39 protein-coding genes, 1 tRNA gene and 1 pseudogene (1 of these 41 running past the window's edge) are annotated in these 57,671 nt (G+C 52.9%); 15 read left to right on the forward strand and 26 right to left on the reverse strand.

What is annotated here, in order from left to right:
* The 5 genes and pseudogenes from ACKI61_RS06120 to ACKI61_RS06140 all read left to right on the forward strand — a co-directional run.
* Window positions 1-195, forward strand: a pseudogene (locus ACKI61_RS06120) (dehypoxanthine futalosine cyclase); the annotation flags it as partial.
* Between the two features lie 433 nt (window positions 196-628).
* Entirely contained in the window at window positions 629-2,437 is a 1,809-nt protein-coding gene (locus ACKI61_RS06125; protein ID WP_407456877.1) for a BatD family protein, read from the forward strand.
* Between the two features lie 42 nt (window positions 2,438-2,479).
* Window positions 2,480-3,247, forward strand: a complete 768-nt coding sequence (locus tag ACKI61_RS06130; RefSeq protein ID WP_407456878.1) for a tetratricopeptide repeat protein — start codon at window positions 2,480-2,482, stop codon at window positions 3,245-3,247.
* Window position 3,248: 1 nt separating this feature from the next.
* Window positions 3,249-4,115, forward strand: a complete 867-nt coding sequence (locus ACKI61_RS06135) for a nuclease-related domain-containing protein (RefSeq protein ID WP_407456879.1) — start codon at window positions 3,249-3,251, stop codon at window positions 4,113-4,115.
* 142 nt (window positions 4,116-4,257) lie between these two features.
* Complete coding sequence (locus ACKI61_RS06140; RefSeq protein WP_407456880.1) at window positions 4,258-5,529, forward strand: M16 family metallopeptidase; 1,272 nt, start codon at window positions 4,258-4,260, stop codon at window positions 5,527-5,529.
* 455 nt (window positions 5,530-5,984) lie between these two features.
* On the opposite strand, the gene rplT is transcribed toward ACKI61_RS06140, so the two are convergent.
* From rplT to infC, 3 genes are read right to left on the reverse strand one after another with little or no spacing between them, the layout of a single operon-like run.
* On the reverse strand, window positions 5,985-6,335 hold the full coding sequence (gene rplT, locus ACKI61_RS06145) for a 50S ribosomal protein L20 (protein ID WP_073318484.1): 351 nt from the start codon (window positions 6,333-6,335) through the stop codon (window positions 5,985-5,987).
* 11 nt (window positions 6,336-6,346) lie between these two features.
* Window positions 6,347-6,544, reverse strand: a complete 198-nt coding sequence (gene rpmI, locus ACKI61_RS06150) for a 50S ribosomal protein L35 (protein WP_072800243.1) — start codon at window positions 6,542-6,544, stop codon at window positions 6,347-6,349.
* An 18-nt stretch (window positions 6,545-6,562) separates the two neighbouring features.
* A complete protein-coding gene (gene infC, locus ACKI61_RS06155) occupies window positions 6,563-7,189 on the reverse strand; it encodes a translation initiation factor IF-3 (protein ID WP_407456881.1) in 627 nt (208 codons plus the stop codon).
* Between the two features lie 124 nt (window positions 7,190-7,313).
* On the opposite strand from infC, the gene ACKI61_RS06160 reads away from it, so the two are divergent.
* A tRNA-Gly gene (locus ACKI61_RS06160) sits at window positions 7,314-7,385 on the forward strand.
* Window positions 7,386-7,432: 47 nt separating this feature from the next.
* On the opposite strand, the gene ACKI61_RS06165 is transcribed toward ACKI61_RS06160, so the two are convergent.
* The 8 genes from ACKI61_RS06165 to ACKI61_RS06200 all read right to left on the reverse strand — a co-directional run bounded on the left by ACKI61_RS06165 (window position 7,433) and on the right by ACKI61_RS06200 (window position 18,305).
* Window positions 7,433-9,292 carry a glycosyl hydrolase gene (locus tag ACKI61_RS06165; protein WP_407456882.1) on the reverse strand — a complete coding sequence of 620 codons (1,860 nt, stop codon included), beginning with the start codon at window positions 9,290-9,292 and terminating at the stop codon, window positions 7,433-7,435.
* A 161-nt stretch (window positions 9,293-9,453) separates the two neighbouring features.
* Window positions 9,454-11,310 (reverse strand): glycosyl hydrolase, encoded by a 1,857-nt coding sequence (locus tag ACKI61_RS06170; RefSeq protein WP_407456883.1) that lies wholly within the window; start codon window positions 11,308-11,310, stop codon window positions 9,454-9,456.
* A gap of 161 nt (window positions 11,311-11,471) precedes the next feature.
* On the reverse strand, window positions 11,472-12,110 hold the full coding sequence (locus tag ACKI61_RS06175) for a hypothetical protein (protein WP_407456884.1): 639 nt from the start codon (window positions 12,108-12,110) through the stop codon (window positions 11,472-11,474).
* Window positions 12,111-12,249: 139 nt separating this feature from the next.
* Window positions 12,250-13,059, reverse strand: coding sequence for a glutamate racemase (gene murI / locus ACKI61_RS06180; protein WP_407456885.1), 810 nt, complete (start codon window positions 13,057-13,059; stop codon window positions 12,250-12,252).
* Window positions 13,056-15,269: a UvrD-helicase domain-containing protein gene (locus tag ACKI61_RS06185; protein ID WP_407456886.1), complete on the reverse strand. Its 2,214-nt coding sequence runs from the start codon at window positions 15,267-15,269 to the stop codon at window positions 13,056-13,058. The genes murI and ACKI61_RS06185 overlap by 4 nt, the downstream gene beginning before the upstream one ends.
* 101 nt (window positions 15,270-15,370) lie before the next feature.
* Window positions 15,371-16,393 carry a lysylphosphatidylglycerol synthase transmembrane domain-containing protein gene (locus ACKI61_RS06190; RefSeq protein WP_407456887.1) on the reverse strand — a complete coding sequence of 341 codons (1,023 nt, stop codon included), beginning with the start codon at window positions 16,391-16,393 and terminating at the stop codon, window positions 15,371-15,373.
* Window positions 16,386-17,522: a glycosyltransferase family 4 protein gene (locus ACKI61_RS06195; RefSeq protein WP_407456888.1), complete on the reverse strand. Its 1,137-nt coding sequence runs from the start codon at window positions 17,520-17,522 to the stop codon at window positions 16,386-16,388. The genes ACKI61_RS06190 and ACKI61_RS06195 overlap by 8 nt, the downstream gene beginning before the upstream one ends.
* 3 nt (window positions 17,523-17,525) lie before the next feature.
* On the reverse strand, window positions 17,526-18,305 hold the full coding sequence (locus tag ACKI61_RS06200; RefSeq protein ID WP_407456889.1) for a class I SAM-dependent methyltransferase: 780 nt from the start codon (window positions 18,303-18,305) through the stop codon (window positions 17,526-17,528).
* Between the two features lie 522 nt (window positions 18,306-18,827).
* On the opposite strand from ACKI61_RS06200, the gene ACKI61_RS06205 reads away from it, so the two are divergent.
* Window positions 18,828-19,640: an RNA polymerase sigma factor RpoD/SigA gene (locus ACKI61_RS06205; protein WP_173567280.1), complete on the forward strand. Its 813-nt coding sequence runs from the start codon at window positions 18,828-18,830 to the stop codon at window positions 19,638-19,640.
* Between the two features lie 82 nt (window positions 19,641-19,722).
* Here ACKI61_RS06205 and ACKI61_RS06210 read toward each other — a convergent pair whose 3' ends face one another.
* Window positions 19,723-22,116 carry a DUF4859 domain-containing protein gene (locus ACKI61_RS06210; RefSeq protein ID WP_407456890.1) on the reverse strand — a complete coding sequence of 798 codons (2,394 nt, stop codon included), beginning with the start codon at window positions 22,114-22,116 and terminating at the stop codon, window positions 19,723-19,725.
* A 118-nt stretch (window positions 22,117-22,234) separates the two neighbouring features.
* A complete protein-coding gene (locus ACKI61_RS06215; RefSeq protein ID WP_407456891.1) occupies window positions 22,235-23,923 on the reverse strand; it encodes a LamG-like jellyroll fold domain-containing protein in 1,689 nt (562 codons plus the stop codon).
* 146 nt (window positions 23,924-24,069) lie between these two features.
* Between ACKI61_RS06215 and ACKI61_RS06220 the strand changes: the two genes are divergently transcribed.
* The 3 genes from ACKI61_RS06220 to ACKI61_RS06230 are packed head-to-tail and all read left to right on the forward strand — an operon-like array spanning window position 24,070 to window position 27,304.
* Window positions 24,070-25,860, forward strand: coding sequence for an ATP-dependent nuclease (locus ACKI61_RS06220; RefSeq protein WP_407456892.1), 1,791 nt, complete (start codon window positions 24,070-24,072; stop codon window positions 25,858-25,860).
* Window positions 25,861-25,902: 42 nt separating this feature from the next.
* Window positions 25,903-26,094 carry a 4Fe-4S binding protein gene (locus ACKI61_RS06225; protein ID WP_407456893.1) on the forward strand — a complete coding sequence of 64 codons (192 nt, stop codon included), beginning with the start codon at window positions 25,903-25,905 and terminating at the stop codon, window positions 26,092-26,094.
* Window positions 26,087-27,304: a geranylgeranyl reductase family protein gene (locus ACKI61_RS06230; protein WP_407456894.1), complete on the forward strand. Its 1,218-nt coding sequence runs from the start codon at window positions 26,087-26,089 to the stop codon at window positions 27,302-27,304. Before ACKI61_RS06225 ends, ACKI61_RS06230 begins: the two co-directional genes overlap by 8 nt.
* 10 nt (window positions 27,305-27,314) lie before the next feature.
* Here the strand turns inward: ACKI61_RS06230 and ACKI61_RS06235 are convergent, their stop codons facing one another.
* Window positions 27,315-28,040 carry an NAD(P)H-binding protein gene (locus ACKI61_RS06235; protein WP_407456895.1) on the reverse strand — a complete coding sequence of 242 codons (726 nt, stop codon included), beginning with the start codon at window positions 28,038-28,040 and terminating at the stop codon, window positions 27,315-27,317.
* A gap of 12 nt (window positions 28,041-28,052) precedes the next feature.
* Entirely contained in the window at window positions 28,053-29,153 is a 1,101-nt protein-coding gene (locus ACKI61_RS06240) for a histidine phosphatase family protein (protein WP_407456896.1), read from the reverse strand.
* A 118-nt stretch (window positions 29,154-29,271) separates the two neighbouring features.
* On the opposite strand from ACKI61_RS06240, the gene ACKI61_RS06245 reads away from it, so the two are divergent.
* The 3 genes from ACKI61_RS06245 to ybaK all read left to right on the forward strand — a co-directional run bounded on the left by ACKI61_RS06245 (window position 29,272) and on the right by ybaK (window position 33,399).
* Window positions 29,272-31,746, forward strand: a complete 2,475-nt coding sequence (locus ACKI61_RS06245) for a glycogen/starch/alpha-glucan phosphorylase (protein ID WP_407456897.1) — start codon at window positions 29,272-29,274, stop codon at window positions 31,744-31,746.
* A gap of 63 nt (window positions 31,747-31,809) precedes the next feature.
* Complete coding sequence (locus ACKI61_RS06250; RefSeq protein WP_407456898.1) at window positions 31,810-32,874, forward strand: acyltransferase family protein; 1,065 nt, start codon at window positions 31,810-31,812, stop codon at window positions 32,872-32,874.
* A gap of 21 nt (window positions 32,875-32,895) precedes the next feature.
* Window positions 32,896-33,399, forward strand: a complete 504-nt coding sequence (gene ybaK, locus ACKI61_RS06255) for a Cys-tRNA(Pro) deacylase (protein ID WP_407456899.1) — start codon at window positions 32,896-32,898, stop codon at window positions 33,397-33,399.
* Here the strand turns inward: ybaK and ACKI61_RS06260 are convergent.
* The 11 genes from ACKI61_RS06260 to ACKI61_RS06310 all read right to left on the reverse strand — a co-directional run bounded on the left by ACKI61_RS06260 (window position 33,359) and on the right by ACKI61_RS06310 (window position 56,198).
* A complete protein-coding gene (locus ACKI61_RS06260) occupies window positions 33,359-35,884 on the reverse strand; it encodes an ATP-binding protein (RefSeq protein ID WP_407456900.1) in 2,526 nt (841 codons plus the stop codon). The two genes, ybaK and ACKI61_RS06260, sit on opposite strands and share 41 nt — an antisense overlap.
* Window positions 35,881-36,987, reverse strand: coding sequence for a BMP family ABC transporter substrate-binding protein (locus ACKI61_RS06265; RefSeq protein WP_407456901.1), 1,107 nt, complete (start codon window positions 36,985-36,987; stop codon window positions 35,881-35,883). The genes ACKI61_RS06260 and ACKI61_RS06265 overlap by 4 nt, the downstream gene beginning before the upstream one ends.
* Window positions 36,977-38,074: a BMP family ABC transporter substrate-binding protein gene (locus ACKI61_RS06270; protein ID WP_407456902.1), complete on the reverse strand. Its 1,098-nt coding sequence runs from the start codon at window positions 38,072-38,074 to the stop codon at window positions 36,977-36,979. The genes ACKI61_RS06265 and ACKI61_RS06270 overlap by 11 nt, the downstream gene beginning before the upstream one ends.
* A 1-nt stretch (window position 38,075) precedes the next feature.
* Window positions 38,076-40,295, reverse strand: coding sequence for a response regulator (locus ACKI61_RS06275; protein WP_407456903.1), 2,220 nt, complete (start codon window positions 40,293-40,295; stop codon window positions 38,076-38,078).
* Window positions 40,296-40,314: 19 nt separating this feature from the next.
* The gene (locus ACKI61_RS06280; protein ID WP_407456904.1) at window positions 40,315-41,742 is read right to left on the reverse strand and encodes a response regulator; all 1,428 of its coding nucleotides are present in this window, start codon (window positions 41,740-41,742) and stop codon (window positions 40,315-40,317) included.
* Between the two features lie 187 nt (window positions 41,743-41,929).
* Window positions 41,930-43,804, reverse strand: a complete 1,875-nt coding sequence (locus ACKI61_RS06285; RefSeq protein WP_407456905.1) for a T9SS type A sorting domain-containing protein — start codon at window positions 43,802-43,804, stop codon at window positions 41,930-41,932.
* A 134-nt stretch (window positions 43,805-43,938) separates the two neighbouring features.
* Window positions 43,939-45,036: a tRNA 2-thiouridine(34) synthase MnmA gene (gene mnmA, locus ACKI61_RS06290; RefSeq protein ID WP_407456906.1), complete on the reverse strand. Its 1,098-nt coding sequence runs from the start codon at window positions 45,034-45,036 to the stop codon at window positions 43,939-43,941.
* Between the two features lie 59 nt (window positions 45,037-45,095).
* Complete coding sequence (sprA, locus tag ACKI61_RS06295) at window positions 45,096-51,926, reverse strand: cell surface protein SprA (protein ID WP_407456907.1); 6,831 nt, start codon at window positions 51,924-51,926, stop codon at window positions 45,096-45,098.
* A 150-nt stretch (window positions 51,927-52,076) separates the two neighbouring features.
* Window positions 52,077-52,223 (reverse strand): hypothetical protein, encoded by a 147-nt coding sequence (locus ACKI61_RS06300; RefSeq protein WP_407456908.1) that lies wholly within the window; start codon window positions 52,221-52,223, stop codon window positions 52,077-52,079.
* A 334-nt stretch (window positions 52,224-52,557) separates the two neighbouring features.
* Complete coding sequence (locus ACKI61_RS06305) at window positions 52,558-54,177, reverse strand: acyl-CoA carboxylase subunit beta (RefSeq protein ID WP_407456909.1); 1,620 nt, start codon at window positions 54,175-54,177, stop codon at window positions 52,558-52,560.
* Between the two features lie 125 nt (window positions 54,178-54,302).
* Complete coding sequence (locus ACKI61_RS06310; RefSeq protein ID WP_407456910.1) at window positions 54,303-56,198, reverse strand: AIPR family protein; 1,896 nt, start codon at window positions 56,196-56,198, stop codon at window positions 54,303-54,305.
* Between the two features lie 265 nt (window positions 56,199-56,463).
* On the opposite strand from ACKI61_RS06310, the gene ACKI61_RS06315 reads away from it, so the two are divergent.
* Together ACKI61_RS06315 and ACKI61_RS06320 are read left to right on the forward strand one after the other, a co-directional pair.
* The gene (locus tag ACKI61_RS06315; RefSeq protein WP_407456911.1) at window positions 56,464-57,216 is read left to right on the forward strand and encodes a leucine-rich repeat domain-containing protein; all 753 of its coding nucleotides are present in this window, start codon (window positions 56,464-56,466) and stop codon (window positions 57,214-57,216) included.
* Between the two features lie 136 nt (window positions 57,217-57,352).
* Window positions 57,353-57,671: the 5' end (the start) of a S41 family peptidase gene (locus tag ACKI61_RS06320; protein ID WP_407456912.1), read on the forward strand. 914 nt of this gene lie beyond the right edge of the window; only the first 319 of its 1,233 coding nucleotides appear in the window; the start codon lies at window positions 57,353-57,355; the stop codon falls past the right edge of the window.

Genomic DNA, 57,671 nt, shown 5'->3' on the forward strand with positions numbered 1-57,671 from the left:
ATCGAAGTCTCGCTCCTCGGCATGGGGCTTTCTTTAGGTGAACTCGGGCTGCATAGCGGCGCCGACGACATCAACAGCATCGTCATCGAAGAGAACGTTCTCCAGAACCACGGGCTTACCACCATCGAGCAAGCCGAAGAATTCATCAAGAACGCCGGTTTCACCCCGTATAGACGAACTCTAAACTTTGACTAAGGCGAGAGTCGCGACCACGACAAGGCAAAAAAAATACCGGTCAGCCTATTCAGCATAACCGGAATCATCAGAGAGAGAATTAAAAAGCGGGGGCGGCGATTAGGCGCGCTTGCCATACTTCTTGAAGCTCTTGATCAGAAGGGCAGCGAGAATGCAGTACATAAGTCCTTTTATCCTTTGTTTTTGTCGTTTTATCGCCGTTTTTCAACAGCGCGCCAAATTTAACAAAAATTTACTAACGCTTCAAGGGTAAAAGAATATATATTAAATTATTTGTTTATTACATTTTTTCCTAAAAACAGGGCAGTACGCGCGGACAGCACTTAGAGCACAGCTCTTTAGTGTGCATGGCCACCAAGGAGCAATGTGCTCGCAGAGGGGGAGACGTTCCCCTATATTTGTCTTTTCTAGCGAAATTTGGTATTTTTGGGGCATGAAACGAATTATTCTCCTTTGCCTTGCGTTGGCCCTGTACGCCACGGCGCGCCCTTCCCTGCAAGTGGACCGGGAACGCATCGAATCGGGCAAAACCTTTGGACTGCAACTTATATTCCCCCTGAACGAACTCCCCGAAAACCGCAGCGACCTGTCCATCGAAACAGCGAACGGCTTTACCCTCGCCGGAATCGACAGTACCGACCAGGTAATCCGCCCCAGCATGGATGACATGTTCAATTCATTTTTCGGTGGAGGAAGCCGCGGCGGCTACAAGGCCCGCGTCTATACGTTTAAGCTGAAAGCTCCGAAAAAGACCGGCCGAATTAGTGTCGGACAGATTTTCATGAACATCGACGGTCAAAAGCGCAACCTTACCGGCGACATTCCCCTTAGTGTGCAGCGCGCCTACTCCGATGACGCCCTCGCCGTATCGCTCACCCCAAGCAAGAAAACGGTCTACGAAGGCGAGCAGTTCAATGTGACTCTCGGATTCCACACCTACGAGCATTTCGAAGGCGGCCTACAGGCCACCGACATGAACACCGGTGACGACTTTATTGTACACCGCAGCGACCTTGCCAACATGAAGTTTGAACCCGTCGAAGGAAACCGCCGCGAAATGCAGGCGAGCGCCAAGTTCGCCTGGCTCGCATCGAACAAGAGCGGCAATCTGCAGATTCCACCGTTCAAGTTCAAGTACGTGAAGCGCGGTGAACCGAAAGTCGTCGAAGAGAACAAGCAGATGGGCGGCATGACATTCTCCAGCAGGAGCGTCAAGCAGGAATCGGTAGAGACCGAGACCCAGACGCCCGCTATTAATATTACGGTTAAGCCGCTGCCCGACGAGGGCAAGCCCGCAAACTTCAGTGGCATGGTGGGTAGTTACAGCTTCAGCGCAGACTTCGACCGCACAAACCTCAAAGTCGGCGAAGCCATGACGCTCACCATCAACATCAAGGGCGACGGCCTGCCGGGATCCATCACCGATCCCAAGCTTCCCGACTTCGGCGAGTTCCGCTCGGTGCCCCCCGAAAACGAAATCAACAAGAAGATTGTCGGCAACAAGGTGATTACGACCAAGAACATTCGCGTGTTCCTGTACCCCAAGAAGAAGGGGGATTTCACCATTCCCGAAATCACCTACTCCTGGTTCAACCCTGCCAAGAAGAAATACGAGACCGCCAAGGCGGGCCCCTGGAACGTCGTGGTTGAAAAGGGCGAAGCCGCAGCCGAGGCCATATTCCAGGCACCGATTGCGCAAGGCCCCGCCGCCGTGCAGAAACAGGAAATTGAATCTCTCGGTTCCGACATACGATTTATCCACAAGGTGAACAATTCCGCGAACAACGCAGCACCCTACAAGAGCGTCGCCTACTGGATTCTTTTTGCCGCAGCGATTCCGTTCTACCTGATTGTAACGTTTGCCGTGCGCAGATGCCGCAAGCACAACAGCGACGCCGCCCTGATGCGTAAGGGCAAAGCCAACAAGATGCTCAAGGCCCGCTTTGCAAGTGCCCGCGAAGCACTGCAGAAGGGAGACGCCAAGGCGCTCTATGCCGCGCTCGAAAACGGACTTATCGACTACCTGAGCGACAAGACCAACCTTGAATTCAAGGGAATGACTAGAGCGCAAATGAACGAAGAACTCGCAAAGCTCGGCGTAGGTGACGAAACCATTACGGCTATCGACAGCTGGCTCGAAAAGTGCGCCTTCGCACGGTTTGCTCCGGTGAACCCCACCAAAGACGAACAGCAGAAAATGCTTAATGATGTGGAAAAACTCTGCGATGGGCTGAAGGTATAACGAGTGTGAAGTGTGGAGTGTGAAATGTGGAATGAGTACTTTATGAAAAAATTTCTGTTTGTCTTATTCGCAATCGCGGTGGCGTTCGGTTCGGCCAGCGCCGCCGAGAACTGCGCTGGCATCGAGACCGGCACGAAAGCTTATAACGAAGGCGACTTTGAACGGGCCATCGACGAATGGCGCACCTGCGTAGACAACGGCGCCGAGAGCGCCGACCTCTACTACAACCTAGGTAACGCCTACTTCAGGAACGGGAACCTGGGCTTTGCCATCTACTATTACAAATCGGCACTGCGGCTTGACCCGAGCAACGACGACATTTTGCACAACCTCAAGTACGCGCAGGCAATGACCCGCGACAAGGTCGACGAAGACGGCGAAGAAAATCCGCTCCTTGCAGGGCTCTTCAAGGCGCACCACGCGCTTTCGCTCAAGGCGCAGATGTTTGTGCTGCTTGGGCTCTTCTGGGCAATGGCACTCGTCGCCATCGCAAGGCGCATCAGCCGAAGCGACCGTCAGAAGAACATCCTGATCGGTACGCTGTTTGTGCTGTCGGGAATCTTCTGCATTGTCGCGATGAGCGCCGGCTACAAGGTCTTTGTCGCCGAAACAGAAATCGAAGGAGTCGTCACAGCCAAGGACGCCGACGTGACCAGTGCCCCAAGCGACAAGTCTCAGACGCTCAACACGCTTTCCGAAGGCACCACCTTCGAAGTACTCAGCGAACAGGGGAACTTCGTCGAAATCCGCCTCGGCGAGAAAGTCCGCGGATTCGTAAAGCAGGGCGACGTAGGCATCGTCAAGAACTAGCATGACCCTTTCGACCCTCATCGGCATCGTCCTGGTACTCGCCCTTGTCTTTTTCAAGATCAATGGCAAGGCCCCGAAAAAGAACGGCAAGATGTTCCACAGCGACGGCCGGCGAAAGACTTTCCACGATTTTGAACAGGAACGTAAGCAGGGACTAGGCCACGAGATTCGTGGACTGGACAGGCCCTTTGAACTCGGCGGCTACGGAATCACGCACGCCCCCACCAGGGGCGAAAGCTTCTTCAAGCCCGACCCGAAATTCAACGACGAACGTATTACCAACGATCCCCGCGGGATCTTTGGAGAAGCGGCAATGATGGCGCTCACCGCGCGCGTCTGCGACACCGACAAGCGCAAGTATGTGCTGATGCGAAATCTCTATGTTCCCGCCCGCACGGGCTACACCGAAATCGACGCCTTGCTCTTGCATCAGTCAGGCATCTATGTTCTCGAGAGCAAGAACATTTCCGGAGAAATCGAAGGCGACCTGGAAACCGAACGCTGGACACAGCACCTGAACGAACGCACCGAACACACGTTCCACAATCCCATCCGCCAGAACATCGGGCACATCCTTGCGCTGGAACACTTCCTGAAAATTCGCCACGAACAGGCGCACTTTATTTCTTTTGTGGTCTTCAGCGACCGCTGCGTCCTGCGCAGAGTGCCCAGGGACAACGAATTTTGGAGCATCGTCCATTGCAGCGAACTGCAGGGCGCCCTGCTCAAGTGCATCACGAGCCGCAAGACCATTTACACCCCGCAGCAACTTGAAGATTTTTACTATAAATTGCAAAGTTGCATGAACGTGAGCGAAGAAGTGAAGGCAAAGCACAGGGAATATGCTAGTAAACGGAGTGAGCAATGAGGTCGCTCGTAAACTCGCTTCGAGCGCGCTACGCTTTGAGCAAAACATTAGGCGCCCTAGGCGCGATTATTTTTAACTCAAAGGGGCAAAGCCCCGTCCTCACCCCTCAAAGGGAGCCCTAGGCGACCGAGCTGAGACCTATATGAAACAGATTGTAAAAAAGACTATTCTCGATAACGGCATCACAATCTTGACGGACTACATGCCGCATGCCTACTCGGTCGCCGTCGGCGTCTGGTTGCCGCGCGGAAGCCGCCACGAAAAAAAGGACGAATACGGGCTCAGCCACTTTTACGAGCACCTGGTATTCAAGGGAACCGAGAACCGGAGCGCGCTTGAAATTGCGCGCGCCATCGAAGACAAGGGCGGAAACCTGGAAGCATATACCACGCGCCAGGAGACCGGCTTCTATGCGCAAATCGAACGAAGTCACCTGCCGCTTGCCATCGACGTGATTGCAGACATGCTCATGCACCCGCGCATGGACAAGAAGGAAATGGAAAAGGAACGCCGTGTGATTATTGAAGAAATCCACAGCTACGACGACATTCCCGAAGAAATCGTGGGTGACGTATTTAACGCCATCCACTTCAAGGGCTCAGGCATCGCCCATTCCATCACAGGAAACATTAGGCAGGTCAAGGCGCTGACGCACAAGCAGATGCTCAAGTATAGGGAGCAGGTCGTAAACGAGATTCCGTTGCTAGTATGTGCATCTGGTAAAGTCGACCACAACGAGCTTGTTAAACTTTGTACAGAAAAATTCGCACAAAAGAAATCTAGTGGAACTATTCCCACCGACATTTACAAGGCCACAAACAGCGTGAAGATCGTGCAGAAGCAGGACATCGCCCAGTCGAACCTCTTCTGGGGCCTAAGCTTTGACCGCAGCCTGATGGATGAACGCGGCCGTTGCGCCCTTTCGCTTTTCAACGTGGCGATGGGCGCCGGCATGGCATCGCGCCTGTTCCAGAAGATCCGCGAAGACAAGGGGCTTGCCTACTCCGTCTACTCCACCGCCGATGTCTACTGCGACTGTGTTGACTGGGGCGTATCGCTTGCCACGGAGCCGCACCAGCTGCGCACCGCACTCGACCTTTCTCTTGGAGAGACAAAGAAGTTCCTGAAACACGGATTCAACAAGGGTGAATTCGAACGCACCAAGGCCAACATCCTGGGTGGCATGTACCTCGGCGCAGACAGCCCCGAAAAGCGCGTCGTGCGCATGGCAGAACAGATGCTTCACCTGGGCGAATTCCGCACCATGGACGAATCCGAGAAGACAATCCGATCTATCACCGAAGACGAAGTCGTCGCCACAATGAACCAGCTTTTCAACTCGGCAAAGTTCTCTGCAGCTGTCATCGAACCTGCCGGGCGCAAGAAGACCGAACTGCCGGTGAATTTCTTCTAGCAGGGTTCATGAATTGCGCGGCGGAAATCCACCGCTTTTTACGCTAGCAAATCTGCGCATACAGACTAAATGGCCATTCGCTCGCATTTAGTCCGTAAAGGATTACTATGCGCACAACATAAACACGCATTTTCGCTTGCTTTATACAGACTAAACGGCCATTCAACCGCGTTTAGTCCGTAAAGGATTACTTTGTAAGAAACGCCAACATGTGTTTTTGCTCGATTTATACAGACTAAATGGCCATTCGACCGCATTTAGTCCGTAAAGGATTACTTTGTAAGAAACGCCCACATGTGTTTTTGCTCGATTTATACAGACTAAACGGCCATTCAACCGCGTTTAGTCCGTTTTTTTACGAAAAAGTGACGGATTCGCCGACCGTCGCGCATTCAAGCAAAAAGCGTCCCGCCTTTACAGACAGGACGCAATTTCTCGCGTTGAAGATGCAGCTATTAGGCAGCCTTCACAGTTTCCACGACCTTGGCAAAGGATGCCGGATCGGCGACGGCCATGTCAGCGAGAACCTTGCGGTTCAGCTTGATGCCCGACTTGGAAAGCTTGTAAATGAACTGGCTGTAGCTGATGCCGAGTTCACGGACAGCGGCATTGAGGCGGACAATCCACAGAGAGCGGAAGTCACCCTTCTTGTCGCGACGGTGAGCGTAGGCATACTGACCGGCATGGGACACGGCATCGATAGCAAGGCGAAGGTTCGACTTGCGACGGCCATAGAAACCCTTGGCGGCCTTAAGGATTTTTTTGCGGCGTTCGCGGGAAGGAACTCTGGTTTTAGCGCGTGGCATTCTTACACTCCTTATGCAACGACAAGCAGACGCTTGACATGGTAAACATCGACTTTCTTAACGAGAGCGCCCTTACGCAGGTTACGCTTACGCTTCGTGGACATCTTGGCAAGAATGTGGCGCATGCCAGCACGCTTGAACTTGACGTGGCCGGAGCCAGTCAGGCGGAAGCGCTTCTTAGCACCGCTGTGTGTTTTCATCTTAGGCATTTTTACCTCTTTAGGTTATTAAGTTGAAGCCTCACCTGCTGCCATGGGCTCGGTTACGGGCTTTGGTGCCGGGGCCTGCTTTTTGGCAGTACCTGCACCGCGTTTCGGACCGTAAATCGAGAGCATTGTGTTGCCTTCGACTCGCGAATCCATTTCCAGATCGCCATACTGGAGCAAGTCTTCTTTAGCGCGCTCCATCAGGCGTTTGCCGTAGTCCATGTGCGCCATTTCGCGCCCACGGAACTGCATAATAAGCTTGACCTTCATGCCATCCTGCAAGAACTCGGTGGCCTGCTTGATCCTGTACAGGTAGTCGTTCTCTGCAGTCTTCGGGTGCATCTTGATTTCTTTAAGCTTCACCACGTGTTGCTTGGCCTTAGCGGCCTTGGCCTTCTTGATCTGTTCAAACTTGAACTTGCCGTAGTTGATGATACGGCATACAGGCGGCTTAGCATTGGGAGACACTTCCACCAGGTCCAGTCCGGCGTCCTTGGCCATCTGGAGAGCCTGTTTGGTTTCCATGATGACGGCCTCGCCATCGTCTTTGACAAGACGGATCGGGGAAATGCGAATGTCTTCGTTAATGCGGGTTCCGTCGCTCTGTCTGTTCGGCATGCGGCGGTCGCGGGGGTTTTGTAACGCCAAGTTAAGCTACCTCTAGGTAAATGGTTATTGTGGCGGTAAATATAGTTTTTTTACAGAAAAAAGCAACATCTTTTTGGAATACCCCTTTGAAAACGCCCATAATTTTGTATAATTGGACTTGCTCGCGGCGGTAGCTCAATGGTAGAGCCTTAGCCTTCCAAGCTAATGGTTGCCGGTTCGATCCCGGTCCGCCGCTCTTAGACCCTTCCTCGGAAGGGTCTTTTTTTGAAGCCAGGGCCTTTCCTACTTGATCAAGACGGGGTGCGAAGCCGACTGCCCAGCCCCCTTGACGCGGACGATGTACTTGCCGCCTGCAAAGCCATCCAGGCTAAACTGCAAGGTTCCTGCCGACAGGCTCCCCCGGGCAAAGGTCGCCACGCGGTGTCCCAACAAGTCGAACAAGGAGATGTCGGCATAGCCCGGCTGCGGAAGCGTCACCACAAGGTTCATCCCCTGTCGGGCAACACTTAATTTATTTGCAATTCCCCCACGTTTAGCGACAAAGTCCGTCTTCACCTTGTCCCAGCCGGGCATGTCATCGAGCGCGATAATACGTTCGTCGTCAAGGTTCCTTTTCCACATATCGGTGGTCGTCTTTTCGAGGAAGTTTCCGCTCCAGGTCTGGCTCCAGGTCATCCAGTAACTCCAATAGGCCTTGTCTTCGGCAATGCTGTCGATATCGGGAATGGCGCCGTTTTCGCTCAAGGCAATCATCTTGTTCGTGCCCACGTCACTTACTATCTTGTTGAAGTAGTTGGCGGCAGAATTGTGATCGATTAGCGGGTCATAGATATCGACTGCGACAATGTCTACGTATGCATCGCCCGGGTACCAGGCCGCATTCAGAGCGCTGTAGTCGTAGCCAAATTTCGGATCGGTATTGATGTTCCAAACCCAGATGAGGTTCGTGAGTTTATTCGTATTCACCATGCGATCGAATACCAGGCGGTACAGCTGCACATAGCATTCGGCGCTACCCACGCCCCACCAGAACCAGCCACCGCTGGCCTCGTGCAGGGGGCGCCACACGACGGCGATTCCCTTTTCTTCGAGCTGTTTGAAGTAGCCCGAAACAATGTCTACGTCGGCGACAATGTCCTTATATTCCTGCGATGTCTCGTCAAGTTCCTGGCATTGTTCGCCCTTGAAAGCCTTGGTGTAGTTAAAGCAGGTATTTGTGTTCGAAGTGCCCATGACGCCTTCGGTGCAGCCGGGGTTGTTAAAGCCTGCGGGAGTGCCCTGCGTGTAGAATACGGTGTCTTCGCCGACCTTCCAGTGCCAAGTATAAGTCGGAATGCCGCCCATTTCCCACAGCTGCTCGGTCATCACCAGGTTGTTTTCGGTGTAGCCCCTGAACCAGCCTTCTTCATGGTGGCCGCCTGCCGCAAAGAGCATGTCGAAGCCGCCAATAGCGGGATAGTGTCCGCTACGCTTGTAGAATTCGGCGATGTCGGTCTGGCCCTTCCACGAAACTTCTTCGTCGCTGAATTTGCAGGAATCGGCGGGCGTGCAGCCGCCAGGCGGAATGAGCCGCATGTTGCCGTAGTCGTAGTTGAAGTTTTGGTCGCTGATCATCATGCCGCTAATAGTCTTCTTGCCGAAGTTTTCGCGGAGGACATTATAAATCTTCTGCGCACTTGCGCTGGCATTCGGCGTGACAGGGACAGGCCCAATGTTGAACACCGGATCGGGGTGGCGTTCGACGGTAATGTAATCCACGCCGAGAGCCTGGTTACCTACAGTAATCTTGTTCTCGCCGGCACGCATCTTGGCGGATGCCGAAACCACATAGCTCGAATCGCAATTACGCGGGGTGGTAAGCATGGAGCCTACATCAATACCGTTGACCGCAATTTTAGAAGTGGTCCAGTCATACTGCTTGATTAAAACCTTGGTGGTAATATCGTAGACGGCGGTTTCTTCGACCTTGACGGTGAACGTGATGCCGCTCGGGTCTTCCGTTTCTGCGTACTTTCCACCCGAAAACTCGGCTCCTTCGGCAACGCTTACGCCCGGCAAATCTTCGGCCTCGTACATGGTGGGGGCAGCAAAAGCAGATACCACGGAGAATGCGGACAGAGCCGCGAGTAATTTACATCCCATACAACACTCCATCATATTTGCCTTAAATATACCTTCGAAACCACCGAAAAATCACTTTGAAAGCAAAAAAGCGGAAAAGGCGTTGTCTTTACCGCAATAAAAAAGTCCCCACGGGCGTAAACCCGCAGGGACCTTGGAGTCATGAAGAGAAATGCGCTTGATTAGTTTCCGTTTCCGACAACTTCTGCCGTAATAAAGCTACCTTCTTCCACCTTGATCTTCTGAGCGGTATTGAAATCGTTAATAACGATCGTTCCATCAACGGTCACGTCGTCGTAGTAGACGGTTCCGTTAAAGCCTGCCGCAAAGATTTCGAGATAGACCTTCGAAATGTTCGACATGAAGGCCGTGTAATCGTCGCCTTCCAACACAACCTGGTCCTTGGCAGTCGTGGTAAGGTCGATTTCGCAGAGAGTCTCTTCGCCGGCGTTCACCCAGCAACCTTCAGGCTGAGCCCAGGCCCAGTCCGGAGCGCCCGTAAGGAAGGCTACCGTGAACCAGATACCAGACATCTGGTTGGTGTTGTACACCTTCATGGTAAGCTTCGTTGCGGCAGAAAGATCGGGAATATTCGCGTCGAGAATCACGACATTGCCTTTGGCGGTATCTTCTTCACCTGCGGCGGTGAGCTTCGCCTTGAGCCAGCCGTTCGTGGCAAGGTCTTCGGGGAAGATTTCTTCGATGACGCGAGCGGAATCGATAGAACCCAGGGCGTAGCCGACTTCACAAGCGGCAACCGGTGTCGTCGAAACGGAGTAGTTAGCCCAGCCCGGCATGCTTTCGAGACTAATGGTGCAGGGGCTTTCCATGTTCGCCTTCCAAACGCCAGCGACCGTGTGGTCCAGGAACTTGCCGTCCCAAGTCTGGTACCACGGCATCCACCAAGCCCACTTCGTATTGTTTGCAGCCATCGTAGACATATCGGGGATCGGGCCGTTTTCAGAAACGGCGAACATCTTGCCGGTTCCATAGTTGGTCTTGAGTTCAGAATAGGCCCTAGTGTACTTGGTGGTATAATCCCAAGCTTCGTAGATATCAAGGCTAATCACGTCATATTTGTTTGCACCTGGATTCCAGTCCGTATCCTTGGTGTATTCGGGGTTCCACACCCAAACAAGGTTCTTGACACCCTTGACGCCAACCATTTCGTCGTAGACCAAGTTGTAAAGGGCCTGGAACGCAGCGCCACCCTTGGTGCCCCACCAGAACCACTTGCCGCTTGCTTCGTGCAACGGACGGAAGATAGCGGCAACGCCTGCATCCTGCAGGGTAAGGAACATATCCGCAATTTCGTCAATGTCGCTCACGAGTTGCTTATAAGTTTCGGATTCGACATTCCAAGCGCAATTGGCTGTACAGGCAGGGTCAACGAATCCCTGGGTGAAATCGAATTCGGTATATTCGCTGGCATTGCCGGACTTGGTGTAGAAGGCATCTATCTGGTCGCTCGGATCTTTCCAGTGCCAGGTAAATGCGGGAATGCCGCCCTGGTTCCACAGATCCGTTGCGGCATCGAGCGCCATCTGGGTGTAGCTTTGGTACCAGGCATCGCCCGCATTTTTGCCCGTTGCAAAAAGGAAGTCGAAACCTACTAGAGCAGGGTACTTGCCGGTATGTTCGTAGAAGGCGGCCACATCAGGAAGTTCCTTAAGGGAGGCAGAGCTCACATCGCCTGTCATAACGCCCGAAACGGTCTTTACACCGTAGTTCACGGCAAGGAAGTTGTAAAGTTTCTGGGCACCTTCAGTTGCCCCTTCAGTCACGGGCAGGTAGCTGAACGAACCCGGAACAGCAGGCGGGTTGTCGATCGGAGTGTTGACATTAGTCGAATCGGTCGTTTTCGTAGAGTCATTCACCGTGGCCGGATCCCCGTTTACAGAAGTCGAATCACCAGGCACTACCTGAGGATCGTCAGTCGGAGCGGTCGGATCGCCGCTGCTCGAATCGTCAGAGCAGGCGATGAAAGTGGTCGCAAGGGCAGCAAGGCCCAAGGTAAAGACAGATTTTCTAATGCACATCTTAAGACTCCTTTTATATCGACTAGGAAAATATATTCTTGAAAGGCGTTTTCAAAGCACAATTTCAACACCGTTGAACAAATCGTTGGACTTTTCTCAACGAGTCCTAAAACGAAAAAAGCGGGTAAAAACCCGCTTTCTTCATCAATTTCGCCAATTAATTAGCCTTCTTCGAGGGCTTCCTTGTATTCGTCGACCGTTGCGATGTATTCGTCAATCATGTCTTCCTTGGAGTCGAGATAGGAAAGGATCTGTTCTAGGTGCTCCTTCTTGAACACGGCCTTGAGCTGGCGGCTGGCATGGCCACGGTAGCCCCATTCCTTCAGGATTTCGTCGGTCACCACGAAGGAATCGTTCATCGACACGAAACGCATCGGACCATAGACAGCCCAGTTATGTTCGAGCTGCATGCATTCCGGCTCTTCGAGTTCCGGGTTCGCCATATAGCGCTGGATGTGGCGGGTACGCACATCCTTGACCTTGTCGATGCGCATATAACCCATAATCAGGTACTTGTTGCGCAGTTCGGAATCGCTCAGACCTTCGTAGCGGGTGCCAAAGAGAATATAGCGGCTCTTTGCCTTGAGGATTGCGTTGATCGCCTTCACGTTGTAGCAGCTCATCAGGCCGTAGGTGCTAGTTTCGTAGTTGGGTTCGTAAAGGAAACCCTTGCCGTTTTCGTTGAGCTGGTCGCGGACCGGCATTTCGGACTGGTGGCTGGTTTCGACGTAGAGCAGGCTACCGGCAGCGTTGCCGCGGTAATCCTGCCAACCTTCGAGATTGATCTGTGTTTTAGGCATTTGTCATCCTCTCTAGTTAGGTTAAACTTTGGGAACCCCGAATTTTTGGTCCGGGGTCCCCTTTTTATATAAATCTTACAAGCGGACTACTTGTGGTAGTCCGTTGCCTATTCCAATACGCAAGATACAAAAAAATAAGCTAAAAGGTGATTGATTCCGCCGAAAAACCCGTCATTCCAAAGAGCGATGCCCCTTTTTCGAAGAATTTCGCGGTATCGGTCGTCAAGAACCTCGTTTTTCCATTTTTTGTAAGGCGAGATTCCATCTCCGGGTGGCGCCTCAGGTAGTCCACCGTCTTCTCGGTCACGATGTCCCCCTGGAAAACGAGCTTCACCCGTTCGGGGAGAGAGGCCCGAATTGCCCCTTCCAGGAGCGGATAGTGGGTACAGGCCAAAAGGAGCGTGTCGATTTCGGGATCTTCGGAGAGGAGCGCATCGATGTCCTTTTTCACAAAGAACCTTGCCCCCTCCGATTCGCGCTCGCCATATTCCACCAGCGGCACCCACATGGGGCAGGCATGCTGCGTCACCTGAAGTTCCGGGTAGAAATGCTTGATTTCGATCAGGTAGCTGCCCGAAGACACCGTCCCCGCCGTTCCGAAAATGCCGATATGGCCCGAGCGGCTGAACTTGCCGATTTCTTCGGCGGTCGGTCGCACAATGCCGAGCACACGCTTGTCGGGGAACTCGTAAGGGAGAACATCTTGCTGAATACTACGGAGCGCCTTGGCAGACGCCGTGTTGCAGGCAAGAATCACCAGCGGGCATCCGCGGCTGAACAGTTCGCGCACGGCCTGCAGCGTGTAGCGGAAAATCGTCTCGAAGCTGCGGGAGCCATAAGGGGCGCGAGCATTGTCGCCCAGGTACAGGTAGTCGTACTGCGGAAGCGCCTTCTGCAGGTTCTTTAAAATGGTGAGTCCGCCAAAGCCCGAATCGAAGACGCCTATCACAGTTCCGACTCCATCAGCCGATGTACCATCGGAAGCAGGTTCACCTTCGGGTCGAACTTCTCGTTTTCCTTACGGCATTCCACGACATCGATGGGAGCAAGCACCTTCACGTCCACCTTGCAGCGGCCACTATCCTTGCGGCGTTCCCAGACGGGGCCGGAACCCTTGATGACGAGCGGGAGCAAAATCGCATCGTTTTCGCAGGCAAAGCGGAACACGCCGCTCTTGAAGACGCCTAGTGCACCAGTCTTGCTGCGGGTCCCCTCGGGGAAGATAAAGATACGCACCGATTTTCCCCTTTCGGCGATCGCCTTGCGTACCGCCTTGGCGGCACCGCCCTTTTCACGGTTCACCAGGACGCAGCCAATCTTATGCATCCAGAAATTCAGGAACGGAATCCGGGACAGCGACTTCTTCGCCACAAAGCCAACCGTCTTCTGGATAGCCAGGAACACAATCGGGATGTCGGCAAAGGAGTTGTGGTTTCCGACGACGAACACGGGGCGGCTCCAGTCGACCTTTCCAAGCTGAGCCTGGTCTTCGATGGTCAAGTCCACGCGCAGCCGTCTCATGCAGAATTTTGAAAAATCCTGAATTTTTCGTTCAAGCCACGCATCAAAATTCCTGCCGTAGCGAAGCTTGATAAAAGGGAGCAACAGTATATACATCAGCATATACGCAAGCACCGTAACGGCTACATAGACCTTAAACAAAACAACAGGCATCTTTACTACCGGAACATTTTTCGATTCCCTGGGCAAAAAGCGCGAACGCCTAAAGCGGCGCAACTTGCCCTTCCAGAACCTTCGCTTGCAATATAACAAAAAGAGACACGCCTCGGCGCGGGTCACTCCCACATAATAAAGTCTTCGCTCCTCATCGAGCTGCTTTTTGCGAGCCTTGCGGTCCCCGGTACATTCGCCGGGAGTCAGTTTTTCACAAAGTCCCGCATAATAGACCACCGCATACTGAAGTCCCTTCGACGCATGCACCGTCTCGACATGCACACCGTCTTCCACGGTTACTTCGGGAGACGCAGACTCCTTTTCCGAACCGGATTCGGACGCAGTCTCCACGACATCGCCTGCCACGGGAATGTTGTAGTCGCGAAGCGCCTGCTCATAGTAAAGTCGTTGACGGTTGTAGCGAACCAGAATCGCAAAATTTTTCCAGGCAAGGTCATAACCGACGCGCATTTCCTTTATCGAAAGAATAATCTTCTGCACTTCTTCGACCGGATTATCGGACACCCAAATTTCGGGTTTGCGATTTTCCTTGTACAGCGGATTTCCGCCAGAGCCGTTCAAATTGCCAGCACGCAGCATCTTGCGCAGGTGAATCGGCTTGTTCTTGAAGATATCGTTCGCTAGGTAAAGCACATTCGGAACCGAACGGTAATTCCATTCCAAGCGAATCTGCGTCGATTCCTTGAAGTCCTCGCAGAAGCGCTCGATGTTTCCGATGTCTGCGCCGCGGAACCCGTAAATCGCCTGATCGTCATCGCCTACCACGAATAGTTGCTTGCGGTCGCCGAGCAGCCCTTTCACCAGACGGTACTGCGACGGGTTGATATCCTGGTACTCGTCGACCAGAATTTCTTTCCACTGTTCGCGAAAATAATTCCGAGCCGCCTCGTTGGTCTCGAGCAGCTGAATCGCCGAATAAATCAGGTCTTCAAAAACGACCTGCCCCGATTCAAGAACCGCCTCGCGGAGCGGCTGCAATTTTGCCGACACCGCCGCGCCATAGCAGTCCGAGAACAAGTTCTCCCGCGACACCTTGACTTTCAACTTGAGCTTCGAAAGCGCCTGCGAGAATTCACGTTCCGAAGATTCCGTTGGCGAAGGGATCTTCTTGAAGCCCAGGAGTTCGTAAGCCGGATACTCACCACCCGCTCCATTCGGAATCTTGCACTTGAGCATGTACAGTGCAAGCGAATGGAATGTACACAGCCGCACGCCCGCATTCGGGAACAGTTTCTGCACGCGCTCCCGCATTTCGGCGGCGGCCTTTGCGGTGAAGGTCAGCGCCAAGATTTTTTCAGGTTCTACACCGCAAAGAATCCTGTACTGGATTCGCTTGGTCAAGACAGAAGTCTTGCCCGAACCGGCCCCCGCCAGAATCAAAAGTTGCGCATTTTTCTCATGGTCGTGCAGCACCGCCGCACGCTGGTCAGAATTCAATCCCTTGAGGATTTCTTCGGCGTCCATAACGCCTCGCATGGATTGGGGCGAAGTACATGTAATTCGCCACCGCTATCTAAAAACCGTCGCATGCCCCAACGTTTCAGTCCAAGGCACACACCGTCGAATTATTTCGGTTCGCCTTCAGCCTTAGCCGGCACTTTTGCCGCAGGCGTTCCGCCGAGCAAAAACACGAATGCGCCGAATAGGCTCAGCAGAAGGCTCACAAAGTAAGCGAGCAACTGAATTACCACCGATTCAAGCCCCGGCACCCCGGCACGCGCAAACAGCGACTGCGCCAAAAGTTCACGCGGGCCGAAACCGCCAATCGAAATCGGGAGCGCACTCACGATTGCAACCAGCGGGATGTAATAAAAATACCACGAAATCGACAGGTCCACGCCCACCGCGATTCCGCAAAAATAATGCACCAGAATTCGGAGCCCCTGAGTCACCGCCGAAAGCAAGTTAATAGACGCCAAAAGCTTTACCGAACGGAATTGCTGGAATCGTTCGAACATGTGGATCAGACGTTCGTTAACCTTTTTCGGAAAAATCTTCGTAAGTACCTTGCACAAGAGGCGCCCGAGCCTACGGCTGCAAAGGGCGGCAAAGAGTGCACAAAAGCCTAGAAAAATCCATACCGAAGGCCACATGAACGAGCGCTGCGCCTCGTCGTGCATAAAGAACAGAAGCCCCATGGCAAGCGCAAACAGCGTAATAAAGAAAAGTCCGTAAAGGCGGTCGAAGAATGTCGCCGTGAGTCCAGCGCCCACGGAATCTTGCCCTCCCTGCATACGGATGTCATAAACCTTCTTGGCATCTCCGCCCACATTGCCGGGCATAAAGTTGTTGAAGAAGAGTCCCACATAATAGAGCTTGAGCAGATGTCCGTAACCGAGTTTCACGTTCTGCTTTTCGAGCAAAAGCTTCCACTGCAGACACGCCGTAAAGTTCGAAAGGCCAAGGCACAAAAGCGCAACAAACAAGGGCCACACGCTGTGCGCGCTAAAAAGTCTATACAGATCGTCAACGCTCCAGTCCGGCGCCTTCACGATGTTTCGGTACACAAAGTAAGCGGGGACAATCGTCACCACCAGTTTCAAGCAAAAAATCAGCACCGATTTCAGTCGGCCATTCATTTTACTCATTTCCACCCCCCACTTGTCGCTCTATAACGGCGTCCTGCAAAAGATCAAGAGTCTTTTCAGCCGCAATGTCCCAGCGGAACTCGCCCGCATAGCTTTTTGCCGCCGACGAAAGTCTCGTGCGCAAATCGTCGTCGCTATAAAGCCGGTCCATTTCGGACGCACAAGTATGAAAATCCCCCACCGGGAACAGGAGCCCCGTTTCGCCGTTCCTAACACTATCGCGGAGTCCCGGCACATCGCTTGCAATCGTCGTCGTTCCAAGCCTTGCAGCTTCCACTACCGTGAGGCCCCAACCTTCCTTGTAGCTCGTCTGCAACAATGCCACCGCCTTCTCAAGCAAGGCGCGCTTCTTCGCAGGCGACACAAAGCCCAAAAGTTCAACACGCTCCGTAAGCCCGCGTTCCTTGAGCCACGCCGGAATCTTTTTCAGGAGCGGGCCGTCACCTGCCACCACGAGCTTTACATCCGAGTGGTTCTCGGCAAACTCTTCGAATGCCTCGAGCGCCGTCCAAATTCCCTTGTAGCGGTGCACGCGAGAAAGCCACAAAAAATACGGCGTACTCGGCACGTCTTCGGTCGCCAAGACCTGCGACGGATCCACATCATCGGAGCCATTATAAATCACCGAGATACGGTCTTCGGCAATTCCAATCTCTTCCAGTTCGTACTTGGTGCTCGGGCTCACCACCACAAACGGCTGCTTGCGGTAGAACCACGGAATAACGCGTTCAAATGCCCACACCATAAAGGCAATCGGGAACGACGCCTCATGGAAAATGGAGCCACGCCACAAGTGGTGCATCTGTACCACCACCGGTTTCTTGGTCAAGAACGGCGTAAACAGCGGAAGCTTGTTCAAGTCTTCCACCACCACATCGAAATTGAATTCACGATCCAACTTGCGGATATTCATCGCCGTCGTCAGCTGGAACAGCAAATCGCCACCCTTGCGAACCACCTCGATTCCGTCCACCGTTTCGCGAGGCTTGCAACCTGCAAAAGCCGTCGTCAGGAGCACGACCTTGTGCCCCGCTTCTGCCACAAGCGAAAAAATGCGGTGTAAATGTTTTTCAGCGCCCCCTGCAGCAGGGTGCATCCGGTCGCGGTAATTGACTACAAGGATGTTCATCGGCTAGGGCTTTCTGCCCAGGACTCCAATGCACAACTGCGTGTAGTGCATAAGCGAATTGTTTTCGAGGGCATCCAGAATGGCGTCCTTGGCCTTCTGGTAGGCAGTCCCCTGCAGCGGATACTTCGGCAGTTCCACGCCCACCTTGAAGCCCACTTCGCGCACAATGCGGTAGAACAGATTCGGGCGCATCCAGTCGCCATAATCGTAAACGCATTCAAAGCCAGCATCGGTCATGAGCTTTTTCAGCTGCGGCATGGTGAACTGCTTTTCCCAACCGGCAAACCACTTGTCCATCGCAATCAGAATATGCTTGATCACGGTGTACGGGTGAACGGTCTGCGGAACGTCGCACAGGCAATGACCGCCATGCTTTAAGATACGGTAGTTTTCCTTGATCAGCGGAAGCGAATCCTTGAAATGCTCTGCCAAACCCTGGTGGAAAACAAGATCAAAAGTGCAATCCGGGAACGGCGCCTTGAACGCATCGCCACGGACCAATTTCAGATTGTCGTAAAGGTTGTCCTTAGCTCGAATGGCATCTACAATCTTCAAACTATTCTCAGCGTAATCGAGCACATAGACATCGGCACCCAGGCGGGCCAGTTCGGCACTGTCGCGACCGGTACCGGCACCGACCTCCAAAACCTTCAGGCCCTCGAGCTTAAAATTCTTCTTAATCGTATTCAACACCGACGGGGACGAAGGGTACACCTTGTCCATATCGTTCTTCTGTTGCCAAAATCTGTTCCAGACAGACTGATCAGGTTCTTTAATAGACATAGCGTGTAAAATATACGAAATTTCGTAAGACCTTTTTATAAAGGGGGAAGGCTCCCCCTGGTGCAAGCCACGGCTACTGTCAAAATACGGCCGTCACGATGTTTTCGCTCACTCGCAGACAGACCGTTCGGCTTTACAGCCTCTCTCTCGTAATCACCCCACGCTTAACGCTTGGGGCATATTACTCACAGCGGAAAAATCCGGGGCTCTCCAACAGCCGTAAAGCTTGGTATGGGGCTTCCGCTACCCCCTCCCCCTCTCCTAAGGGCTTTGCCCTTAAGAACCCTATATAACTCCGAAAATCTAAACACGCTATGTCCGTGGACATTTCCTAAACACTTACATTTTGTCATAAAACTATGACAATTATTTGAATTTTACGACAAAATTTTCTATATTTTTAGACAATTTTCGAAAAAAGGTGACAATCATTGTTAAATCTGATACAGTTTGCAATTTTTTTACACTATTGGCACGCATCTTGCTTAAAAAAAAACGATATTAAGATAGAAAGGTTGAAAAATGCATATTGACTCTACAGATACTACTTTAAAAAGATATCTTGAAGACATCCGACGCACAGCACCTCTCTCCCGCGAAGAAGAACAGATTCTTTTCCAGAAAGCGAAAGAAGGCGACAAGATTGCCCGCAAGAAGTTGATTTCCGCAAACATGCGATTTGTCCTGAAGGTTGCCATCCAGTACCGCGGCTGCCCCATTCCGCTGCCGGACCTGGTGAGCGAAGGCGCCATGGGACTTGTCCGCGCCATCGAATCCTTCGAACATACCCGCGGCCTCAAGTTCATCAGCTACGGCGTGTGGTGGATCAAGGCTTACATTACCCGCGCCATCAACGAACAGGGCAACCTGATCCGCTTGCCGGCGAACCAGCACCTTCGCGTGCGCAAGGCCCTGCACGAGCAGAGCCGCGGTAAGGAAATCAACGAGGAAATCCGCGAACTCATCCAGATCGGCCAGCGCGGCGTTTCCTTCGACAGCCCCTTGAAGGCAGACTCCAAGGCGACCTACGCCGAAGTGCTCCCCGACGGTTCCGCATCGAACCCGGAAAACGAATCTGAAATCCACAGCGTCGAAGAACTGTCGAGCGGTCTCATCAGCGAACTTCCGCCGCGCGAAGCCCGCGTCATCGCAGGCATCTTCGGCATCAACCAAGAAGCCCCGCAGACACTTCGCGAAGTGGGTGAATCCATGAACATTTCCCATGAACGCGTCCGCCAGCTGCGCGACCAGGCACTGCGCCGCATCCGCAAGAGCTACGACAAGAAGTACCTGCAGGACAAGAAGAACGCTTTCCTTGCAGCGATCAACATGTAAGCTGCGGTAAACGCAACAAGCCGTTTCTCAAGACAAGAGCGCCCCGGCATTCGCCGGGGCGCCTTTGTTTGGTATCATCGATTTATCGGAAAATGCTTATCGATTTCGCTTCGCGGTAGCTACCGGTTGTCACCTTGACGATATAGGACCCCGTCGGCATTTGGCTCAGGTCAAACGAATGCGAATGAGCGCCCGCGCTTTGCACCCCCACAACTTCCTGGGCTATTAGAGCGCCAAAGCCCGTAAACAGGCTGATTTTTACATTGTCGCGCTGCGGAAGCGTGTAGCGAACCTCGATCTGTCCGCGACGAAGCGCAAGGTCGATATGAGTCGAAATTCCTTCGAGTCCATACATCAGCGCCATCGTTGCCTCGTCGCTTCCCTTTTCGTTGGTAATAGTCACGTTTACCTTGAACAGCACCGATTTTCCGTTGTGCGAAAGCCCCTGCGTAAAGCTGTACTTTTCGCCGTCCTTCACGCGGTTCGGATAATGTCCAACGGCAAGCGTCCCCTTCGACAAGTCAGCTTCGCTGAACACGTAGGCGGATTCGCCCCATTCCACCACCTTGCCGTCTTTACCGAACCAGTGTCCCGGAGCGGTGGCGGTGCTGTTGGTCACCATGTTGCCGTCGCTTTCCTGGGCAAAGAAGGTCGCCTGTGAAAGAGTCGCCGCAGTAAGTCCAAGCTTTTGCGCGATTTCGTTTACATCAAATTTTGCCGCAACCGTCGCATAGTTGTCGTCAATCGGCAATGTCACCGTGATGGTGTATGTCGTGGCATCGTCCGAGACAACCTTTTCGGAACTGCTGGATGCCGGCACGCTGCTAGAACTTGCAGGCGCGACAGAGCTGCTCGAAGCTACAGAGCTACTGGACGCCGCCGGGACCTCGCCAATTTCGGGCCACTTGTAATCCAATTTGAAGTCGTTGTAGTACTTGACGTTTGCAGCCCCTGCGCCACTCACGCCCGTTTCCAGTTTCAACTTATAATCGTAATGCAGCTTGCGAATTCCCGTATTGCCGGTGTACTGGTAATCGGTATTCACGATCACCGCGAAAACCATCTGTGTGCCATTCGTCGAAGAAGGCGTTTTGTCCAGGCGAAGCGTCGCAGAGCCCTCGCCCGTAATGGGTTCGCTGTAAACAGGTGTACCGTCAGTTGCGCGGTAGCACAGCAAGAAATTCATGTTACTGTTATTGGAATTTGCGCCGTTCGGGTAGAAGCTCACGGTGACTTCTTTTGCGCCGTTTTGCACCTTCAGCGGCACCACGTTCGAGCCAGACCAACCCGGAGTTGTTTCCTGATTCGGTACAAGGTAACCGTTGCTTTCCGTTACCGTCTGGTAAGGAGTCATGGTCCAGGTGTAGCTTTTCCTGTTGTTGTCCCACATGTCCTGTTCCCAGTAGGTGTCGCTTCCGAAATGCTGATTCAGCAGGTTCTTGATTTCGCCGGACCATTTTTTCATGTCAAGCATCGCAAGCCTTGCGCGGAATTCGGTAATAAGCCTGCGCACGCCCGCATCGCCAAGGCCCTTGTCGAGGCCATAGGTTTCAAGTAGGTATTTGGTCTTGCCGTAAGCGTTTCCGTAAATCCAGCGAACAGCCCCCGTACCAATCCACGTGCCGATAAACGTCGGGAAGATGTTGCTGTACTGCGAGCCCCCCAGCAGGTAACGCTGATTCTTACCGGTCACGCCACCGTCATCGGCACCACCGCCGGGGCCACCGAAAGTACCGTCAATGAGCCAACCCGAATAGCATTCAATCGGCATGAACGGAGCCATAAGCGTTGCCGCATTCAAGAATCCCATGCCGCTGTATACACCATCGCGGTGACTGAACATATCCTGCTGAATCCAGGTGTTACCCGCTTCCTGGAACCAGTGCGCATCCTTTGCGCCGGGGTAACCGTTCGTCATCGAGTGGATCCCCTCGTGTATCATCGCATCCATCTGCGCCACACGATCACGGTAAGGACAACTTGTATTGAAACTATACAGCGGATAGAACGAGGCTGCCACGGCCGTGTAGCCCGCCACCCATGTCTGCCAACCGCCCGTCGTGTCTTCCTTTGCTCCACCGGCACATGTCCCCGAGCCGTAGTAATAAACGGCGCTGTACTGGCCGTCCTGCGCCTGGGCATCCGGCGCCCAGCCCATCTCATTGTACAAATACTCAAAGTCAGTATCGTACTTCTTGAGGATCGAATCAATCGTCACATCGGTAATGCGGCTGTCGCGATCCTTGCCCCAGTAGAACGCCCACCATTTACCGGCCTTCTTTCCGGTAACGCCCGAACAATTGTTGTTGAACTTGGTCGGCGGCTGGATATCGCCCAGATTCGATTTCGTATCGTAATCCAGGTCGCTGCGGTAACCGGGCCATGTGTAAGCATCACCCGACGCCGCGTATGCGTGAACACCTAGGGCAGCCGACAAAACGGCGCCCGGAATCAATCCCAAACAACTTTTTTGCATAACACACTCCAACTTTTATGCAACAATAAAAATACTCCCTAGCAAGCTAAGGAGTATCGAAAACTTTGTTTACGTGTTGTCTAAGGACAACGGGCTTCGCCGCAATTATTTTTTGCCTCTATTCAGCCGTAACGATCGGCCAATAATTTTCGGGACGCTGGTTCAGGTAGGTAAGGCGTGTCCAGTCGTCATCGCGGTAACAGCTACCGAGCATGAGTTCGTCAATCGTACCGGTAAAGCCGCCGACTTCAAAGTCTGCGGTATCACGAACGCCCGTCCAGGCGATTTGTTCCGGCTCCGTTTCTATCTTACGGTCGTTCACGTAGAAATTGGACTGCGATATCGTATGGCGGCTAAAGGCGACATACACCCACTCGCCCGCCTTAATATCAGACGTGCCCGACGACCAAGCATATTTCACAGAATCAGAACTTGAATCGGGGACCCAGAGGTCCACGACAAAGCCTTTTTCTGGAACATAGCGCAATGCATATTCCTTGGACTTTTTGAAAATGGTCTGCTCCGCTTCAAGACTTTCGAGCTTTACCCACACCGAGAAGCAGAAATATTCGCTACCGTCGTAATTCAAGTTCACCTTGCGCGAGGAATCAGCCGCACTCGAATTCTCGGCGACAATAACATCGCCTTCTTCAAGCTTTGCACCCTTGCCCACAACACCGTCGGCAGCCACGGCCCCTGTCGGCAGACCTTCGAAGTAGCCCTTTTCCGCTCCATCGTCCACAGGTGCAAGACCGCTATCGAAATGCCACACCAGCGAATAGCTGCGGTTCGTGGGGAACACATCCTTTGCGTACGCAGGGTCCATGGTGTTGTCAAAATGGATTTCCAACGAATCAAAAACATTCAGCGAATCGACACTCACCCAGAACACGGCCTCCTTGGCAGAAGCGTCAAAGTAGGTTTGCGCAATAGGGAGCTTCTTGCTGCGGTTTCCATCCTGCGAAATGCGCACGGCCTCCCAACGGCCGTTCACCACCTCCGCAGAATCAAAAGCAATTTCTGTCAAGCGGATGGCCAGCGGGAAATCGCTCACGACGGTACCGAGCGAATCGATTCCTTCGGGGAGTGCGAGCGGAGCTTTCATTGTGTACGTCACCGAATCGCCCCAGACTGTAGTCTCTTCAGGCTTTACGGAAACATCCTTAAATCCAAACGGGCTCATGCCATCCATGTAAACCATAAGTTCAAGCGTGTCTGCCGGGAGGCTATCGACCACGATTTTCCCGTTCTGCACAGAAACCCTTCTGCGAATCGTCGTCCCGATGACAATGGCCTCACCGCTTTGGTTTTCGCGGAATTCACCCGATACGAGAAGTTTGACCGTACCCGGACCTTGCAACGTGTCGTTTACGGTAAGCGGTTCATCTTGTTCGGCACTCAGGTTCTGCACAAGAAGCATCTGACCCGATTCCTGGTGGAATGCCTCGAGAGTGAAGCTTCCCGACGGGATGGAATCAAACTCGTAGTTGCCGTTTTCATCCGTTTCGGTTTCGAACGCAGAGGGTAGAACCCGTTCAGCCTCGCTTGCAGCAATGATGTTGTAGTCGCCCGGCACGCACTGCACCCGCGCATGCACAGCCGGCTTGCCGCCATCCAATACCAAGATGCCCGCGAGTTCCGGGGACCCCGTCTCGGCGCTGTTGCCCGCCACGTGGCTGTCGGACGAGCACGCCGCAAGAATGGAAAGGGCTCCGCCCACTGCAAAAACGGAAAAAACAGGAGCTACGGCAAAGCTCCTAATACGACCAAAAAATGATCGCAAGCCGCGACTTGTTTCAACACTCATCACCACTAATATAAATATAGATTTGCCTAAACGGAATCGAAATGCCCCCCAAAATTAGCCGTTGTTCGCAGACAACGCCCAAAAAAGCAAAAAAAACGGCTTTTTTCGTGTTCACACCCGACGCTTTTTATATACATTCAGGGTATATGACACCGCAAGCACTGAGACTATCCGAAATTACGATTTCAAATCTGCGTTCTATCCAGAAGCAGACATTTCCTCTCAGTAGCTTCACCGCGCTCATCGGATACAACAATGCTGGCAAGACGAACATCCTGATGGGCATCCGCTGGCTTTTGTCCAAGTTTTCGTTCGACATCTCCTATTTTGACGACCCGAACCGCCCTGTCGAAGTCACCGGCGTTTTCGACGGCATCACGGAACAGGTTCTTGGCCGCCTAGGAGAGGAGTACGCCCAGGAAGTGCGCCCCTTTTTACAGAACACGCCGCAGGGCCCCGGCCGCCTGCGCGTAAAGAAGGTGCAGCGCATTCCCGGCGAAAATCCAGACAGCATCGAACTTTTTGTTTTTGTCCCGAGCAATCACCGTAAGGGCGACAAACGAGAATGGGTCAGGCCCAATGACGCCTTCAAATTCGCCTATCACCGCATGTTCCCCGAAGCGATCGCCATCTGGGATTTCGAAGGAAACCAGGCGTTCACCAAGTTGCTTCACGAAATTTTCAAGCCGCTGGAACGCCGCTTCGGCAGCGAAATCAACTCCCTCCTGGGCAAGTTCAGCGACCTGCTTTCGCCGGGAAGTGAAAATCGCGCCGCCGAAATCGGGGCATTTGACCGCGAAGTCAACGAAAAGCTTTCGCCGTTGTTCCCCAGCGTAAAAGTGGAGCTCGACATTCCGATGCCGACCCTCGAGACTTTTCTCAAGAAGGCAAGCCTCAAGGTCATCGACGAAGACGACGGTTTTGAACGGGATATCAGCTGCATGGGCGAAGGCAGCAAGCGTGCCATTCAGATGGCGTTGGTGCGCTACTTGGCCGATGTGAAGAAGCACCACCACAACCACTACCTGAGCCGCACGCTACTTCTCATTGACTCACCGGAGCTTTTTTTGCACCCGCAAGCCGTCGAACTGGTAAGGGTCGCCCTCAAAAATCTTTCAAACGAGGGATACCAGGTGGTGTTTGCAACGCACAGCGCCCAGATGGTCACCAGCGAAGATGTCAGCACGTCGCTGCTCATCCGCAAGAACAAGGAACGCGGCACATTCATGCGCAAGCGAATGGAAGACGCCGTGCACCAGGTAGTTCAGGATGCGCCAAGCCAATTGCAGATGCTATTCAGCTTGTCAAACAGCAACGAGCTCCTGTTCGCCGATTATGTGCTTTTAACCGAAGGCAAGACCGAATGGAGAGTGCTCCCGGCACTATTCGAACGCATCACTGGGCAATCCTTTGCCTTAATCAAGTGTGCCTTGGTGCGTCAGGGTGGCGTGAGCAACACCCGCAAGAGTATGCAAGTACTTGCCGCCATGGACATGCCCGTGCGCGCCATTGTCGACCTGGATTACGCTTTCACAACTGCAACCCGCGACGGATTTCTGGAGGCAAACGACCCCGACATCAAATACTGCCGCGACCTTTTCCGAGAGCTCGCCTTCCACAACCACCTGCGACTTGTAAACGGGCTACCCGTCAACAAGCACAGCAACATCAACGCAGCCACGGCGTACGCCATGATGGCGGACATGGAAGAGGCGCAACAGCCCATCCGTAGCATCCACGCCAAGCTCCGCAGCCAGGGAATCTGGGTATGGACCCGTGGCGCCATCGAAGAGCACCTGGGGCTCGAAGCCAAGAACGAACAGACATGGAGTAAGTTCATTGAGCGAAGCAAGTCACCGAACTTCGTCAAGACGCTTCCCGATTACAAGGGTATCGAGGAACTGTGCCAGTGGATTATTGACGGAAGCAGGTCCTAGTAAAGCGACAACGACGCCATTAAAGTTTCTATATTCTTCTTTATGAAAAAGCTGCTTCACGACAGAAAGGTTTGCTTGTCCTGCGCAGGCTGCGTGGGCATTTGCCCCAAAATGGCTTTGGACATGTACGGGCTAGACTTGCAGATTGACTCCGAAAAATGCATCAAGTGCGGCATTTGCACCAAGGCATGCCCCGTCGGTGCGCTCACGATTGCGGAGGTCGAAAATGCTTGATTCCAAATACGATGTCGTGGTGATTGGTGCAGGGCCCGGTGGCTCTGTCGCTGCAAGGAACCTCGCACGGGCGGGGCACAAGGTGCTACTGCTCGAAAAACGCGAACGCATCGGGTTCCCAGTGCGGTGCGGCGAGGCAAGCACAACGCTTGCCGACTTGCAGACCTACGGCCCTATCGACGAAAGCTGCATTGAAAGCATTATCAACGGGCTTTACATTTACGGGCCCGCCGGCGTGAACATCGAAGTCCCAAAGCCCGGCACAGGCATCATGTTGAACCGAGAAATCTTTGACCCGTGGCTTGCAAAGCTTGCGGCCGATGATGGCGCCCAGGTGGAAACCTGCGCCCGAGCCGACTTCGTGGGCAAAGTGGAAGGGGATTCCCGCATGATCCGCGTCGTGCTGGGCAAGGGTGACGGCAACGGAAGCGTCACCGAAACCGCCACACAAGAAATTTTTGCAAAGATGGTCATCGCTGCCGATGGCGTCGAAAGCCGCATCGGCCGCATGGTCGGAATCGATTCCGCCCAGAAGCCCCGTGAAACCTGTACAGGCGTTGACATCCAGGTGCAAGGCATTTTGACAAAGCCCGATTACCTGACCTTCTGGCAGGGCCACGACTTCATCAACGACGGATACATCTGGAGTTTCCCGAAGCAGAAGTCGAATGTGACTAACTTTGGCGCTGGATTCTTGGCCACCGGTAACCATGCAGGAAACATTCTCGAAATCACCATGGAATGGCTCGAGAAGCTTTTCCCCGGAGCAAAGATCAACCATACCGTCGGTGGACTTGTTCCTGTATCGAGCGTTCTTAGGGACTACACACTTGACCGATTCGCCCTGGTGGGCGACGCCGCCCACCACACCAACCCGCTCACGGGCGGTGGCATCGCTGCCGCGATGCGGGCGGGCAGATTCTGCGCCGAATACGTGGATCAAGGACTCAAGGCATCCTCCGGCGACGCCGCGAACCTAAGCAAGTGTTTCCTGAAGCAATACGAAAAGCGTTGCTACGACTACTTCGGCAAGATGCACGATTTCGAGTACAAGTTCCGCAAATTCCTGCTCGCCATCAACCGAGAAGACCAAATCGGGCTTTACAAAGTACTGCAGGGCTTCGCGCTCAGCGGATACAAGAAGAGCGCCTTCTTGAAGACGCCCTTTCAGACTGCGAAGTACCTGTACAAGTTCTGGAAGTTCAAGTAAGAACAAATCGTTAAAAAAGATCGTCGACTTTCGTCTTCGCGAGCACACGGTTGTATATAATCCGCTTGCCCATTTTTCCGTCTGTCGCGCACACATGGTCCGTGGGCGGTTTTAAAATTGAAGTCACCAAATGGGCGGCAACGGTCTCGGCATGCACCGGCCGCACAAACGAAGGCAGCCATTCGGGGTGAACCCCAATAGTCTTTTGCAAGAGATCTTCGCCAAAACGTTTATCCTTGTGCTTACCGAGTAAAAGCGATGGACGCACAAGCGTAAGCGTCTCAAAACCCATCATGTCGAGACCTTCTTCGAGCATGCCCTTCAGGCGGTTATAGAAAAAGGGCGAATGGGAATCGGCCCCCTGCGCACTTACACACAGGAAATTTTTCACGCCCGCCTTCTTGGCGATTGCCGAAAGCGACAAGGGAAGTCTCAAGTCTATTCTTTCCTGAGCCGCCTTGCTCCCCGCCAGCTTCTTTGTCGTCCCAAGGCAACAGGCAACGGCATCACAGCCAAGAAAACCCGCATACAGCGTGTCGCGGGCAGCTCCATTCACCTGCTCAAAGTCAACCGGTTCAAACTGAATCTTGGACGCACCCTCGAGAATGCCATAGTCCTTAAGTTCCGGGACCGTACGGACCGGACAATACACAGAAACTACCTGTGGCAAACGCGCAAGTAGCTTAAGTACATTTTTTCCGACAAGGCCCGTTGAGCCCAGGAGAGCGACTTTCATCGAGAGTCCGGATTAATAAGCATCCTTTGTGTTCAGGAATCCCACGTCAACTCCGCGAGCGGGCAGCACCGTGACAAGGCCATCCGCATTGATCACTACTGCAATTCCTGCGACATAGTTAATCCAGCGATAGCTTTCATAAGTCTTCAAATCAACCATGCGATTGGACGCATAAACCGCCAATGGTTCCGTGAGCAAGTCGTGCGTAATCAAAACACTCACGCGTTTCCAATTCGGAAGATTTGCCAAGATCACTTCGTTTATGAACTGGTCACCGCGTTCAAACAGGTCGTAGAAGTATGTGGCGACTCCATGCTGAACGGCATAGTTATTTGTAAACGGAACACCGTACGCCCACTGAGACACATACAAGAAGTTTCCACCTCTCTTAGACACCAGGGCATCGAGCGTATCGGAAGGTACCGTCAGGAAGTAACCTCCATTGATAATGCTCAAGGTATCCACCGTCACGGAAGCTTCGCCATGTCCCTTCGCGATGTTTTCTGCGGTTGTGCGGGTACGCAGGAAGTCGGTAGACCCGAAATAGAAGGACTCGTCGCTTGCAAGCTTTGCGCCGACATCGAGCGCTTGCTGCACGCCCACTTCGGTAAGCGGGGATTCCTTACCCAGGCCCGACTCGCGTTCGGCATGGCGCAGGACGAACACGATCTTGCTTTCGGCGGGCACGGCCTTGTAAATGTCGCCTACATCGTAGAAGCCGTTGGTATCGGCAGCGAGAGCCAAACCCGCCACGGCAGGGTCACGATTGATTGCGGTCTGTGCAACAGGGTTGTCAATGACGGTCGACGAACCCGGATCAGTCCCAGGATTCTGAGTTTCTGTATTAGAGGAATCATTCGGATTAGAGCCAGCATCGGGATTAGTCGCCGGATCCGTTCCAGGATTCGCGGCAGAATCAGAGTCCGACGCAGAGGAAATCGTCTGGTCTGTCGGAGTCGTCGTGTCAACCGACGCGGAAGAACCAGGAACCTGATCGTTCGGAGTAGTCGGCGAAGAAGAGGAATCATCACCACAGCCAATGGCGACAGCCGCAAAGAAAACGGCACTCACGACGGGGAAAGCCTTGCGGGCAATCAACTTTTTCATGTTCATATAGGTTTCCTCAATAACGTTATTCACTCTCTAATTTAACATTTTCTTTTGCCATACCCAGTAAAAAATTCTAAACTTACACTAGAAAAATTTTAACCCTAACCCATAGGACTGTCTTATGGCAAAAACATTCAAGAAAGCAGAAGAAGTGACCGTGCTCGGAAACGACGCGGAATCCTTCCGCAAAGCATTTACCGACCACATCCACCACACGCTCGCCCGTAACAGCGCGACCGTGACGGACCACGAAAAGTTCTTGGCAGTGGCCTACGCCGTACGCGACCGCTTGGTCGACCGCTGGATCAAGACCCAGGAAACCTATTACCAGAAAGACGTCAAGCGCGTCTACTACCTGTCCCTTGAATTTTTGATTGGCCGTACCCTCGGCAACTCCGTTCTGAACCTTGACGTCGAAAGCGCCGTGACCGAAGCTCTTGACGAACTCGGCATGACCCTTGAAGAACTCCGCGAACAAGAAGTGGACGCGGGCCTTGGCAATGGTGGTCTCGGCCGCTTGGCTGCCTGCTTCCTCGACTCCATGGCTACGCTCGAACTCCCGGCCACCGGTATGGGCATCCGCTACGAATACGGCATGTTCAGCCAGAAGATCGTGAACGGCGAACAGGAAGAACAGCCGGATAACTGGCTGCGTCTCACCAACCCGTGGGAAATCGCCCGTCCGTCGAACGAAGTCAAGGTTCCGATGTACGGCTACGTCGTGAGCTGGATGGACGAAAAGGGCAGACTCCGCAACCGTTGGGAAACCAAGGACTACGTGCTCGCCCTCCCCTACGACACTCCGATTCCGGGTTACAAGAACAACACCGTGAACAACCTGCGCCTCTGGAGCGCGAAGTCCACCGACGACTTCGGCCTCAGCTACTTCAACAACGGTGACTACATCGCCGCCGTGCAGGACATGGAACTTTCCGAAACCATTTCCAAGGTGCTCTACCCGAACGACGCTTCCATGAACGGTAAGGAACTGCGCCTCAAGCAGCAGTACTTCCTCTGCTCTGCCTCGCTCCAGGACATCATCCGCCGCTTCAAGAAACTCCACGAAGGCGAATGGAAGGTGTTCCCCGAAAAGGTCGCCATCCAGTTGAACGACACGCACCCGGCAATCTCTATCGCCGAAATGATGCGCATCCTCCTCGATGAAGAAAACCTGGAATGGGACGAAGCTTGGGAAATCGTGACGCACACGTTTGCCTACACGAACCACACCTTGATGCCCGAAGCTCTCGAAAAGTGGCCGGTCAGCCTCTTCGAAAAGCTGTTGCCGCGTCACCTCCAGATCATTTACGAAATCAACGCCCGCTTCCTCCGTCAGGTGTCCCTCAAGTGGCCCGGCGACAACGCTCGTCTCGCCCGCATGAGCCTCATCGAAGAAGGCGGCTGCAAGATGGTCCGCATGGCGTACCTCTCCATCGTGGGTTCGTTCGCCGTGAACGGTGTGGCAGCACTCCACTCCGACCTCTTGAAGACCACGCTCTTCAAGGACTTCTACGAACTGTGGCCTGAAAAGTTCAACAACAAGACGAACGGCGTGACGCCGCGTCGCTGGGTCCGTAAGGCTAACCCGGCTATGTCCGAACTCATCAGCTCCAAGATCGGCGAAGGCTGGGTCAAGGACCTCGACGAACTCAAGAAGCTCGAAAAGTTTGCGAAGGACGCCAAGTTCCAGAAGGAATTCATGGCCGTCAAGAAGCAGAACAAGGAACGCCTCGCCAAGTACCTCAAGGCAACGCAGGGCGTCGATGTCGACGTGAACACGTTCTTCGACGTGCAGGTCAAGCGTATCCACGAATACAAGCGCCAGCTTTTGAACATTCTGCACGCCATTCACCTGTACATCCAGCTGAAGGACGGCAAGGAAATCATGCCGCGCACCATCATGATCGGTGGTAAGGCCGCTCCGGGTTACTGGATGGCCAAGCAGATCATCCGTCTTGCCAACGCCGTGGCCGCTATCATCGATGCCGATCCGGTTTGCAAGGGCAAACTCAAGATGGTGTTCCTCGAGAACTACCGCGTGTCTTTCGCCGAAAAAATCATTCCGGCCGCAGACCTCTCCGAACAGATTTCCACCGCAGGCACCGAAGCTTCCGGTACCGGTAACATGAAGTTCGCCTTGAACGGCGCACTCACCATCGGTACGCTCGACGGCGCCAACGTTGAAATGAAGGAAGAAGTCGGCGACGACAACATCTTTATCTTCGGCCTCACCGTGGAAGAAGTGACCGACCTCCTTGCCAAGGGTTACCGTCCGCGCGACTTCTACGAACACGACGACGATCTGCGCCGCGTGATCGACCTGATCGCTTCCGGCTTCTTCAGCCCCGATCGTCCGGACCTGTTCAAGCACATTGCCGACAAGCTCCTCACCAACGACAACTACCTGCTCTGCGCAGACTTCCGCAGCTACGTGGACATGCAGAAGAGAGTCGCCGAGGAATACCAGGACAAGAAGACCTGGGCAGAAAAGGCAATCCTCAACGTCGCTCGTATGGGCAAGTTCAGCTCCGACCGTACCATCAAGCAGTACGCCGAAGAAATCTGGAACGCCAAGGGCTGCAGCATCAAGCTGTAATCAACGGACAACCTTTAAGTAAAAGTCCGCGACTTCCGTCGCGGGCTTTTTTATTTTTGATTCATGATTATCGACAAGAGCAAGTCTTCAGAACGTGCTGCAGGGCTGGACCTTTTCAGGGTTCTCTCCGTCATCATGGTGTTTATCTTCCACACCCACATTCATCACCATTGCAGCTACGGCCCGCTGAACGGATTTGTTTCGATGGGCGCCATATTCATGACGGCGTTCTTCATGCTTTCTGGATTTGTACTTTACCTGACCTACAACAAGCAGAATCTTGTCGACATTCAGGCGCTTCGAGGCTTTTATCTGAAGAGGCTTTTCGGCATCATTCCGCTGTATTACGTCTCTGCATTAATCTACGTCCTTTGTTTTGGGAACGAAGGATTTACCCAGAAGATACTGCTCGTCCCCATCGATATGCTCGGACTACAATCGACCTTTTCCTCGCTTTTCGAAGTTTCTCACCATGACGGGACATGGTTCATTTCGTGCCTATTGCTCGCCTACGCCGCATTCCCCTTCATGCAAGAAGTCATCAAGCAGATGAGTACCAAGGCAAAGGTTGCAGCCATTTTCGTATGCGCATTCGCCCTCTTATGGGCGCCACTCATCGTCCACAGCTTTTCAACGGATTCCATCTACGCAAGCCCTTTCTACAGGGGCCTAGAATTCTTCATTGGGGCGCTCCTCTGCTCGCTCCCGCAAAAAGCAAAGGTCCTGTATAGTTTCAAGGCGTTCTTCGTTGAACTCATCGGCCTTGTCTTCATCGTTTCGCTCGCGGTACACAACGGGCTCTCGGTCGGCAACTACATGCTCTACAACTGGGTGGCTCTCCCCGCCTTTGCCCTGATGATCACGACGCTTTCCGGGTTACACTCCCCAAGGCTACAGAATTCGTCAATTCTACGCTACGCAAGCGCTGCTTCTTACGCATTCTTTATGGCGCAGACCTTCAACACCAACATCGAATGCTACCTGTTCCGCACCTATGGCATCGAAAACAATTTGGCAAAGATCGCCATCTCGGTTGCCGTATGCAGCTCCATCGCCATTGTCATGCACGAGCTGTTCGAAAAAAAGGCGACACGCTTTCTGAAGAAGAAGTTCAAATCCTATATTTGAGGGAAAAGCAGGTTTTTGTTTATGGAAATCAAGAAGACTAACGCGGCCCGCATCTTAGACCGTCAAAAAATTTCTTATGAACTGATCCCCTACAAAGTCGACGAAACCGATCTAGGCGCGCAACACGTCGCAGACAGCCTCGGCGAAGATATCAACCAGGTTTTCAAGACCATTCTCGTCCACGGCGACAAGATTGGATACCTCATCTGCGTTGTGCCCGGCAACTTGGAGGTAGATCTGAAGGGGGCAGCCAAGGTGAGCGGCAACAAGAAAATAGACACCGTGCCGCTCAAGGACCTGACACCGCTCACGGGCTACATCCGCGGCGGTTGCAGCCCGCTCGGACTCAAGAAGAACTTCCCGATATTCATCCATGAAACCGCGATGAACTTCCCGTACATTTATGTGAGTGCCGGAGAACGCGGCTTACAGCTAAAGGTCGCCCCAGCCGACTTGGTCAAGGCAACCCGCGCCACGGTGGGCGTCATAGCCCGCGTTCCGCCCGAAGCGCCCGAATCAGCATAGCGTATTCATCAATGAATGCCTGATGATTCGCCTTCACGTAATTGATATCGTTCTCCTTGCACGCCATTTCAAGCGCCTTTGCATCAGCAGAGACCTTGTTTGCGCCAATGGTCAGCGATGTACTCTTTACGGCGTGCACCGTGATGCGGTAATACTCAAAATCCTCTTTTTCAAAGTATTCAACTAGCTCGTCCGTCTTGTCTCCATTGACATATTCATCGAGCATCTCGTTGTAGAAGTTCTGGTCGTTCATGCAGTAGGCAAGTCCCGTCGCCGTATCGAGCATATCCGACAAAGTCGTTAGCTTTTCTGCAGAGGCGCTAACGGCTGCAGCAGGAGGATCTCTCTTCTCGCCACCAACCAGCTTCACCAAATGCGCAGGCAGGAACTTTCGAAGCGTCGACAGCAGCACCTCTTCGCGGATGGGCTTTGCCATGTAATCCGAGAAGCCTTCTTCCATGTAGTTGAACTTCGCGTCGGCCACGGCATTCGCCGTAAGCATCACCACGGGGGTCTGCGCGTTGGGATTTTCTTCTAGCTTTTTCATCCGTCGGAAAGCTTCGACGCCATCCATCACGGGCATCATGTGGTCTAGGAAGATGACATCGTAATGCTTGCTCTGGATCAGCTGCAGCGCAATCGCCCCATTGAGAGCGGTATCAATTTGAATCTGGGTATCCTTAAGGAGTCCTGCAAAGACCTTCAGGTTCATCTGCATGTCGTCAGCCACAAGGATTCGCGCATTGGGAGCGACAAACCGATCAAGCGAAGTCTCCAAGGCGTTTGCCTGATCCTTGTACCATTTGCCAAAGTCGCCGAGCGGACTCATGTCGATAACTTGCTGTAAAAGTCGTACCGTAAAGGTGGAACCTTGACCATACTCGCTTTCTACCTCGATGGAACCGCCCATCATATCCAGCAGTTGCTTTGTCAGGTTCAGGCCAAGTCCCGTGCCTTCGATATTTCGGTTCCGCTTTTCATCAAGCCGCACAAAGTTCTTGAAAAGCTTTTCGCGGTCCCTTTCGCGAATTCCGATTCCCGTATCTTTCACCTGGATACAAAGTTCCACCTGATTGGAGGTTTCACCTTCAACAGGATTGTCCTTTACCTTCTCGGCATAGACCGACAGAGTGACCGAACCTTCGTTGGTGTACTTGACCGCGTTCGACAATAGGTTGTTTATGACCTGCTTGATTCTCACCTCGTCGCCAAACAGCGCCGAAGGAATATCCGGAGAAATGTCCAGGTTCAGCTCCAAGTTCTTGTCGCGGGCACGGATGGCAACCATGTTGTAGCTGTCATTCAGCACCGAGAATACGCTGTAGGTAACGGGTAGGATTTCCATCTTGCCCGATTCGATCTTAGAAATATCCAAGATGTCATTGACCAGCGAAAGCAGCGTATGGCCCGCACTCTGAATATTCAATGCGTAATCTCGCAGAGACTCATCCTTGCATTCCTTGAGAAGCATCGAATCCATTCCCAGGATGCCATTGATCGGCGTACGAATTTCGTGGCTCATGTTGGCAAGGAATATGCTCTTCGCCTTGTTGGCGCTTTCGGCATTTTCCTTTTCGCGAATCAGTTCCTTGTTTCGACGCGCCTTCTTTTCGGAAACCACCACATAGACCATCGCAATGGTAAACATAAATATCAAAAGGCCGAACACCCAAAGAATCAAGAAAGAGATGCTGTCCTTTTCTGAGGCAACCACACTTGCGGGCACCACGCCCACCAAGGACACGCCAGGCAACTTGAGTTCCGACTGGAAATAGTAATACTCCGAGCCGTCAATTTCAATGCTCGCCGCAGAAGCGATGGAAACATTCAAGCCGTTCACCAGTTTTTCTCGAACCGCTTGATAGCCCCGATCACCCCACAGCAAATCAATGCCCAGGGAATCATTCGACGACCGGACGATGACACTATCGCTTGCGTCCTTTATGATCGCAAAGCCCTTGCCGCCATAGCACACCACGCCAAAGTTCTTGATGATTGTCTCTTCCTTGTAAATTCGGAAAAGAACGTACTTGATGTTCTTTCCGCTGTAGACAGGGGCCGAGAACATGAGCCCCTTGCCTCGGGAGTAGCTTATAAATTTTGAGCCATGGAACGATTCCGGTATTCCCTTGAAGTCCGAAGCAAGAATAGTCGTGGTGTCCCTGGAATATATCATTTTGCCGTTCAGGGCAATGACACCGTAGTAGAACTCCCCATTAGGATCCTGCTGTGCATCGAGCAACTTGTCCATGTCATTCATATCGGCAGAAAGACTTGCCGAAAGGCCCGTCAGCGATTTAAGTTCTAGAACGAGCCGGTCGCCTGCCGCATACGCATAGTTTTCGGCCTGGTATGCCACCTGCTTTTCCGCATAGTTCTGGAACAGGCTCGAAAACTTGACACGAAGCAACACCCCTACCAAGAGGAGAACCAGAACAAAGAATAAGATTCCGATTAAGGGACGAGCACCAAACTTCTTGATCATGGCTCAACCGCACCCTTTATAAGCCATTCCATGTCACCGCGCAAAATCTCGTCGCCGATGGACTCTCCTTCTTCGGAATGAATCTTGCCTTCGCTATCCACAATCTTTCCAGAGAATATATTGTACCCTTCCTTGATCTTTTGGGCAGCAGAATCGACTAAAGCCTTCACCGAATCGGGAACCTCGCTCGAATAGAACGAAAGCCCCACGGCGCCCTTTTCAAGCCCAATCCAGTAATCCATGTTTTCGTTATCCTTCTTCTGGATATAATCCTGGATGAAATCCTTATAGATGATGCCCCAGTTGATAGCAATGGAGCTCAGCATCTTGGGCGAGAACCTGTTGTTTTCCACATGGTTTCCGATGCAATACAGGCCTCGCTTTTCAGCTACTTCGATAATGTAAGCCCGATCTTGATGGAATCCAATCACGTCGATTCCCGAGCTATCGATAAGCTTATTCGCATTTTCAACTTCCATTTCGCCTTCGTTCCAAGAATTTGTCCAGCGCACATAAACCTGAGCTTTGGGATTGACGCTTTGAACACCCAAGATAAATGCGTTCAGCCCCCTATACACTTGGATGTTTTTCATGGCCGCCACATAACCCACATGGTTGGTCTTCGTCATCGCACCGGCTACGACGCCTGCAAGGTACCGCGCCTGATATATGCGGGCAAAATACGCCTTGTAATTGGGGGCGCTATATTCCCAGTTGATGCCATAGAAAGTCACCTCCGGATGCGCTTCGATGACATCCTTGATGAGGATCGGGTAGCTATAGCTTGTAAGGACGATAATCTTCAAGCTGTCGGCGATCATATCGTTTACGGCCTTGAGAAGCGGCTCACGTACTTCAGGGATGTCTATTGTAAGAGTGGACTGTACAGAGAGACTGTCGCAGGCCGCACGGATTCCCTTGTAATGAGTTTCATTCCAGCCGTTATCAGCCGTATCGCTCAGCAGAACAAAGCCTACACGGAGTTTTGGAGCCTTCGCCATCTTATTGGACTCTTCGTTCCCGATTTTGTCAAAGGACACGAACAGCAGCACAAAAAAAGCAATGACCGCGACCAAGGTCGCTATGGTTATTTTACTCTTCATCGATCTTTACCCCCTTTACGAACCAATTGAAATGATTCAGCATATCATCATCAGACATACTTTCTCCTTCGTTGATGCGAATCGTTCCTGCATTGTCTTCGATGGGTCCGTAAAAGACATCGAAGGATCCTTTCTGTATCTTTTCCCGTTCGATTGCAACCAGAGCAGCCGCTTCTGGATTCACATGGCTCGTGAATGGAGACAAATCGACGATGCCCGAACTAAAGCCGTCCCAATAGCTCCGTCCCACAAACTTTTTCTTCAACACCTCCAGAATGTGCGGAGTGTAGAATTTTTCCCAGCGCCACACGGGGGCGGTCAAGAAATGGTTCGGGTAGAACTCGGCATTATCCAAATTGTAACCCACAACCCATATGCCAAGGGAATCCGCAATCCGCATCGGCTCACGGCTATCGGTATGCATGGCAAGGACATCGATATCATATTTGGCAAGAAGCGAGCGCGTTGCGTGTGCACAAGCAGAATCGTCTTCCCACGACTTGCTCCAGCGAACAATCACATTTGCATCGGGGTTTGCCTTTTTCACGCCCATGGTAAAGGCGTTGATGCCGCGAACGACTTCTGGGATGTCAAAAGCGGCCACATAGCCGATATTGCCCGTTTTGCTCTGCTTGCCAGCAACGATTCCCGAAAGGTATCGCATCTGATAAATGCGACCGAAAAAAGTCGACACGTTCTGCGAAGACTTGATGCCCGACGCATGGAAGAATCTTATATCGGGATGCTGAGCGGCGACATTTTGAAGATAGGGTCCGAACTGGAAGGAATTCGCCACGATAATTTTCGCACCGGCTCCAATCAAGCCCTCCATCACACCCTCTGACGACTTGTCCGCAGGAATATTTTCGCGGAACAGGACTTCCAGATTCAGTTCCTTGGCTGTTTTTTGCATGCCTTCGTAGTGGGACTGTCCCCAGCTATGGTCATTGATGTAACCATTCATGATCACTGCGATTTTCGTCTTTTCACGAGTGATGTCGGTATTTTTCTTTTTCACATTAGTCGCAAGCAACCCTGCCATGATGACAGCAATGATTACCGCAGAAATAATATAGACCCATTTCACGTTACAGCTCTCCAACAGCAAGAAACTTAGATAATTTATCTAAAATCATCTTATAAGATTTCATACATTTTTCGTGCTGGCTACGAACAAATTCAAGATTTCCTTCTTTACAGGCACTTTCCAGCGCTTTGGCCATCTCAGAGAGCTGAACCGCTCCTATGGTCAACGACGTACTTTTCAGCGAATGAATGGCTATCCGGTAGTTTTCGACATCGCCCTTCGCAAGGGAATTATCCAATTCAACACTCCGGTCGTTCTTTGCGTATTCGGTAAGCATCTCTCGGTAAAAGGATTCATCGTTCATGCAATACCCAAGCCCCGTTGCCGTATCTAAAAGGTTCGAAAGTACACCCATGGGCCCGCCTTCGCTTACCGCACCGGACTTTTCTAGAGATGAACCCTCAACGATCAGTTCCTTGGGCAGAAACTTCTTCACCGTCGCAAGCAAGACCTCTTCGCGGATTGGCTTGGTAATGTAGTCGGTAAAGCCCGCCTGTATGTAGGCATCCTTTGCGCCAACCACCGCATTCGCTGTAAGCATCACCACAGGCGTTTTCTGGATATCGAAACCCTTTAAATCCTTCATACACTGAAGCGTTTCAATCCCATCCATTACCGGCATCATGTGATCCAAAAGAATCAGATCGTAATGTTTTGCCTCCACCAGTTCAAGGGCATCTTCGCCATTCGTCGCCGTATCAATTTTTATTTCGGTATCCCTGAGAAGTCCGCACACCACCTTCAGGTTCATGGGGACATCGTCCACGACTAGCAACCTAGCATTTTTCGCCTTGAACTTCCGGACACAAGAATTGACCGATATAAATTCCTTGTGCCGTTCCAAGAAGTTCCCTATCAAAGCGTCCCCCTTCACGGTCTGCGGGATCCTTACTTCAAAAACGGAACCAGAACCATAAACGCTCTTCACCAGCACTCGGCCGCCCATCATCTCCACCAGTTTTTTGGTGAGATTAAGCCCGAGCCCCGTCCCCTCGATATTTCTGTTGCGGTCAAGATCAATGCGTTCAAAGCTCTGGAACAGCTTGTCGCGATCAACGGAACGGATTCCTATTCCCGTATCGGCAACAACAATGACCAGCTCAATTCGGCGATTGCCATCCTCATCGGGAAGCGCCTTGAAATCTACCAGCAAATCCACCGTTCCCATCGGCGTGTACTTGACGGCATTCGAAAGCAGGTTATTCACAATCTGGCGCAGGCGCACTTCGTCACCATCAAGCCGCGATGGAATTTTCGGGTTCACATTGATGTTGAATTCCAGGCCCTTGCTTTGGGCGCGCGGATTAGCGACGCAATAGCAGTCGTTCAGCACCGAAAAGAGATCGTACTCCCCAACCAGAAGCTCCATCTTTCCCGACTCGATCTTGGTGATGTCCAAGACATCATTCACCAGGGACAATAGCGTGTGCCCTGCGTTCTGGATGTTACGGGCGTATTCAAGAAGTGAATCGTCCTTACATTCCTTCAAAAGCATCGTGTTCATTCCCAAGATGCCGTTGATGGGGGTACGGATTTCGTGGCTCATGTTCGCAAGAAAAAAGCTCTTCGCCATGTTCGCCGATTCCGCATTCTTGCGCGCTTCCTCGGCCTCGGCCCAAGCCTTGCTGAGTTCGTCGGAACGCTGCGCCTTTTGGCGGGCGTTCTCCAAATTTTCAAGCAGACGGTGCGTAAGGCGCGCCACCGTGATGCACACCAGCGTCATAGCAATGGATTCAATCAAGAAGCCCGCCGACCTGGACACCCACCAGAAAAGGTCCGACGAAAATTCACCATGGTTAGCGCCCGACGCCCTAAAGAAAAGCGACACGACAATCAACAGATAGCTAACAATCGATATCTTGAGCGTGAACGACGCATCGAAGAACAATAGGCTTGTCACCATGGCTAGAGCATAAGTCATATAGACGCCAATATTTTCGTTGACGGCAAGCATTGCAATAATACTCGCCATGCCTAGCACACAAAAATAGCGGCGCGTCTTTAGCGAAGCATTCATGCGTTCGATGAATGTCGGCAACCACAAGATGACAAAGGCGATTGCCGTTAAAAGGTTCAATTCATAATAGTCGATTTTAAATAGCCCGATAACGTTTCCGAGATAAATCAGCGGAAACATGACCCAAAGCCAGCGCATCACGAGCGTGAGCGTCTTCAAGACCCGGCGATCGTTCTCTTCAAAAATATCATTAGATTCCATCATCTGTTTTCGAAGACTCCCATCACAAGGTCAGGCCGTCGTCACGCATTTCGTAACGGACATCGTCGTCAATCATCTTGAGCATCACATCTGCAAAGGTCGGATCAAACTGGTGGCCACGGCCCTTCACGATTTCTTCGCGGACAGCGCTCTGGGGCAGCGCCGCACGGTAACTGCGACGGCTGCTCATGGCATCGTAGGCATCCGCTACGGCAATGATGCGGGCAATTTCGGGAATCTCGCAGCCGGAAAGGCCTTCAGGATACCCCTTGCCATCGAAGCGTTCATGATGGAAATGCGCACCAATTTCAATATTCGGCATCTCGGTGATGTTTTTCAGGATGTCCACCCCGATGCTTGGGTGCTGCTTAATCGTCTCGTACTCTTCATCCGTGAGCTTCGAACTTTTGTTTAAAATGTTATCCGGAATTCCAATTTTTCCGATGTCGTGCAGAAGCGCCACAAAGTAGATTTCATCCTGATATTCGATGGACTTTCCTGCGCGGAGGGCTATTTCTTTGCTGTACTTTGCCACGCGACTAGAATGACCGTTCGTGTAGCGGTCCTTGGCGTCAATCGCCGAAGCGAGGGTCTTCACGACCTGCAGCGACAAGATTTCATGCTTGCGGCGACTCTCTTCCAGTTCCGCAGTCCGACGCTCCACTTCACTTTCAAGATTGACCTGCAACTTGCGAAGCGAAAGAATTCGCTTGATTCGCTCTAGTACCACTTCAGGAACAAACGGCTTCTGGATATAATCCAAGGCCCCTTCCCTGAACACACGGACTTCCGTTTCCCTATCGCTGTCCGCCGTTAAAAATACGACCGGCAAGTCGCTACAGGCCTTCATCTTGCGAATTTCAGACAGCAGTTCGAAGCCATTCATACCGGGCATGTGCACATCCAAAAGCACAAGCGATGGGCGCTCCATCGAAAGACTGTTGAGCGTTTCCTGATAGTCCTGAGCCAAGATGACATTGTAGGTGGAACTCAACATGTGCTCAGCGAGTTTCAAATTCATGCGGTCATCATCAACGACCAATATCGTATCCCTGGAATCGGTCTCGGCATCAGCAAAGGCCTTGTTGACGCGTTCCAGCATTTCCGGCCCATACACCGGCTTTGAAATGAAATCCAGAACATTCAGACGGCGTGCAACGTCTTCATACCTGCTAAACTCGTTGCCAGTCAGGAAAAACACCCTTGTGTCGGCAATGGATTTCTCCGCGCGAATTTTTTCAAGGGTTTCAATTCCATTAAGACGGGGCATCTCAATATCCAAAAGGACTAGGTCGATTCCTCCGCGATTCTTCAAGTAGTCAATACAAGCTTCACCAGACTCCACCGTCACGACGCTATAGCCATCTTTCAGCAACACAAATTCGGCCAATTTTATAGAAATACGGTCGTCGTCCACAATCAAGATTGTCTTATTATGATAAATAGTCAAGTTAAATCCTCTTTACATTACAAATATATATTAGAAATCGCCATGAGAAACGTATTTCTCCCCAAAATAATATGCAAATGTGATGAAAATCTCACAACAGCTTTTTTTGATAAAAAAAGGCTCGGAATCATCATCCGCGCCTTAATTTGTTTTTTAGAGAGTTACGGACTCTACACCATCGAACTCGCTACTTGAGTATCACTTTTCGAGTCAGATCCAGGCCCTGGCCCCTCACTTTCACAAAATACACGCCCTTCGCCGCATCGATCCTAAAACGATGCGTACCCGCCGCAAGGCTTCCCCTATAGAGGTTTGCCACACTGTGCCCAGTGACATCGAAGAGTTCCGCCACGACATCCGTCGGACGCGATACCGTGAGGCTCAGGACTCCACCATTCACCTGCAAAGCCTTTGCACTAGCAAGCTTCGGACGCATGCAGCCAAGACCCGTCGTAAAGTCGCCAAACACGATCTTGATTTCGGGAATCATCTCTTCGGTGTTCTCGAAACCGCGGCTGAAGGCATCGTACTTGTCTTCGTTGAAGTCCCAGAGAACCTGGTCGCCCGCCTTGAAATTGTCGTAAAGGATCGTACCGGTATAGCCAGCAGCGTAGTTTGCGATAACGACGCTCAGAGTCTTGTTACGGTCTGTATAGCTGGAAATATCGAACGAGCAAGTCTTGGACTGGCCCGCGGCTACTTCGCAGGGGCCTTCCACCTCGGTCCATGTCCACGCATCAGTCAGCTTGAAAATCAGGTTCAGTTGCGCATCACTTTCACCCAGGTTTGCCACCTCGAACGTAAACGTATTGGCCTTGCTTAAGTCCCAAGTTTTCTGGTATTCGATCTGCGCATTGTCGCCGCCGTAAGTCACAGCCATCTTGCCGTCGCCGCCTTCTTGGCTGATGGCGACATCCTTGATCTTGATGCTCGCTTCTTCCGTTGCGGCAAGGGCCTTCATGGCATCGAGAGCGGGATCAATGGTGTAAGTGTAACCGCCAAAGTTCGATTCGGTCTTGTCGCCAATGTACTGCCACGCAAGTGCGCCTGCGTAGCCACCGTCAAAGGCCTTGCGGTAGCATTCTTCGGTCGAAATCTGGGTCTTGGCAGCCATGCTTGCGGTATAGGTGTCGCCCTTCCAGCCGCTTGCTGGGAATTCACCGATAATCATGGGCTTATTGTCGTACTTGTACGTTGTTGCCATTTGGGCCGCCGTATTCACGAACGGAGAAACGGCGTCGTTTTGGTAGTACGGATAGTAATGTGTCTGGAAAAAGTCGAGCGTACCGTTCGCTTCGCCACCGGCTGCGATGAGTTCGGAATCGTTCCACCAGCTCTGATACTGGATATTCACGCTACCCGTAGAAACGAGCAGTTCCGGGTTTGTGGTATGGATTGCCGCCGCAATCTTGTTGGTGAACTTCTGGAGCACAGCCTTGTCGAGTTTCTTGGTGGTCCAGCCTACACTTGTCATGCCTTCGGGTTCGTTGAATACTTCCCAGGTCATGAGCGCATTGTGGTTGCCGATTGCTTTTACTACCGGAACAAGCGCATTGTCGATAAAGGCCTTGGTGCCAGCGTCTTCAAAAAGCTGCGTGTTCGCGGTAATGTCCAGCTTATCGTCGTAAAGGCCCCACTGATTCGGTTCCATCAGGTTGTGACTGAAAAGGCACATCGAAACCATCACGCCGTATTCTTCGGCGATGTCCAGGGCCTTTTTCATGTTGGCGATGGTATTTGCCTTGAGGCCCGAAACCAGATGCGTACTCTGGTCGATTTCGGGGCTCTGGCTCATGTTGTTGAAGAGCCACCAACGAATCGCGTTACCGCCCGCGGCACGCGTGCCTTCCACCGCCTTGCGCCAAGCGTTTTCGTTCAGCGGGGAATCGCCCACATCGGAGTTGTAGTCGCTCCAGGCGAGATTCGTACCCGAGAAGAAGATCTTCTTGCCGTTGTACATGAGATCGGTGCCGCTCACGGTGAGTCCCGGGGCGGCAAAAGCAGAAACGGCTCCGCCGAGCAACAAAGCTCCACTTAAAGCCTTAAATCCAAACTTTTTCATAATACTCCTCAAAACACCTCCTCCTTCGGAGGTGGTTATCTGAAAAATACACTAACAAGGCTCTAAACGATTATTTTTTATTTCAAGGCGTTGACATTCATCATGGAAAATGTCCACACCTGTAAAGAAGAATCCTAGCGAACTATCCAGCCGCCGCCAAGAACCATATCGCCGTCGTAGAATACGGCGCACTGGCCAGGGGTGACTGCAAACTGGGGCTGTTCAAAGCTGGCGAGTGCGCAGCCGTCTTCGAGAATCTTGACCATGCAACGGGTCGGACGCTGGCGGTAACGCACCATGCCTTCGCACTCGAAAGTGTCGCCAGCGGCGTAGGCCCTGCCCGTTGCGGGATTGATGCCGTGCCACTGACAGTTCTGAATGCGCACTTCGCTTGCCGAGACGGCCGACTTGTCGGCGGTCACCAAGATATCACCCGTTTCCGGATTCACGCTCTGCACGAATGCAGGGACGCCCAGCGCAACGCCAAGTCCCTTGCGTTGCCCCACCGTGTAACGGTGGTAACCTTCGTGACTATTCCAAATCTTGCCGTCGGCGGTCACGAAGTTTCCTGGGCGTGTCATCGCACCGAAACGTTCCTGCAAAAAATTCGTGTAATCATCGCCGTAAATATCGAAACAAATATCCTGGCTATCGCTCGCGCTCGCATTTTCAAAGCCATGCTTTGACGCTATTTCGCGGACCTCGGGCTTTTCCATATCGCCCAGCGGCGTCATCACGCGAGCCATGGCCGAATCGGGAACTCCGAACAGAAAGTAGCTCTGGTCTTTCGCGGCATCGCGACCCTTGAAAAGCCTACGCACGCCACCGACCTCCTTCACGTTCACATAGTGCCCTGTAGAAAGGAAGTCCGCGCCATGTTCAAGCGCAAACTCAAGCATCCAGCCGAACTTCACATAGCGATTACAATAGCAGCAAGGGTTCGGCGTACGGGCCCCGGCAAAATCATCGTGACAGCGTTTAAGCACCCGTTCCGTGAACGCGTCGTCACACACCGCCACATAATGTTCTATACCCAAGCGCTCCGCGACCGCGCGGGCCCGCAAAACGCTTTCATCGTTCTCGGGATCGTAGGGGGTCGCTCCATTCGCCAAAGGCGGCAGCACGCGGAGTGTCACACCGAAAACGTCGTAACCCTGCTCCAACAGCATCAAGGCTGCCACAGAGGAATCCACTCCCCCGCTCATACCGACTGCTACACGTTTCTTAGCCATCTTACCACAAAAAGTCAAATATGGATTGCTTCGCTATGCTCGCAATGATGTTTTATCTACTAGTCGAACCGAAGCATGAGTGCAATTTCAAACTGCAGAATCTGGCGCAAGTGCGGTGTTTCGTCATCCAGCTTCTCGTGAATCTGGCGGTATTCAATGTAACTGCTCATGGAAGCAATCTTGTTGAACTGATAGCCTGCACTCGGGCGCAAGAACCATTCGTGCGTACGCGACGGCACCGTACGCTCCGTGAGCGACAGTTTCGGGTTGTAGACCGTGTATTGCAGGCCGTCGTCAAAGTTCCACTGTCTAAAGATACCGTCGGTTCCGCTTTCCTTGTTCCACTTGTCGTAGCCTTCGTCCGGGTCATACTGCTTGCGGATCGTCTTCTTGTAGTCGTAACCGGCGGTAAACTTCAGGTCGATCGAATTCTTGAACTTGAAGAACCACTTGAAGAACTTCACCGCCTTGTCGAGCTTAAGCGGATAGGTAATGGTAAAGTCGTCGCCGATATTGAACATGAAGTCGTTATAGAGCGACGTGTGAATCCACGGCGTTTCCCAGAAGTAGTCTGTCGTGTCGCGGCTGTTACCCACGGAATCCGGCCAAGTCGTAATGCCAATGACTTCTTCCTTCGGGCGGCGGTCGGTATCTTCGATCTTCATGCGTACGCTGTTCTCGATGCGCATGTTGTTCTGCAGCAAGAACGTCACGCGGATAAGCGGGTTGAAGTTGATGCTCTGCGACCAGGAATCTTCGGCGCTCTGGAACGGATGCACCGTTGTCGTATAGGTATAGTCGAAACGGTGGAACGTCGACACGCTGCGGAACCCGTTCAGAATCGACACGCGCTGTGCAAAGTTCGGCACCGTGACTCCCACGCCAATCTTCGGCCACACCGTAGTGGTATCAAGGTACAGCGGATATTCCCTGGACTGCGAGAAGTCTTCCTTCCACTGCAGATCACCCGTCACGCCAATGTCCCATATCGGAAGCGTAATGCCGGTTCCCACCTGGAACTGGCGCGACACGGAATGCCTAAAGTTGCCCTGGTACACAAGCGTGTCTACGTGGCGGTTCCTGTACTGCGCAAAGTGCAGGTAGTCGTCGCGGTGGTCAAGCCCCATGTCACCTGTTACAATGTTGTAGAATCCGCGATTCCTGTAGCCGTTGCCAAGGCCCAAACCATAGAGGTAATACTGCATCGGGGTCACGCCCTGCTCTTCGTACAGCTGGGCCAGGGTAAAGTTTTCGCCCACAGTGTTCGTACTCGCCTGCCAGTTGAAGCGGACTTCACGCCACTTGATCTTGTCAAACGCCGTAGCCACCGGATTCTGCTTGCCAAAGCTGCGGGCCAGTTCCAGCACCTTGAGCGACGGGGCAAACTCGAAGCGGTTCGTCTGCGAGATCGTCCAGTAGTTCTTTTCGATCATCGTCTCGTCCTTGAAGTCGAAATCGTCCGGAATGGTCTTCTGCTGGCTGAAATCGGAACTGAAGTTCGTGGAGAACGGGATGAACGGAATCAGGCGCGGATTGAAACCGATCTTGAACTGCTGAGAACGGGCGCGTTCGTTGCGCAAAATACCATAAGAGCGGCCATATTCCCTGTGGCCCACGCTATCCACCTTGTAGAACACCGTCGTATCGTAACGGATTTCGTAAGACTCCGGATTCAACATGTCGATGGCAGAGGTATCGCCGTTCTCGGAAACCCTCGGAATCGTATCGTAGGGAATCGCCACGATACTGTCACCCGACACATAGACGCGGCGGTCCGTATGGTCAAAGTCAAAGATATAGTCGCTTGCAAAGAGGCCGCCATCACGCGAGGTAAAGAAGTTCTTCTTCACGAACGCTTCGCGGTCACCGCCACCATACATGTCACGCTTGATATTCAACGAGTAGCTGGTGGTCAGGAACGACAAGATATTCCAACGCATGTTCAGCTTGTGGTTGAGTTCCGTCGTGTAGGTCACGATCTTGTCCACCTGCGGTTCCACGTAATCCGGGTCGCGGTTCTGATTCACATAGCGCACATAGTTCAAGTCGAAGATAGTCAAGTCGAATGTCTGCGGCCACGGTTCGAATTCCGTCTTCGACAAGGGCTTGAGCCAGTCGTACTTGGCGAGTCCTTCCATCGGGCGGAACTTGAACATGCTGAAGGTACCCAGCTTATACTCAATAATCGTATGGTAGGAATACGTCGAGTCGGCGGAAGTCGTCGAGCGGCCTTCGGATTCGTTGTAGGAATAGCTGATTGCCGGACGGTCGAGGAATATCTGCGACATGATGTCGCCGAACTTGGATTCTCGGGCGTGGTAATCCTTGCGGTAGCTGATGCCGAAGGACTTGTCGCGCACATAGGACTGGTAGCCCTTGGATTCCGCATCATCACGCAGGCTCTGTTCTTCCTTATTGGAGCCGACTTCCAGCTTGCGCTGGAACATGTCGCCCGTCATATCCACGAAGCTGCTCTTTTCGAGCATCATGTCGTCGGTGGGCTTCATGTAGGGGCGCTTGGTTGTGCTGTGGTAACCCAAAGAAAGCGGAATGTGGTAACCGGAGCTGTCGTTTAAGAACTTGTTCAAGTTCATGGTGAAGTCGCCCGCCACATCGAGCTGCGACGCCGCCACCGAAGTCTTCGGCTTGGGAGAACCGTTCGAAGTCGAAAGCGTCGCAAACGCACCGTCCTGGTAGCGCACCGCACCCGACAAGGAAATGAAGTCCGCAAAGTTCACCTGGCCGCTCGTACGTGCGGCATAGCCCCATTCCGTGTCCATGTCCGAAAGGCGAAGGTCATCGAGCCAGAAGGTTCCCTTGAGGTCATCTGCCGATGCGCTGGAGTCGGCAATGATCACAAAGCGCATCCAGTCAATGCTCGTAACGGAGGGGTTACCCACCAAGCGAAGTTTCTCTTCACGCTCGCCGCCCAGGTCCTTTTCCACGGCGTTCAGGTAAGGCGGGCGGCGGCCCTTCTTCAGGTCGGTAAAGTCCGCGACATCCATCGCAAATGCGTTGTCGAGCCAGTTGCGTTCGTGGCAGTCCTGCGGGCGTTCAGAGCCCTTGCAGGTGTAGTTCACCGGCCTAAAGCTCCATTCGTAGTAGTCGTTAGAACCTTCGAGCGAACCTTCACCGAACTGCAGCGCAAATCGAATCGGAACCGACGTGGCATCCGTCTCGTAGTGGATTTCCATCTTGAGCGAGCGGTAATTCGAGAAGTCCTTCACGTCCGTTTCAAAGATACGCGTCACGCCGACTTCCTGGCCGGGGCTCATGTTGTGGTAGTCCACCACCAGAGCCGTTTCCTTCAGCGGGGCGTTGGAATCGGAATCGCGTTCGGTCGTCGTATTCGGAGACTTGTGGTACTTGTTTGCATTTTCACGGTTGTTGATCGTCGTGACATTGATGTAGGTCGTGTCCTTAGAGGAGACCGACTCGGTCACCAGGGTTTCCACACCGTTCACCTCGACAACCTGCGAATGTTCCGTCGAAGAGGTCTGGTAAAAATCGGCGACCGTCGTCTCTTCCCAGGCGTTTCCGACCACGGCCAGGCTCACAATCTGCACCTTCGCTTCGGCAACGCCATTGCTCAGGTTGCCAAGCCAGAGCCTGCTGAACAGGGCTTCCGAAAGAATCGTCGCGTAGTCGCTCCCGTTCGGAGACACAATCGTATCGTACTGGTTCAGCGGAATGCGCCACTTGCGCCAACCGTTCTTGAGTTCTTCAAAATGCAGCTTGTCGTCGTCGGACAAGTCGATGCGGTAGCGCACAAAGCTGATGTCGGTATCCAGCGAGCCGTTCTTGTTGATGTCTTCGGTATCGTAGGTGCGTTCGCCCGAGTTCTTTTCGGTTCCGTTGATGTTCACCGGCGGATCGCTTTCGTCGTCCAGGTCTTCGTCGAAGTTGTCGCGGGCAATGTCCGTCGTCGAAGCATCCGAATTTCTCGTATTGATTTCCTTGCCGATACAGCCGCTGACACGGCAGTCCCAGACCGAGTCGATTTCATCCGAGCCGCTCTTTCCATCAAGGCCCTTGTCGTGGAGCGCCGTCGTCGTGCCCAGATCGTTTTCGCCATCGTACAGGCCGTTCGGGGCAGCACCGTTAATCGAAAGGTCTTCGCTCACCAAACCCAAGTCGAGATAGATGGAGCCCACGTTGCCGCGCGCCACCACTTCGATGTACTTCATGTCGCTCAGGTCCTGGTAGTACTCGCTGTTCGCACGCATCACGCCGCCCCACGAATTCCCCGACAGGTTGTCGTTGGCGCGGAGCGTCATCTTGAGCACGGTCAGGTGCTGGTTGTCGACATCGGAATTGCCGACCGACGGGTAGATGTTCTTGTAGAGCTCGGTATTGTTGCTATGCCAGATGAACTCACCCTTGTGCTTATAGTCCTGGTTCTCAATGTAGGTCGAAAGATTCGACGACACGCCGCCCGGGGGAGACGCATGGTACCAGGAGAGCCTGGACAGCGGATAAGTTAGTCCAGAGGTTGTCGCTTCAAAGTCTTCCACCAGGGCGGAGTTTCCGTCACTCGTATTCGCGTTATGGCGGCTCGCTGCAAATTCTGCCTCGTAGCGCCAGCTGGACTGAGCCGTCGTGTTGATGCCCGGGATCAGGTTCACGAGTTCGGTGAGGGCAGGCACGGAGTCCTGCAGGCGCAGGTTCATGCCCCACAGCACGCTGGAGTAAGGTTCGTTGCCAAGCGTCGGCGTCTTCGCCGTAGTGCTCTGGCTCTTGTAGAGGGCGGTGATGCCGAACACGGATCCCGCACCCATGCCATACAGGTCGAGCGGAAGCTCCGCGCGGGCGCCCAGCAAAAGCTTGTTGTCAATTTCGAACAGCGGTTCGCATTCGTAGCTCACCTTGATTTCCTTGTTCGGATCAAGGGCGCGTTCACTCAAGAGTTCAATCTGGCCCAGCTCGTAGTTCACTTCGTAGTCCGTGCCGCGGATAAGGGTCGTAGAGCCTGCCGTCACCTTTTCAGTTCCCGGAGAAATGTCCATACAGGAGCTGCCGCTCACCGAGTAGCTGGAGCTCGGGTCGCGCACGCTCAGCACCGAATTGCGACGCTTGCCCACCGATTCAAAGTAGAATCGGTTCGTGTAGCGCGACAGGTTGTAGACCGGGAGCGTATACAACTGTGCCATCGCCGAAGAGGAATCCAAAAGCCTGAGAGGCTCCAAGCAGTTCTGCCGAGCAAGTTCCGTCGCCTTCGAGCCACTGTATTCCGAGAGCGGCTTACAGGGGAGCCACATTTCTCCGGTGTAGTTGCCCGAGGCATCCTTCTTGAATATCGTCGCGTCGTTCACCAAGGGCGTACCCGTGGTCGTGTCCACCAGGCCCAAGGTCTTGAGATAGCTGCCGGAAATACCCGACTTGTTCTTCATGCGCAGCACAAAGCTCGACGAGCTTGCATCCGAGATACCGATGGAGTACACGTTCCTGAGCATGAGCTTGTCGATGTCAGCGAGTTCCGAAAGAGTTGCGTCCCACTGAATCAGCACCACCGAGGAGCCGTCGTTCACCGTCGTTCCCACGCGGCCCGTTCCGTCTCCCGACCAGCTCGCCGCCAACAAGGTATTGCGGTTCACGCCGTTCACCCTGAGGACTCCCGTCTTGGAATCGTAGGTAAATTCGCTACCCGGAATTTCGACCAGGCGCTCCACCTTCTTCTTGATGGTCTTGCCACTCGGGGTCACGTAGACCACATTCACGTTGTCGATCACGCCCGTAGTCGTGTTCGTGGCACCGCGCTTATAGAGCTTCAGGTTCGTCGCCGGATAGTTCGAAGTGCTACGACCCGCAATCGCCGCGTTGATGTAGGAGTTTCTCGCCTCGTGGTTCAAGAAGTAGTAGCGGTAGGCAATGAACTGCTTGTCTAGGATCTGGAATTCCGTCGTCGATTCGCTCGCCTTCAAGCTGTATTCTTCCTGGTCGCCACCGTCCTGCGAGGCAATCGTCGTGAGTCTCCAGTCGCCCAGTTTCCAGTCCGCCTTGATGCCGAACAGCCCCTGGTGGTTCTCAGAGTAACCCGTGAGTTCGGTACCCGTGAGCGCCAGGTTCGTGGTACCGGCTTCCACGCGCTGCAGAATGTAGTCTTCGAATTCGTCCTTGTACGATTCCTCGTAAACCACGCGCACCTGGTTGCGGGCGCCCAGGCCTTCTTCCACGTTGTTGATCTCGACCGTGATGTAGGGGCCGATCTTGCCCTTCACCATGAAGTTCGGCGTATAGTTGAGCGTGGGACTCGGCCAAAGGCTCGTATTGGTGCTGCCCTCGGCATCGTCCTTTTCGCCGTAACCCTTCAGGCGGATGTCCATGGTCCCCTGGAGCATGAGCTTCGGCTTATCGAGGCCAAAGTCGCGCATCCACGCAGGCATCGTCACCGGGATCGTAATGTCGAACACCGAACCCGTCTCAGGGGTTTCATACCCGTCATTCGCCTTACCCACCAGGTCGTTCAGCCACAGGCTCTTCTGCCCCACACTGTACATGTCGGACACGTAGTCTGCGAGTTCAGGGTAGTGCGCCGTCCAGAGCGTCATCGTGTCGCGCGAAACGGAATTCACGCGTTTTTCGCTCACGTCCATTTCACGGGTCGACACATCGATATCGTGACTAAAGACCTGCCCCTTTGAATTGCTCATGAGCGTAGGCGAAGAGCCTACGCCGCCAAAGGGCAAGAGCCCGTTCAGGGGGTTCACTGACGGCGGGAGCGAAATGTACTGGTAGGTCGGCTGCCACTCGGTCTCTGCCGGGTCGGGTTCAGAGACTTCGGCATCGCTTGCAGACACAACAGAGACAGAATCGCTCTGGGACCAGGCGACTCCTACGGCAAGGGCGACAACCGCCACAGGCCACAAGCGTTTTAGACCTTCAAAAAACACAGTTTCCTTATTGCAGGCTGTCCCATAAAATACTGAATTTGCACCCGGCAAAACCACCTAGATTATGGGAATAATCCCGCAATTTGTGCGAAATTAGCAATTTTTCAAGACAAAAGGAGCCCCCTCGGGGTAAACCCGAGGGGAAATGCGCTAGACGCGCACCCAAACGCGCATTCCGGGCTTGACGCGCACGCCCGTCTTGAGCGTATACGGCTCCACGACGGGGAACGTGACGATAAAACGCTCCTTGTGCTGGCGTTCGGCAGAGAGGGTCTTGTTGGTGTTGGTCTTCTTCATAGTACTTCCTTTTTTTGAGATGATGCAGCCAAAAACAACCCACCATGGGCTATTCCTGGAAAACAACATTAAATTGGAAGTATCAAAGAATGCTATTTATGCATGTCCCAAATATATAAATAATTCTAGGGAAAAGCAAGTCAATTTTTGACAAAAAGAAATCCTCGGGTGTTAACCGAGGGCGGTTGCGAGAGAATCGGCTCCAAAGTAAGGATTCTGAAGAATTTAGCCGATTCGGTCTCTGTGAGCAAAAAGCGACCCGATGTTAACGGGTCGCGATTGCGAGAGCGAGCGCTCGGGGGACGAACTTTGTCCGATTGGGCGCGAGCGGTCTTTACAGCGGGATGTTCGCGTGCTTCTTGCTGTGGCGCTTCTGTTCCTTGGTCTTCAAGGCGTCAAAGGCGGCAATCAAGCGCTTACGAACATCGGCCGGACGAATCACTTCGTCGACCACGCCCATGGAGGCGGCAACGTAGGGGTTCATCAGCTCTTCTTCGTACTTGGCGATGCACTGGGCGCGAGCAGCAGCCGGATCCGGAGCCGCAGCGATTTCCTTCTTGTTGATGATTTCAACTGCACCTTCGGCACCCATCACGGCCACCTGGGCAATCGGGAGTGCGAACACGTAGTCGGCACCCACGTCCTTGCTGTTCATGGCGATGTAGGCGCCACCGAAAGCCTTACGCAGAATGAGCGTCACCTTCGGCACGGTGGCTTCGGCGAATGCGTAAAGGAGCTTTGCACCATGGCGGATAATGCCCGAGTATTCCTGCTTAGATCCCGGCATGTAACCCGGAACGTCAGCGAGGGCCAAAAGCGGAATGTTGAACGCGTCGCAGAAACGCACAAAGCGGCCAGCCTTGTCGGAACCGTCCACGTCCAAGGAACCGGCGAGCACCTTCGGCTGGTTAGCCACGATACCGATCGCTTCGCCGTTCAAGCGGGCAAAGCCGATCACCACGTTCTTGCCCCAGTCGCTCTGCACTTCAAAGAAGCTGTCGGCATCGGCAAAGGCGGCAATCACGGACTTCACGTCGTAAGCCTGCTTGTAGTTATCCGGAACAATGTCCTGGATAGAGGCACTGTTGTCGAAGGAAGCAGCCACTTCGTTCGATTCGGACTTGGAGAACAGCTTCTTGAAGAAGCCTTCGTCGTTCTTGGCGGCTTCGGCAATCTTGCAGTTGCATTCGGCAGATTCCTTGCGGTTGCTCTGCGGCAAGTAGCTCAGGAGCTTGCGGACACCTTCGAGGCACTTCTTGTCGTCTTCGTACATGAAGTGAGCCACACCGGACTTGGAAGTATGCACCTGAGCACCACCGAGGTCAGCGGCGGTGATGTTTTCACCCATAACCTGCTTCACGACAGCCGGACCCGTCAGAAACATCTGGCTCGTGTTCTGGGTCATGAAAATAAAGTCGCTAAGAGCCGGAGAATAGCAGGCGCCACCAGCGCAGGGGCCCATAATCACGGCAATCTGCGGAATCACGCCCGAAGCCCACACGTTGCGGGCCATAATGGCGCTATAACCGGCGAGCGAGAACACGCCTTCGTCGATACGGGCTCCACCGCTATCGTTCATAGCGACAAACGGAGCACCGGCTTCCACGGCCATGTCCATCACGCGGCAAATCTTTTCGGCATGGCACTGGCCCAAGGAGCCGCCACCCACCGTAAAGTCCTGCGAAGAAGCGAACACCAGACGGCCATTCACCTTGCCGTAACCGGTCACGACGCCGTCACCCAGGACGACCTTGCTTTCCTTGAGCACGCGGTTGCTCGACTTGCGAAGCGCACCGACTTCAACAAACGTACCTTCGTCGAACAGCATTTCCATGCGTTCGCGGGCAGTTGCCTTTCCGGACTGGTGCTGCTTATCGACACGGGCAGCACCCCCTGCCGCCTGAGCCTGGCTCAAATATTCTTCGAGCTTTGCCATGTATTTTTCATTCCACATAATGTAAAGAACTCCTTTACTGTAAGATTTTCGTAGCCAAAATTAGAAAAAGCCGTTGAGCTAGTCAACGGCTTTTGTATATTTTTGTTTAAATAAGTAAGATGGAAGAAGATTGTAGGAATCGACTAGATGAAAGCTTCGATTCCGCCACGGCACTTTTCCCAAGCGGGATTCTTCTTGCACAGAAGATCCATCATCTTGTCATAAGTAGCGGTGTTGCTAAAGCCCTTCCACAGGCGGCGTTCCACGGATTCACCGCTATCCTTGTCGATGGTGGTGATGGTATCGTAGTAAGCCGGATTGTCCTTGAATTCGCTAATCAGGATTCCCTTCAGGTCGTCGGTGTAGATGCGGGCCGCATACTTGAGGATAGAATCGTTGAAGTTGAGTTCGTTTTCCACGAGCCATTCGAAGTCCTGGATCGGATCACCGTAGATGAGCCAGTGCTTGAGCGCAAGGGCCACCACCAGGTCCTTCACGGCGCTACGGAAGATAAACTTGTCTTCGAGGCGACCATTCCATGTAATCTTGGTCAGCGGGTTGTCATCGTTCGCTTCGATGGACACGCCCTTGCCCGGGGTCACGCGGCGGATCTTGATCGGGAGACGGCTAAGGAGCTGCCATGCCTTGGTGAAGGCGATGGTTTTCCTCACAAAGTCCTTTTCCTTTTCGGGAGCCACACGCACAAATGCGCCGAAGCAGCGCTGGTAAAGCGTTTCCTTGTCAAAGATGCAGTCGCTACTGCGGCATTCGCTGAGCTTGCCGTCCATCATGAAGAGGGTCTTTGCAAGTTCGGGGCGCATACGCACTTCGAGCTTACGGGTACGTGCCTTGAGGCGCACACCGTCCTTATAGACATAGGTAAAGCCTTCTTCCTGATAACGCTGCCAAATGAAGAACTGCAGGTCGTCAGCGGCGCGCAGGTGGTAGCTGAACACCGGGTTCTGGCGGTTGTTAGCCATAGTCACCTGGTTCAGGAAGTTGTCGGCACCGGGGTACGGCACCACCACCTTCACGAGCACCTGCGGGTTCACCGGCTTCTTGCTCTTCTTGGCGTACTGTTCGTAGGTGAACAGGGACTGGGCGCCGTTAATAATCTTCGGGCGTTCAATGTAGAGCACCTTCTTGCCGTCGCGTTCCTTGAGACGCAGGTCGTCGCCGGTAAGCGTCATACCGTTGTGCAGGAACGGGAAATCGTCCACGTTCACGTTCTGGTCGTCGTTACGTTCCATCGTCTGGAAGGCATCGATCAAAGCAGCATTCGTGTGAGTGAGGTTACCGAGGTAAGTACGGATGTTACTGGAGACGATTGCCATGTTGTGCTTCGTCTTGAGGCGCTTACCCAGGTTCACGTGGTAATCAAAAATCGTACGAATCGGGCAGAAACCGAGGAACAGTTCACCGTGATCGGAGGTCAGGTGGAGCGGATCGGAATCCATCACGATTTCAAGCTTGTCGTCTGCGCTGCGGAAGTCGCGGGTCAGGTCGTCATGTTCGGCAATGATTTCGAGCTTTGCCTTGACTTCGTTCTTCCAGATACCGAGCTTGCGGCGCATATCCTTAAGGGTGCGCTCCAGTTCGCTATCGGTAATGTCGCGGGTCGCGCGGGTACGAAGCACGGTGATTTCGAGCGTTTCCATGTAAGGGCGGCTCGCCGGGAGTCCGGATTCGTCTTCCGCTTCTTCGTCGTCAGAAATCTTGTTGACAGCCCAGGGGTCAGCCTCTTCGCGCAGCGACATGAAGAACGGATTGGGAGGGTCGCTGGTGCGGAAAACGGCGATCTGGAGCTGCTTCAGGTCGGAATTCAGGTGGGAAACGACCTTTTCGAGCGGAGTGTCTTCATCGAGGAAGATGAAGAATTCCATAAAGCCTTGGGAGTATTGGAAACCATGGAAGCAGCCGTTTTCATCGAGATTTAGATGCCGGAGTGCCTTAATTCGGTCAGTAGGGTCGTTCGGATTGAGACTCAAGAGGCTAGCCACGAATGCTAGACGGCGTTCCTGCGATTTGGTTAGTTCCATTTTTTCCTCAGTTCTGTTATTTTACAATAGTAAGAGTCGGGTGCAAATGAGGCACCTTACCCTTAATATCGTATTTTGCACCTTAAAAATAGTTTCAAATTGAGCCTTTGGGAAAAAAAAAGACAACTTTTTTCAATTTTTTTCAAAATTAGGCCCAATTTATAGTGAACATCTGTGCAAATTTCATACTTTTTTACTTTTTTTCGGGATTTTCTCATCTTTTCTGAGCAAAAATGCTATGATTTACGACATAGGAGACGACCCCATGAATTTGCTAGATATCATTAAAAAAGCCAAGGCCGAAAAGGCCACCTCGTTAGACCTTTCCCAAAAAGAACTGAGGCTTCTGCCCCCGGAACTTTTCGAGCTGGAAGACCTCGAAGAGCTGATTCTTGATCGCAACATGCTCGTGGAACTCCCCGACGACATTTCCAGGCTCAAGAAGCTGAAAAAGCTCTCCGTGAGCGAAAACGACCTGATGGAACTCCCCGAAGAGATCGGCGAGCTTTCTAACCTGGAACACCTCTACCTTGGTTACAACAGCCTGTCCGAGCTCCCGGACTCCGTGGGCAAGCTTACCAAGCTCGAAACGGTGAACGTGGCAAAGAACCAGCTTTTGGATCTCACGCTCGAAGTGGGCAAGTGGACAAATGTCGTAAAGCTCAGCCTGCACGACAACATGCTCTCCGAAGTTCCTGCCACGCTCGGCAAGCTCAAGAAGCTTAAAAAGCTTTACCTCGACAACAACGACCTGACCAGCATTCCGGCAACTCTCTCGCACCTGGAATCTCTGGAAGTTTTGATGGTGTCGGGCAACAACCTGGGTGCAATCCCCTCTGAATTTGGCAACCTGAAAAAGCTCAAGGAACTGGTCCTTGACGCAAACCAGCTTGAAACGCTCCCCGAATCGCTCGCCGAATGCGACAGCCTCGAAACCATTTCCGTCGTCGAAAACCCGATGGAAGGAGGCATTCCCCGCGTGCTCCTCGACAAGAAGGGACTGAGCATCGACCAGTAGGCCGGCGCAGAGCGCCGTTGAGCTATGAGGTCGCTACGCTTTGAGGTGTGAGAGGAGTTTCGCTTTGTTATTTGAAATAAAAAAGCAAAAAGAGCGAACGCACAAATGCTCATGGCTCAAAGCGAGCACAGCGAGCGTGCTCATCGCCTTTTTCCTCACTGCCTGCAGCGACTTTCTGGAACCGGTAAAAAGCACGCCCGAACCGACGGAATACTCTTACAATTACTGGCTACTGCAACGAACATACCTGTTCGAAGACGAACTGCCACAGCTAGACGAGAACGGGGACTCCATCTCCGAGCTTTATAGCAAGCTGTCCGACCGCTTCACCCGTTACGTTCCCCCGTCCAAAAGCGAGGAGACGACCACACACATCAACACGAGCATTGTCCCCGGCGATGTCGGCATGGAATACAGCCTGATTCCAGAAGCGGAACATCCGCTGATCATTTCGC

It is taken from the genome of Fibrobacter sp., from assembly GCF_045601785.1.
In the GTDB taxonomy this organism is placed as follows: domain Bacteria; phylum Fibrobacterota; class Fibrobacteria; order Fibrobacterales; family Fibrobacteraceae; genus Fibrobacter.

Bases quoted from the DNA above. Each gene is read 5' to 3' on its own strand.
- ACKI61_RS06240 (WP_407456896.1), bottom strand. From the start codon at position 29,153: ATGAACATGAAAAAGTTGATTGCCCGCAAGGCTTTCCCCGTCGTGAGT.
- ACKI61_RS06275 (WP_407456903.1), bottom strand. From the start codon at position 40,295: ATGATGGAATCTAATGATATTTTTGAAGAGAACGATCGCCGGGTCTTG.
- ACKI61_RS06305 (WP_407456909.1), bottom strand. From the start codon at position 54,177: ATGTGGAATGAAAAATACATGGCAAAGCTCGAAGAATATTTGAGCCAG.
- ACKI61_RS06215 (WP_407456891.1), bottom strand. From the start codon at position 23,923: ATGAGTGTTGAAACAAGTCGCGGCTTGCGATCATTTTTTGGTCGTATT.
- ACKI61_RS06225 (WP_407456893.1), top strand. From the start codon at position 25,903: ATGAAAAAGCTGCTTCACGACAGAAAGGTTTGCTTGTCCTGCGCAGGC.
- ACKI61_RS06230 (WP_407456894.1), top strand. From the start codon at position 26,087: ATGCTTGATTCCAAATACGATGTCGTGGTGATTGGTGCAGGGCCCGGT.
- ACKI61_RS06315 (WP_407456911.1), top strand. From the start codon at position 56,464: ATGAATTTGCTAGATATCATTAAAAAAGCCAAGGCCGAAAAGGCCACC.
- ACKI61_RS06135 (WP_407456879.1), top strand. From the start codon at position 3,249: ATGACCCTTTCGACCCTCATCGGCATCGTCCTGGTACTCGCCCTTGTC.
- mnmA (WP_407456906.1), bottom strand. From the start codon at position 45,036: ATGGCTAAGAAACGTGTAGCAGTCGGTATGAGCGGGGGAGTGGATTCC.
- ACKI61_RS06260 (WP_407456900.1), bottom strand. From the start codon at position 35,884: ATGATCAAGAAGTTTGGTGCTCGTCCCTTAATCGGAATCTTATTCTTT.
- ACKI61_RS06190 (WP_407456887.1), bottom strand. From the start codon at position 16,393: ATGAGTAAAATGAATGGCCGACTGAAATCGGTGCTGATTTTTTGCTTG.
- ybaK (WP_407456899.1), top strand. From the start codon at position 32,896: ATGGAAATCAAGAAGACTAACGCGGCCCGCATCTTAGACCGTCAAAAA.
- ACKI61_RS06285 (WP_407456905.1), bottom strand. From the start codon at position 43,804: ATGAAAAAGTTTGGATTTAAGGCTTTAAGTGGAGCTTTGTTGCTCGGC.
- ACKI61_RS06245 (WP_407456897.1), top strand. From the start codon at position 29,272: ATGGCAAAAACATTCAAGAAAGCAGAAGAAGTGACCGTGCTCGGAAAC.
- ACKI61_RS06250 (WP_407456898.1), top strand. From the start codon at position 31,810: ATGATTATCGACAAGAGCAAGTCTTCAGAACGTGCTGCAGGGCTGGAC.
- ACKI61_RS06170 (WP_407456883.1), bottom strand. From the start codon at position 11,310: ATGTGCATTAGAAAATCTGTCTTTACCTTGGGCCTTGCTGCCCTTGCG.
- ACKI61_RS06210 (WP_407456890.1), bottom strand. From the start codon at position 22,116: ATGCAAAAAAGTTGTTTGGGATTGATTCCGGGCGCCGTTTTGTCGGCT.
- ACKI61_RS06200 (WP_407456889.1), bottom strand. From the start codon at position 18,305: ATGTCTATTAAAGAACCTGATCAGTCTGTCTGGAACAGATTTTGGCAA.
- ACKI61_RS06310 (WP_407456910.1), bottom strand. From the start codon at position 56,198: ATGGAACTAACCAAATCGCAGGAACGCCGTCTAGCATTCGTGGCTAGC.
- ACKI61_RS06220 (WP_407456892.1), top strand. From the start codon at position 24,070: ATGACACCGCAAGCACTGAGACTATCCGAAATTACGATTTCAAATCTG.
- ACKI61_RS06130 (WP_407456878.1), top strand. From the start codon at position 2,480: ATGAAAAAATTTCTGTTTGTCTTATTCGCAATCGCGGTGGCGTTCGGT.
- ACKI61_RS06185 (WP_407456886.1), bottom strand. From the start codon at position 15,269: ATGGACGCCGAAGAAATCCTCAAGGGATTGAATTCTGACCAGCGTGCG.
- ACKI61_RS06265 (WP_407456901.1), bottom strand. From the start codon at position 36,987: ATGAAGAGTAAAATAACCATAGCGACCTTGGTCGCGGTCATTGCTTTT.
- rplT (WP_073318484.1), bottom strand. From the start codon at position 6,335: ATGCCACGCGCTAAAACCAGAGTTCCTTCCCGCGAACGCCGCAAAAAA.
- ACKI61_RS06300 (WP_407456908.1), bottom strand. From the start codon at position 52,223: ATGAAGAAGACCAACACCAACAAGACCCTCTCTGCCGAACGCCAGCAC.
- ACKI61_RS06165 (WP_407456882.1), bottom strand. From the start codon at position 9,292: ATGGGATGTAAATTACTCGCGGCTCTGTCCGCATTCTCCGTGGTATCT.
- ACKI61_RS06195 (WP_407456888.1), bottom strand. From the start codon at position 17,522: ATGAACATCCTTGTAGTCAATTACCGCGACCGGATGCACCCTGCTGCA.
- ACKI61_RS06205 (WP_173567280.1), top strand. From the start codon at position 18,828: ATGCATATTGACTCTACAGATACTACTTTAAAAAGATATCTTGAAGAC.
- ACKI61_RS06125 (WP_407456877.1), top strand. From the start codon at position 629: ATGAAACGAATTATTCTCCTTTGCCTTGCGTTGGCCCTGTACGCCACG.
- rpmI (WP_072800243.1), bottom strand. From the start codon at position 6,544: ATGCCTAAGATGAAAACACACAGCGGTGCTAAGAAGCGCTTCCGCCTG.
- ACKI61_RS06175 (WP_407456884.1), bottom strand. From the start codon at position 12,110: ATGCCTAAAACACAGATCAATCTCGAAGGTTGGCAGGATTACCGCGGC.
- ACKI61_RS06235 (WP_407456895.1), bottom strand. From the start codon at position 28,040: ATGAAAGTCGCTCTCCTGGGCTCAACGGGCCTTGTCGGAAAAAATGTA.
- ACKI61_RS06140 (WP_407456880.1), top strand. From the start codon at position 4,258: ATGAAACAGATTGTAAAAAAGACTATTCTCGATAACGGCATCACAATC.